Origin of the sequence: Variovorax sp. OV329 (assembly GCF_900114785.1) — a bacterium.
In the GTDB taxonomy this organism is placed as follows: Bacteria; Pseudomonadota; Gammaproteobacteria; order Burkholderiales; family Burkholderiaceae_C; genus Variovorax.
Genome location: NZ_FOUG01000002.1, coordinates 445866 through 503326, shown reverse-complemented (window position 1 = coordinate 503326; position 57461 = coordinate 445866). Strand labels below are relative to the sequence as shown.

The 57461-nt window shown below is 67.3% G+C and carries 48 protein-coding genes and 1 pseudogene (1 of these 49 only partly in view); 31 read left to right on the top strand and 18 right to left on the bottom strand.

What is annotated here, in order from left to right:
• Positions 1-283 precede the first annotated feature (283 nt).
• The 5 genes from BM345_RS05110 to BM345_RS05090 all read left to right on the top strand — a co-directional run bounded on the left by BM345_RS05110 (position 284) and on the right by BM345_RS05090 (position 4469).
• On the top strand, positions 284-844 hold the full coding sequence (locus tag BM345_RS05110) for a dihydrofolate reductase family protein (protein WP_093376177.1): 561 nt from the start codon (positions 284-286) through the stop codon (positions 842-844).
• Positions 845-1131: 287 nt separating this feature from the next.
• Positions 1132-1656, top strand: a complete 525-nt coding sequence (locus BM345_RS05105) for a lipocalin family protein (protein WP_175544903.1) — start codon at positions 1132-1134, stop codon at positions 1654-1656.
• 203 nt (positions 1657-1859) lie between these two features.
• Entirely contained in the window at positions 1860-2414 is a 555-nt protein-coding gene (locus BM345_RS05100; RefSeq protein ID WP_175544902.1) for a lipocalin family protein, read from the top strand.
• A 25-nt stretch (positions 2415-2439) separates the two neighbouring features.
• Positions 2440-3648 carry a beta-ketoacyl-[acyl-carrier-protein] synthase family protein gene (locus tag BM345_RS05095; RefSeq protein ID WP_175544901.1) on the top strand — a complete coding sequence of 403 codons (1209 nt, stop codon included), beginning with the start codon at positions 2440-2442 and terminating at the stop codon, positions 3646-3648.
• A complete protein-coding gene (locus tag BM345_RS05090) occupies positions 3645-4469 on the top strand; it encodes a beta-ketoacyl synthase chain length factor (protein WP_093376171.1) in 825 nt (274 codons plus the stop codon). The genes BM345_RS05095 and BM345_RS05090 overlap by 4 nt, the downstream gene beginning before the upstream one ends.
• A 182-nt stretch (positions 4470-4651) precedes the next feature.
• On the opposite strand, the gene BM345_RS05085 is transcribed toward BM345_RS05090, so the two are convergent.
• Positions 4652-5521 (bottom strand): LysR family transcriptional regulator, encoded by an 870-nt coding sequence (locus tag BM345_RS05085; RefSeq protein WP_093376169.1) that lies wholly within the window; start codon positions 5519-5521, stop codon positions 4652-4654.
• A 168-nt stretch (positions 5522-5689) separates the two neighbouring features.
• Between BM345_RS05085 and BM345_RS05080 the strand changes: the two genes are divergently transcribed.
• Entirely contained in the window at positions 5690-6922 is a 1233-nt protein-coding gene (locus tag BM345_RS05080) for an MFS transporter (protein WP_093376167.1), read from the top strand.
• A 268-nt stretch (positions 6923-7190) separates the two neighbouring features.
• Here the strand turns inward: BM345_RS05080 and BM345_RS05075 are convergent, their stop codons facing one another.
• The 3 genes from BM345_RS05075 to BM345_RS05070 form a co-directional block, all read right to left on the bottom strand.
• Positions 7191-8324, bottom strand: coding sequence for a nucleoside hydrolase (locus BM345_RS05075; RefSeq protein ID WP_254789539.1), 1134 nt, complete (start codon positions 8322-8324; stop codon positions 7191-7193).
• Positions 8325-9139: 815 nt separating this feature from the next.
• Positions 9140-9478: a DUF6188 family protein gene (locus BM345_RS30845; protein ID WP_368086474.1), complete on the bottom strand. Its 339-nt coding sequence runs from the start codon at positions 9476-9478 to the stop codon at positions 9140-9142.
• A 270-nt stretch (positions 9479-9748) separates the two neighbouring features.
• Complete coding sequence (locus tag BM345_RS05070) at positions 9749-10714, bottom strand: ABC transporter substrate-binding protein (protein ID WP_093376163.1); 966 nt, start codon at positions 10712-10714, stop codon at positions 9749-9751.
• Positions 10715-12004: 1290 nt separating this feature from the next.
• Here BM345_RS05070 and BM345_RS30840 point away from each other — a divergent pair.
• Positions 12005-12094: pseudogene (locus tag BM345_RS30840) on the top strand (ESPR-type extended signal peptide-containing protein); the annotation flags it as partial.
• Between the two features lie 270 nt (positions 12095-12364).
• Here BM345_RS30840 and BM345_RS30485 read toward each other — a convergent pair.
• On the bottom strand, positions 12365-12670 hold the full coding sequence (locus BM345_RS30485; protein WP_254789569.1) for a hypothetical protein: 306 nt from the start codon (positions 12668-12670) through the stop codon (positions 12365-12367).
• 216 nt (positions 12671-12886) lie between these two features.
• Here BM345_RS30485 and BM345_RS05065 point away from each other — a divergent pair, with 216 nt between their 5' ends.
• Both BM345_RS05065 and BM345_RS05060 read left to right on the top strand, forming a co-directional pair.
• Entirely contained in the window at positions 12887-14668 is a 1782-nt protein-coding gene (locus tag BM345_RS05065) for an autotransporter family protein (RefSeq protein WP_254789565.1), read from the top strand.
• 550 nt (positions 14669-15218) lie between these two features.
• On the top strand, positions 15219-15548 hold the full coding sequence (locus BM345_RS05060) for a hypothetical protein (protein WP_093376159.1): 330 nt from the start codon (positions 15219-15221) through the stop codon (positions 15546-15548).
• A gap of 256 nt (positions 15549-15804) precedes the next feature.
• Here the strand turns inward: BM345_RS05060 and BM345_RS05055 are convergent, their stop codons facing one another.
• A complete protein-coding gene (locus BM345_RS05055; protein WP_093376158.1) occupies positions 15805-16833 on the bottom strand; it encodes an AraC family transcriptional regulator in 1029 nt (342 codons plus the stop codon).
• Positions 16834-16976: 143 nt separating this feature from the next.
• Here BM345_RS05055 and BM345_RS05050 point away from each other — a divergent pair, with 143 nt between their 5' ends.
• From BM345_RS05050 to BM345_RS05030, 5 genes are read left to right on the top strand one after another with little or no spacing between them, the layout of a single operon-like run.
• The gene (locus BM345_RS05050) at positions 16977-18035 is read left to right on the top strand and encodes a beta-keto acid cleavage family enzyme (RefSeq protein ID WP_093376156.1); all 1059 of its coding nucleotides are present in this window, start codon (positions 16977-16979) and stop codon (positions 18033-18035) included.
• A gap of 13 nt (positions 18036-18048) precedes the next feature.
• Positions 18049-18456, top strand: a complete 408-nt coding sequence (locus BM345_RS05045) for a carboxymuconolactone decarboxylase family protein (RefSeq protein WP_254789536.1) — start codon at positions 18049-18051, stop codon at positions 18454-18456.
• Between the two features lie 4 nt (positions 18457-18460).
• Positions 18461-19450, top strand: a complete 990-nt coding sequence (locus BM345_RS05040; protein WP_093376154.1) for a Bug family tripartite tricarboxylate transporter substrate binding protein — start codon at positions 18461-18463, stop codon at positions 19448-19450.
• Positions 19451-19488: 38 nt separating this feature from the next.
• Positions 19489-20721, top strand: a complete 1233-nt coding sequence (locus BM345_RS05035; RefSeq protein ID WP_093376153.1) for a SorT family sulfite dehydrogenase catalytic subunit — start codon at positions 19489-19491, stop codon at positions 20719-20721.
• Positions 20718-21053: a SorU family sulfite dehydrogenase c-type cytochrome subunit gene (locus tag BM345_RS05030; protein WP_093376151.1), complete on the top strand. Its 336-nt coding sequence runs from the start codon at positions 20718-20720 to the stop codon at positions 21051-21053. The genes BM345_RS05035 and BM345_RS05030 overlap by 4 nt, the downstream gene beginning before the upstream one ends.
• 430 nt (positions 21054-21483) lie before the next feature.
• Here BM345_RS05030 and BM345_RS05025 read toward each other — a convergent pair whose 3' ends face one another.
• A complete protein-coding gene (locus tag BM345_RS05025) occupies positions 21484-21780 on the bottom strand; it encodes a hypothetical protein (protein ID WP_093376150.1) in 297 nt (98 codons plus the stop codon).
• A gap of 130 nt (positions 21781-21910) precedes the next feature.
• Positions 21911-22525 (bottom strand): TetR/AcrR family transcriptional regulator, encoded by a 615-nt coding sequence (locus BM345_RS05020; protein WP_093376149.1) that lies wholly within the window; start codon positions 22523-22525, stop codon positions 21911-21913.
• Positions 22526-22600: 75 nt separating this feature from the next.
• Here BM345_RS05020 and BM345_RS05015 point away from each other — a divergent pair, with 75 nt between their 5' ends.
• Together BM345_RS05015 and BM345_RS05010 are read left to right on the top strand one after the other, a co-directional pair.
• Positions 22601-23692 carry a DUF2855 family protein gene (locus BM345_RS05015; protein ID WP_093376147.1) on the top strand — a complete coding sequence of 364 codons (1092 nt, stop codon included), beginning with the start codon at positions 22601-22603 and terminating at the stop codon, positions 23690-23692.
• A gap of 23 nt (positions 23693-23715) precedes the next feature.
• On the top strand, positions 23716-24105 hold the full coding sequence (locus BM345_RS05010; RefSeq protein WP_093376145.1) for an SDR family oxidoreductase: 390 nt from the start codon (positions 23716-23718) through the stop codon (positions 24103-24105).
• Position 24106: 1 nt separating this feature from the next.
• On the opposite strand, the gene BM345_RS05005 is transcribed toward BM345_RS05010, so the two are convergent.
• From BM345_RS05005 to BM345_RS04995, 3 genes are all read right to left on the bottom strand, one after another.
• A complete protein-coding gene (locus tag BM345_RS05005; RefSeq protein WP_093376259.1) occupies positions 24107-25192 on the bottom strand; it encodes a class I SAM-dependent methyltransferase in 1086 nt (361 codons plus the stop codon).
• Positions 25193-25254: 62 nt separating this feature from the next.
• Positions 25255-26016, bottom strand: coding sequence for a GntR family transcriptional regulator (locus BM345_RS05000; protein ID WP_093376143.1), 762 nt, complete (start codon positions 26014-26016; stop codon positions 25255-25257).
• A 33-nt stretch (positions 26017-26049) separates the two neighbouring features.
• Positions 26050-26985 (bottom strand): polysaccharide deacetylase family protein, encoded by a 936-nt coding sequence (locus BM345_RS04995; RefSeq protein WP_254789533.1) that lies wholly within the window; start codon positions 26983-26985, stop codon positions 26050-26052.
• 192 nt (positions 26986-27177) lie between these two features.
• Here BM345_RS04995 and BM345_RS04990 point away from each other — a divergent pair, with 192 nt between their 5' ends.
• The 3 genes from BM345_RS04990 to BM345_RS04980 all read left to right on the top strand — a co-directional run bounded on the left by BM345_RS04990 (position 27178) and on the right by BM345_RS04980 (position 31922).
• Entirely contained in the window at positions 27178-28371 is a 1194-nt protein-coding gene (locus BM345_RS04990; RefSeq protein WP_093376139.1) for an ABC transporter substrate-binding protein, read from the top strand.
• Between the two features lie 34 nt (positions 28372-28405).
• Positions 28406-29284, top strand: a complete 879-nt coding sequence (locus tag BM345_RS04985) for a branched-chain amino acid ABC transporter permease (RefSeq protein ID WP_093376137.1) — start codon at positions 28406-28408, stop codon at positions 29282-29284.
• A 61-nt stretch (positions 29285-29345) separates the two neighbouring features.
• Positions 29346-31922 (top strand): branched-chain amino acid ABC transporter ATP-binding protein/permease, encoded by a 2577-nt coding sequence (locus BM345_RS04980; RefSeq protein ID WP_093376135.1) that lies wholly within the window; start codon positions 29346-29348, stop codon positions 31920-31922.
• A 66-nt stretch (positions 31923-31988) separates the two neighbouring features.
• Here BM345_RS04980 and BM345_RS04975 read toward each other — a convergent pair whose 3' ends face one another.
• Positions 31989-32360, bottom strand: coding sequence for a hypothetical protein (locus BM345_RS04975; RefSeq protein WP_093376133.1), 372 nt, complete (start codon positions 32358-32360; stop codon positions 31989-31991).
• Positions 32361-32552: 192 nt separating this feature from the next.
• Between BM345_RS04975 and BM345_RS04970 the strand changes: the two genes are divergently transcribed.
• Positions 32553-32756, top strand: a complete 204-nt coding sequence (locus tag BM345_RS04970; RefSeq protein ID WP_093376132.1) for a hypothetical protein — start codon at positions 32553-32555, stop codon at positions 32754-32756.
• A 12-nt stretch (positions 32757-32768) separates the two neighbouring features.
• On the opposite strand, the gene BM345_RS04965 is transcribed toward BM345_RS04970, so the two are convergent.
• The 5 genes from BM345_RS04965 to BM345_RS04945 form a co-directional block, all read right to left on the bottom strand.
• On the bottom strand, positions 32769-33044 hold the full coding sequence (locus BM345_RS04965) for a DUF2277 domain-containing protein (protein ID WP_093376130.1): 276 nt from the start codon (positions 33042-33044) through the stop codon (positions 32769-32771).
• 53 nt (positions 33045-33097) lie between these two features.
• Positions 33098-39067 (bottom strand): alpha-2-macroglobulin family protein, encoded by a 5970-nt coding sequence (locus tag BM345_RS04960; RefSeq protein WP_093376128.1) that lies wholly within the window; start codon positions 39065-39067, stop codon positions 33098-33100.
• Between the two features lie 84 nt (positions 39068-39151).
• On the bottom strand, positions 39152-40651 hold the full coding sequence (locus BM345_RS04955) for a DegQ family serine endoprotease (protein ID WP_093376126.1): 1500 nt from the start codon (positions 40649-40651) through the stop codon (positions 39152-39154).
• A gap of 114 nt (positions 40652-40765) precedes the next feature.
• The gene (opgC, locus tag BM345_RS04950; RefSeq protein ID WP_093376124.1) at positions 40766-41929 is read right to left on the bottom strand and encodes an OpgC domain-containing protein; all 1164 of its coding nucleotides are present in this window, start codon (positions 41927-41929) and stop codon (positions 40766-40768) included.
• Positions 41930-41975: 46 nt separating this feature from the next.
• A complete protein-coding gene (locus tag BM345_RS04945; RefSeq protein WP_093376122.1) occupies positions 41976-43223 on the bottom strand; it encodes a glycosyltransferase family 4 protein in 1248 nt (415 codons plus the stop codon).
• An 82-nt stretch (positions 43224-43305) separates the two neighbouring features.
• On the opposite strand from BM345_RS04945, the gene BM345_RS04940 reads away from it, so the two are divergent.
• Positions 43306-43968, top strand: coding sequence for a response regulator (locus BM345_RS04940; RefSeq protein ID WP_093376257.1), 663 nt, complete (start codon positions 43306-43308; stop codon positions 43966-43968).
• Positions 43965-45317 carry an ATP-binding protein gene (locus BM345_RS04935; protein ID WP_093376120.1) on the top strand — a complete coding sequence of 451 codons (1353 nt, stop codon included), beginning with the start codon at positions 43965-43967 and terminating at the stop codon, positions 45315-45317. Before BM345_RS04940 ends, BM345_RS04935 begins: the two co-directional genes overlap by 4 nt.
• 19 nt (positions 45318-45336) lie before the next feature.
• Here BM345_RS04935 and argH read toward each other — a convergent pair whose 3' ends face one another.
• Positions 45337-46734: an argininosuccinate lyase gene (gene argH / locus BM345_RS04930; protein WP_093376118.1), complete on the bottom strand. Its 1398-nt coding sequence runs from the start codon at positions 46732-46734 to the stop codon at positions 45337-45339.
• A 39-nt stretch (positions 46735-46773) separates the two neighbouring features.
• On the opposite strand from argH, the gene BM345_RS04925 reads away from it, so the two are divergent.
• The 9 genes from BM345_RS04925 to BM345_RS04885 form a co-directional block, all read left to right on the top strand.
• Positions 46774-47859, top strand: a complete 1086-nt coding sequence (locus BM345_RS04925) for a sensor histidine kinase (RefSeq protein WP_093376116.1) — start codon at positions 46774-46776, stop codon at positions 47857-47859.
• A 29-nt stretch (positions 47860-47888) separates the two neighbouring features.
• Positions 47889-48635 (top strand): LytR/AlgR family response regulator transcription factor, encoded by a 747-nt coding sequence (locus BM345_RS04920; protein WP_093376114.1) that lies wholly within the window; start codon positions 47889-47891, stop codon positions 48633-48635.
• A complete protein-coding gene (locus tag BM345_RS04915; RefSeq protein WP_093376112.1) occupies positions 48635-49870 on the top strand; it encodes an AI-2E family transporter in 1236 nt (411 codons plus the stop codon). Before BM345_RS04920 ends, BM345_RS04915 begins: the two co-directional genes overlap by 1 nt.
• A gap of 194 nt (positions 49871-50064) precedes the next feature.
• Positions 50065-50556 (top strand): LbetaH domain-containing protein, encoded by a 492-nt coding sequence (locus BM345_RS04910; RefSeq protein ID WP_093376110.1) that lies wholly within the window; start codon positions 50065-50067, stop codon positions 50554-50556.
• A complete protein-coding gene (locus BM345_RS04905) occupies positions 50553-51491 on the top strand; it encodes a glycosyltransferase family 2 protein (RefSeq protein ID WP_093376108.1) in 939 nt (312 codons plus the stop codon). Before BM345_RS04910 ends, BM345_RS04905 begins: the two co-directional genes overlap by 4 nt.
• A complete protein-coding gene (locus BM345_RS04900) occupies positions 51458-52429 on the top strand; it encodes a UDP-glucuronic acid decarboxylase family protein (RefSeq protein ID WP_093376106.1) in 972 nt (323 codons plus the stop codon). The genes BM345_RS04905 and BM345_RS04900 overlap by 34 nt, the downstream gene beginning before the upstream one ends.
• A 21-nt stretch (positions 52430-52450) precedes the next feature.
• Positions 52451-53821: a UDP-glucose dehydrogenase family protein gene (locus BM345_RS04895; protein ID WP_093376104.1), complete on the top strand. Its 1371-nt coding sequence runs from the start codon at positions 52451-52453 to the stop codon at positions 53819-53821.
• Positions 53822-54386: 565 nt separating this feature from the next.
• Positions 54387-56366, top strand: a complete 1980-nt coding sequence (locus BM345_RS04890) for a phospholipase D-like domain-containing protein (protein WP_093376102.1) — start codon at positions 54387-54389, stop codon at positions 56364-56366.
• Positions 56367-56397: 31 nt separating this feature from the next.
• A protein-coding gene (locus tag BM345_RS04885) for an SEL1-like repeat protein (protein WP_175544900.1) crosses the window boundary here: on the top strand, positions 56398-57461 show its 5' portion. The gene runs 643 nt beyond the window's last position; only the first 1064 of its 1707 coding nucleotides appear in the window; it begins with the start codon at positions 56398-56400; its stop codon lies off the right edge, out of view.

Sequence of the window (57461 nt, the reverse complement as noted above, 5' to 3'; positions counted from 1 at the left end):
CGGCATCGCCGCGCGGCGACGCAACGGAATACTCCTCTATTCCACGCTGGCGATCCCGGGCATCGGGCGACATGTGCGGTAGTCCAAGGCGCCGTGTGGAAGACGGCTGGCGCGGGTGTGCGATGCGGCGAATGTGTTGCATGGGCCATTCGAAACGGCCCGCCGAGGGAAGTCGATTGGGGTGCGCCCCGCGGTTTAAAGTCAGCTGGATCAAGCCGACCAGGCGGGTACGCGTCGACAAGCGCCAAAGTCCAGCGGTCGCTCAACTCGCAGGAGACTTTCAATGGGACTTCTGACCTTCAGCTTCAACATCACCCTGGACGGCTGCGTCGACCACCAGGAGGGAATCGCCGACGACGAGACGCACGCCTTCTTCACCCGCCTCCTGGATGACAGTGGAGCGATGCTGTGGGGCCGCGCCACCTACGAGATGATGGAAAGCTACTGGCCGAAGGTCGCCCGGGGCGACGTGGAGGCTCCGCCCATGGTGCGGGAATGGGCGACCAAGCTGGAGTTCAAGCCCAAATACGTCGTGTCGTCCACGCGAACGGAGTTCCCGTGGACCCACAGCCACCTGATCGCCGGCGACCTGCGCTCGGGCGTGCGGAAGCTCAAGGATGCGACCCCGGCCGGCGTGCTTCTCGGAAGCGGCAAGCTTGCGGCCGAGCTGGACCGGCTGGATCTGATCGACGAGTACAAATTTCTCGTTCACCCAAGGATCACCGGCCATGGCCCGAAGCTCTACCAGGGCGGACTGCCCAGGACGAGGCGGCTTGATCTGGTCTCGGCGAAGCCGCTCGGCAACGGCGCGATCGCCGTTCACTACCGGCGCGCACGCGTCTAGCGATGGCAGCAGACGGTCCGCTGCGCGGGCCGCCGCTGTCCGAGACGACAAGGTCCTCCTGGACCGCCGGCACGCAGGTGCCGAAGGGCCCGCCCCCTTTCAGGCTGTTACTTCTTCATCTGATCCCCTTCGATACTGGCTGCGTACAGGCTGGGTCTGGCCCTGAGTCGCACTCCAGTTCGATCGACGAAGGGTCTTGCCATGAATCTGCCTTCAGTGGGCGCCACTTCGTGCGCTTGCGCCTTTGACGGATCGACGCGGTCCTGGAGAACGTCATGCGATCTCGAATGCTTATCCTGGCGAGCATCGCGGCGCTGGTCGCGTGCGCGAACCTGCGCGAGTCCGATCGAAAGCCGGTTGCATTGGTGCCCCAGGTCGATCTGCCTCGCTTCATGGGGGACTGGTACGTTATTGCGAGTATTCCCACCTTCATTGAACGTGGCGCGCACAACGCGATGGAAAACTACCAGCTGGACGCAGAGGGCACCATCTCGACGACGTTCACCTTCAACGCGGACGCCCCCGAAGGTCCGGTCAAGACCTACCGGTCGCGAGGGTTTGTCCTCGACACGGTCTCCAATGCCATCTGGGGCCAACAGTACTTCTGGCCGGTGAAGGCGGACTACCGCATCTCCTTCCTGTCGCGGGACTACCAGCGAACCGTCGTCACCCGCGAGAAGCGGGACTACGTCTGGATCATGGCGCGCACGCCGACCATCTCGGAAGCAGAGCTCACGGAGCTCACCGCGTTCGTCGCGAGCCAGGGTTACGAGCCAGCAAAGCTGAACCGAGTGCCGCAGCGCGTCCGTTGATGAACACACCTCGGCGGCATCGCGGCACGAACGGTTGCTGGCTCAAGCGGAACCGGAACGTGCACGCGGCGGCGCCGGGTGGCACCGCAGGACGCGTCCGGGTCTGACAGATACCGCGCTGCGCGCGTACTCAGAATGCCTTTTTGATTTCAAGGGCCTACATGCAACCAGTCGCTTTCAGATTCCGGGCCGCCGCCACATGGATGGCGGCACTGCCGGCTGCCATCGCCATCAGCGGTTGCGCAATCGGCAGTGGCGCGAAGAGCCGCGACGCGGACGCGCGCCTGCCTTCGGTCGATGTGGCGAGCTACATGGGCGAGTGGAAGCAGGTAGCCCATATCCCCAACTGGTTTCAGCGGCAGTGCGTGTCAGGCACCAAGGCGACCTACAAGCTGCTCGAGCGCGGCCAGATCGAGGTGCGCAACGAGTGCCAGACGAAGTCGGGCCCCGATTCAGTCGTGGGATTGGCGCGCCCACGGGCAGGCGCGACCGTCGATTCCGGCCAGTTGCGGCCCGCCTCGCTGGAGGTGGCGTTTGCGCCGCAGTGGCTGCGGTGGATGCCTCTTGTCTGGGCCAACTACGACGTCGTCTACCTGTCGCCCGATCGGCGCGTGGCCATCGTCACGGAGCCTTCGCGCACCTACATGTGGGTGCTTTCGCGCACCAGCGACGTCGACGCGAGCGTTTGGCGCGATGTCGAGAGCCGCCTGGCCGAACTGGGCTTTGCGCGCGACCAGTGGGTCAAGGACCGCAGTTGAGTTGGCCCCTTCCAGCGCGTTGCAAGTGCCCCAGCCCATCCCGCCACTTTCCGTCACGGCCTACACGGCAACGACTGCCCTGGGTGCCGGCCGGGGCGCGCTGTACGCGGCACTGCAGGAATCGCGCAGCGGCCTGCGGCCCAACGACTTCGGGGAACCGTCTGACGCGCGCCTGCCCACGTGGATCGGCCGGGTCGAAGCGCTCGACACCGAGCCGCTGCCGCCGAGGCTGCGCCGCTGGGACTGCCGCAACAACCGACTGGCCTGGGCGGGGCTGCAGGCAGACGGCTTCATGAACGCCGTCGCCGCGGCGCGCGAGCGCTACGGCGCCGACCGCGTCGCGGTGGTGATGGGCACGTCGACGTCCAGCGTCGTCGACACCGAGTGGGCGTACACGCAACTGGACGCGCAAGGCAGGGTTCCCGAGCGCATCCGCGACGGCGAAGTCCACACCACGCATTCGCTCGGCCGCTTCGTGCAGGTCGCGCTCGATCTCGAGGGCCCGAGTGAAACGGTGTCCACCGCCTGCTCTTCCAGCGCCAAGGTCTTCGCTTGCGCCGAACGCATGATTCGCCTGGGCCTGGTGGACGCCGCAGTGGTGGGGGGTGCCGACAGCCTGTGCGCCAGCGTGCTGTTCGGCTTCAATGCCCTGGAACTGCTTTCCGGACGGCCATGCCAGCCCTTCGATGCGGCTCGGCGCGGAATCAGCGTGGGCGAGGCGTCGGGGTTTGCGCTGCTGGAGCGCCCCGAGGGCAGGCTGGCGCCGCGCCTGCTGGGCTATGGAGAGACCAGCGATGCGCACCACATGTCCACGCCCCATCCCCTGGGGGCGGGCGCCGAGCACGCGCTGGACGACGCGTTGGCACGCTCGGGGCTCAATGGAGAGGACATCGACTACATCAATCTGCACGGCACGGGAACAGTCCTGAACGACCAGGTGGAAGGCGCCCTGGTGGCACGGCGCTTTCCCGCGCGCACGCACGCGAGCTCCACCAAGGGCGTCACCGGCCACACCCTGGGCGCGGCAGGCATCGTCGAGGCCGTGGTGAGCCTGCTCGCTCTGGACACCGGGCTGATGCCGGGCACCGTCAACAGCCTGCAGTTGGACCCCATCTGCGGCCCACAGGTCCGCCTTCGATCGGCACGGGGCCATGTACGGCACGTGCTGTCCAACTCCTTTGGATTCGGCGGCAACAACTGCGCCCTGATTTTTGGCGAAGGGCTCTGCGCATGACGGCCATGCCCCCGCTGTATATCGAGGGCCCGGCCTTCTGGGCGCCTTCGCTGCCGAGCTGGAAGATCGCCCGCGCAGCCTTTCGGGGCGAAGGCGCGGCCGCTGATCCGCCAGCAGGCAAGCCCTCGGCGTCGCTGCTCGCGCCGGCGGAACGGCGCCGGGCACCCGACTCGGTCGCGCTCGCGCTCGAGGTCGCGGCCGCATCCCTGGCCGCCTGCGGGCGCCATGCCGCGGACATGCCCTGCGTGTTCACCTCGGCGCACGGCGACCTGGCCATCACCGACTACATGTGCCGCACGCTGGCAAGTGCGCCGACCCAGATTTCGCCGACCAAGTTTCACAACTCCGTGCACAACGCTGCCATCGGCTACTGGACCATCGGCACCGGGTGCATGCAGGCCAGCAGCCTGGTCAGCGGCTTCGACCACAGCTTCGCGACGGCATTGCTGGAGGCGGCCTTGCAGTGCGCCGCCGAGCGGCGCCCCATCCTCTTGGTGGGCTTCGACGCAGAGGCGGTGGGGCCGCTCACGCAGGTGCATGTGAGCCAGGGCCTGTTGGCGGGGGGCGTGGTGCTTGCGCCTGAACGCACAAGCCACAGTTGCGCAGCGATGGACTGGTCCTTGCGCCCGGGACCTGCCGTGGCCCCGCCTCCGGTATCGGACGCGGGCCGCGCCTTGCCGCCCAATGCCATGTCAGACCTGCTGCCAGTGTTCGAGGGGCTTGCCCGCCTGTCAGCCGGGCAGACGGCATTGCCGCTCGACATGCCGCTTGGCGGACAACTGTCTCTCCACCTGGTGTTCAGGCCATGCACGACTGATTGAGCGCCACGGGAGCAACGATCTCGTGAGCGATGAAGTGCCAGCGCGGACGCAGAGCAAAGCATCCTGCATCCTCGCGACTTCGAACTGGGGGAGCGCCGCGGTGTCCAACATGCCGAACAGTGCACTCGCAGCAGAGTCCGCCCCCGTGCATATCGGCTGACGCACGGTATGCGCCCGCGTACCTAAGTCGGCCACTCGAAGCGCATTGCCTCGATGAATCGCTTCAGCTTGGGTGGATGGAGTCGCGCCTGCGGATAGGTCAGATAGACCGGCAGGGCGGCTGCCTGCCACTCGGACGCCAGCTGAATCAGGCGGCCTTGCGCAAGGTCCTCGGCCAAGAGCCAGGTCGACCCCACGCACACACCCATCCCCATCACGGCGGCACTGCGCAGGGCGTAGAGACTGTCGGTGCTCAAGCGTGGGCGCAAGGCGACGCGGCAACTCTCGCCGCTCCTGGCGTGCGACAGCAGGATCTCGGTGCGGTAGAAGGTGCGCAGCGCGAGCCACGGCAGTGCTGCGAGTTCGCGCGCGTGCGCGGGAACCGGTGCGCCCTCGAGCACCGAGGGCGCGGCGACCACGATGCGGGGTACCTCGCCGAGCTTGATGGCGACGACGCCGAGGTCGTTCACTTCTCCGACCTGGATTGCGCAGTCGACCCCCTCGGCGATGAAATCGGGGCGCCGGTCGTGCAGCAGCCATTCGACGCTCACGCGCGGATGGCGACGGAGGTAGGCGGCCAGCGGCCCGACCAGCACTTGCTGGCCGAAGGCGTGCGGTGCCACCACGCGCAGCATGCCTTCGGGATCGTTTTCGTCGCCCCGCAGGTCGGCCTCGAAGGCCTGCCAGCTCTCGATCAGCTCCCGGGCACGTTCGACGCAGCGCTCGCCGTCTTCGGTCAGCTTCATCGCGTGCGTGGAGCGGCGCAGCAGCCGCACCCCGAGCAAGCGCTCGAGCGCCTGCAGCCGGCGACTGACGGTGGGCTGCGTGGTTCGCATCTGCGCCGCCGCGGCCGACAGGCTGCCTGCCTCCACGATTTGCACGAAGGTCTTCATCAATTCGATGCGGTCGGACGAGGCGACGACGGAGGGGAGAGCGGACGGCAGCACGATGCAATCGGTTATATGCGTGGGACGTATAACTATTGTGCGCCTTCGACGGCTACCAAGAGAAAGGATGCGGGGTCAAACTCCAGACCACTTAAGAAATCAAGGGTTTACACCATGTCTTCCATTCAAGTGACGCATGCTAGCGCTCCAGGCGACGCCAGGGCGAGCCCCGCGCAAATCCCGGCTTCGCTGGTCTTTCTGCTGGCCAGCGGCGCCGGCCTGGCGGTGGCGTCGATCTACTACAGCCAGCCAATGCTGGGCATCCTGGGCGCCGACATCGGCACCTCGAGCCGCGAGGTCGGTTTCGTGCCCACGCTGACGCAACTGGGCTACGCGCTCGGTCTATTGCTACTGGCGCCGCTCGGCGACCGCTTCGACCGGCGCCGCATCATCCTTGCGAAGGCGGCGGCGCTGTGCGCAGCCTTGCTGCTGGCCAGTGCGGCACCTGGCATCGGGCTCCTGCTGGCGGCCAGCCTGGCGATCGGCCTGGCTGCCACCATGGCGCAGGACATCGTGCCCGCCGCGGCCACGTTGGCGACCGATTCGCAACGCGGCAAGGTGGTCGGCATGGTGATGACGGGCTTGCTGCTCGGCATCCTGCTGTCGCGGGTCTTGAGCGGCTTCGTGGCCGAGCATTTCGGCTGGCGTGCGATGTTCGTGCTGGCGGCGGCCAGCGTCGCGCTGATCGGCGCTGCGGCCTGGCGCGGACTGCCGCACTTCCGGCCAACGACGCAGTTGGCCTACGGTGCGCTGCTGGGCTCGCTGGCCGCGCTGTGGCGGCGCCATCCCGGCCTGCGCCGAGCGACCCTGGCGCAGGGGCTGCTGGCAATCGGCTTCAGCGCGTTCTGGTCGACGCTGGCGGTGATGCTGCATGGCGAGCCCTTCCATCTCGGCAGCGCTGCAGCCGGCGCTTTCGGGCTTGCAGGTGCCGCCGGTGCGCTGGCCGCGCCGCTTGCGGGCCGGCTGGCCGATCGCCGCGGCCCGGAACTGGTAACGCGCCTCGGTGCCGGGCTGGTTGTCGTGTCGTTCGCGGCCATGGCGCTGATGCCGCTGCTGTCGCCCCACGCCCGGCTGTGGCTGCTGGCTGCCAGCGCGATCGGCTTCGATCTCGGCGTGCAGGCCACGCTGATCGCACACCAGACAATCGTCTACGGCATCGAGCCCGGGGCGCGCAGCCGGCTCAACGCGGTGCTGTTCACTGGCATGTTCATCGGCATGGCCGCGGGCTCCGCGTTGGCCGCGCTTGTGCTGCCGCAATGGGGATGGTTGGGCGTGACCGCGCTGGCGACAACGTCGGGGTTGGGTGCGCTTGCGCTGCGCCTGTGGCCTGTGCGGCGGGCCGGGTAGCTTCGCCGCCCGCGATCGACCGGTGGTTACGGCGTCCAGCGCTTGCAGAGGGCCGTGGCACCGCAGGTATCTTCACTCGACGCTCAATCAGTTAACGCAGCAGCTACAGGTTTACCGCCCAATCGACGCCGCTCTGGAAAATGCAGTCCGAATGCGAGCGCGGGCACTCTGGCGCAAGGCCGGTTGATGTTGACCAGATGGCGCGTGGGTCACCGCTGAGCCTGGTGAACATCGTCGCTACGATGGACCCGCAACGCAGCGATCTAGACTAAGGCAGCCGCGCGATGTGCTGTTCCAACAAGCCGTAGAAGCCGTCTATATCGACCGAGTTGATCCACAAGGTGTTCGCCTTGCGCTTGGTGTAGCCCCGGAAGTCCACCACTGTGGCACCCGCAGTGAACTCGCCACGGGTCTCGATGTCCACGGGCACGCGTGCGCCCTTGAAAAGCTCGGGCTGCAGCAGATAAGCGATCACGCAGGGGTCATACATTGGACCCACTTTGACGCCCCGACGGCGCATTGCGAAGTCCATGGCCGAGTCCAGGATGTTGGCTACGACCTTGCCCGCGGTGTTGCCCAACCTGCGAAAGGGCTCGATTCGCTCGGGTGTCACGAGCACGCGCCGCGCGGCATCGTGCGACACTGCCGTCACTGGGACGCCGCTGCGGAACACCACCGAAGCCGCTTCCGGATCGGCGTACAGGTTGAACGTGGCGGCCGGCGTGATGTTGCCGCCCACGCCCCAGGCCCCCCCGAGCACCACCACCTCGCTGATCGCGGGTTTGATGTCCGGCGCCATGTTCAGCGCTGCGGCGATATTGGTGAGCGGGCCGAGGCCCACCAACACCACGCTTCCGGCTTCGGCCGAGCGCAGCGTCTTGATGAGGTAGTCCACCGCGTGGCCTTGCGAAAGCGGGCCGCGCGGCTCGTGAAGCATAGGGCCGTCAAGGCCAGTCTTGCCGTGCACGTCATCGGCGAAGATCGGTTCGCGAATCAGAGGTCGAGGGTAGCCGGCATACACCGGCACGTCGGTGCGCCCGGCCCAGTCGCGCACCCGACGTGCGTTCTTCTCTGTGATGCTCAGTGGCATGTTGCCCACCGAAACCGTGAGCGCACGCACATCGAGCCGCTCGGGCGCGGCCAGCGCGAACAGCACGGCGATCGCGTCATCCTGGCCTGGGTCGGTGTCAATGATGACCGAGCGCTTGATCGCGGGAATCGCGGGAAGCTGCTGCGCCGCCACACCCAGCAACGCCTGAGTCTGCGCGTCCTGTGCGAACACGGGCAGCATTCCGGTAGCCGCCACGCTGGCCAGCGTCAGGGACCCGGTGGCCAAAAAACTGCGACGGGAAGTCGCATCGAGAGAGAGCGCCTGTGCGGCGGCGACGTGCGCGGTGGACATTGCGGCCAGTCTATGCAGCACCAAGCTATTGGCGAAGTTTCGAATATCTATGACTTCATTCAACGAGTTTATAACTAGGCCGTCGAAGATCGCGTCAACCGCGCACTGATGCTCGACGGTGGCTCAATGCTGGAAAAGAGGGGCAGCATGGCTCAGCGGTCTGCTGACGAGCATCCGGACGGCGTGATTGAGCCCGAAAGGTGGTCATCGGCCGGTGAGTGCCCATTCCGGCCATACGCTTTGCTCGAAAGCGGACCCTTGTTACTCGACTATTTGAAGGTGGCGCAGGCCCTGTTGTTGGTGACGCGCTGTAGAACTGCGTCTCCAACTGGAACACAGCCACGGTCAACGGAAATTAGCACCCCAGTCGAGCCGCACGTCCCCGCCACCGAGGAGAACGCGCCGCTTGGCTCGATGAAGACTAGCCCCCATGAACCATCCTGAAGGTCGCTGACCGCAGGGTAGGTGCGGTCGTACTTTTTCAAGTAGAGAGGGCCGCTGTACCCGTGGGCTTCACAGACCAATTCCCATATGCCCGGAGCCAAGTCTTTCAAATCTAGACGACTCAAAGAATCCGGTCGATGCTTCGAGAGATTGCTGAGGACCTGATACTCGAAATAGGACTTCGGTCGTCCAAGAGCATGCCAGGTCGCAGTTGCAGCGATGAGGAACGCGAATCCCGCCATCAAGGCCCACTCAATCGTCGTTCTTCTCACCGGCTGAGGGCGGCTGGGTGACACGAGAGGTTCTCTGGATGACATGTGCGTGGAGGGCTGAATGCCAAAGGTCCGCTGATGGCCGACTACCGCAGCTGGTCAGCAGCACGCACTGCCAACAATCTGGCGGCTTGGACCATTGAACAGCCAGGCTTCTGGGCCTACATCGGGCGGACCTGGCCGAGCCCTGAGTCCAGCGCCGCTGCTGAAGGCAATCGTCAACTCCCCGTCGTCGCCAACGACTACCGAGGTTGCCCGCTCGCCAATGAGTTCAACCAGCGCGTCACAGAAGCCCGGTCGCCCTTGTGTCAACTCTCGGTCGTCATTTCTGACTTCTACGGGGCCATAGAAGCTGAAGCAATCGCCATGAAAAACGACCTGGAAGTAGTCGTGAACGAAGACTACTTGTGACACGGGCTCCGTTGGAACAGACACCATCTAGACCCTCTTGGAAAGAGTTCAATCCGCATTTTTCTGACCGAGTCGAAGGTCCGGTCCTGGCCGACTGTAGCCGGTCGAAGCACTCGCCGAGCGTTCGCATGGCCTTCATGCGCCTACCCTGTACCGAACCCGAAATTGTTCGCACGCAACCGGCATGACCAAACTTGGTTCTCTGCCAATGCGCTCGCACTCGGGATAGAAATACGCCCAATGAGCCCGCCGCCAATAGGCTAGAGCCCCATCGCCATATCGACCTGTCTAGGGGCCTCAATGGAGCAGTTGAGCCCGTCTAAGCAGAGACTTCTCAATGTTGATTCCCAAGGCTTTGGCTGTGGTCAGATTGATCGTTAGATCAAATTTCATGGGCATCTCTACCGGCAGATCACCCGCTTGCGCTCCGCGGAGAATGCGATCCACGAAGGTGGCAACACGATGGTGAAGAGCCTCCACGCTAGGCCCGTAAGCCATCAGGCATCCAGCCGCCGCCATTTCGCGCCACTCGCAAAGCGTTGCCAGGCCATTGCGCGAGGCAAGCGTCGCAATGGCAACTCGGTCGTCGAAGAAGGTTGGATTCGACAGAACAAAGAGTCCCGCCGACTCGACAGAGGCTTGGGATATGGCGGATTCGTAGTCCCTGGCATCCCGGACCTCGAAAACGAGGAGCTCTCTGCCCAGCGAGCGCGCTGCCATTTTCGCAGCCTCGATTTGCCCTGGCCCTGCCGTGTGCCCCACTTGCGCAAGGAGTGCAATCGGCTTCGACCTTGAGAGCACTTCACTGAGCAGTTCGAGCCGCTTCCCAGCGATCACGTCCGAAATCATAGCCACGCCTGTGATGTTGCCCCCCGGCCGCGCCATGCTGGTCACAAATCCAGAACGCACCGGATCCACCGACGTCACGGCCATCACGATGGGAATTGTTGACGTAGCATTCTTGGCAGCTTGAATCGCCGGTGGGCTGGCGGCGACGATCACCTCCACCTGCAGCCTCAGGATGTCGGTAGCCATGGATGGCAAGAGGTTCAGGCGTCCTCTTGCCAGCCGAACAACGAAGACTGTATTGATCCCCTCGATGTAGCCTAGCTTCTGCATGGCCTCTTGGAAATGCTCGAGGTCAGCCGCTGCCGAGATGTATCCGATGCGATGCACCTTTCGAGATTGCTGCGGATCGCTCTGGGCGCGAACAAACTCTGCTCCGCAACACAGAGTTCCGACTAAAAGGGTCCGCTTCAGCATGCTTCCTCACTCCTCTCGTGCGAACCGTAAACCGTGAGAGCACTACGGAGCCTAAGAGACTAGCCTGAACAAGTCCGGACCGCAATCTCCCAGCCAGCGCCACACCGGCCACCCCGTTCTGGGAACGGCGAAACCCGGATCTCACAGCCGGGCGAAGCTCGGACCAGCCTTCAACCTGGATCCACTTCGCCTCCGGCGATTCGTGCGCCGGTATGGGCTGATAGGCTCGTCTTGGCCAGTTCGCAGGGTGCGCCTAGATTCGACACAGGTGAACGACAGCTAACTGCTCTGGCACCCAATATTCGAACGAGCCCTAGGGAAGGGCTGGTTCAGGCCCACTGTTAAACCGGTGTAGGTTGGCGTGTACACGCCCTTCAACGGTCAAAGCTACTCAATGTTGGGGATGAGTTGAATCAGAGCAACGCCCACCAGACAACGCGTCGCGTCTCGCGCAACTTTTACATGCCCTGGCCAAGGTGGGAGTCATCGGACCGCCGGCCACCCTGATTTCCACCGACTGCATCGGCCCCAGTTCCACTCCACATCGAAAACAGTTTGAGGATGTGGCTATTCGTCGGGCCTTCCGGTGGTTGTACCTGTCCCAAACAAATGCGCCCCACGAACAGAACCACGACTAGCACGATGAAGATTTGACTTGTCATGAGGCCGAAGGCCTCGATGTTGACCGCGAGCGTCTGCTAACCGGCGAATTCTGGGGTGCATGCGAAGGTCGGCTCCTGGCCGCCAGCGGCTGGCCGGCGCGCTGAGTGTACGGAAAGATGCTTTCCGACAAGTTCCACCATCTCGAACATCGTCACCTCTGGATCGCCACCATCGCCTGGAGCTTGGCATGGCCAACGCGACATCGCGTTTGTTGGCAGCAATGTTCCTTCACCCCCACAGGTCGACCCCCTAGCTTTGAGGCTGCTTCTTGACGGCGCGCACTACGGATCGGGAAGCCTGTCCGTGGTCTCGGCCGCACCAGTTCTCCGACGACTGTGTGTACGCCACGCTTTGGAAGTCCACCTTGCGAACATGCATCCGGCGCACCCTCGTCAACTGAAGCCACAGACATGCGGCCATGCAAGACAGCTACGAAAGTACAAACGAAGTAGGCCGCTTCCTACGAGGCTTTGGCAGGGCGGTGAAAGAAGTTGGCCGAAAGCGTGGAAACGTCTCAAATTAAATTCGAGACATTACGTTACATCTGTAGACTCGCGCCCTTTCGCGAGGCGCGATTCAGGTTCGCCCCTCATTGGCAATTTTGCCTCTTAGACCAGGAGCGGACGGGTGAATCAGAGTTACAGAACGGTTTGGAGTTCGGCACTGGGCGCCTGCGTGGCAGTGGCGGAGAACGTGAGCGCGCCGCGAGGCGGCAGGGCCCGTGGATCGATGCGGACAGTCGGCGTGACCGTCGCAATTTCGTTGGCGGCTTTTGCCGCGAGCGGGGTGTCTAGAGCAGCCACCTTCTCGGTTGCCAACGAAACTGATTTGATCAGCGCGATCAACACGGCGAACGCGAGCATGGATCCGAGTTCCACGATCACCGTGACTTCGGGCTTTACGCTCACAACGCCGCTGCCGGCGGTCTTGGCGAACGTCACGATCAACACCGCCAACTCTTTGAACTTCAGCTCTGTGGGTGGCGCCTCATTGAACATCCAGGCGGGGGCGAGCTACCAGGGCGGTGTCGTTCAGTTCGGCAATACGGCAGGCACCGTGGGCAGTCTGACCGTCCAGGGCAACGGTGCCACGATGAACACCACTACGCTCGCTTCTCTTGCGGGGCAGAGCAACATCAATATCCTCGACGGTGGCAGGCTCAGCGCAGGTGGTGCGGTTGGCGTAAACCTGGGAGGAGGCAATACGGCTGCGTCGTCCACGGGCGGGATCTCCCATGTCGTGGTGAGCGGCCAGGGGTCGCTTCTGAACTCTGCCGTCGGCTTCAATCAGCACCGCGGCACCCTTGAGGTGTCTAACGGCGGGGCCGTCACGTCCAAAGCGGGCATGAACCTCGGTTTGTCTGGAGCATTTACTGGCGTGGTCACCGGCGTCGGCTCACGGATCGCTTCGAGCGTCACCACTGTCAACTTGGGCTCATCTGGTTCAGCAATCTTGACCGTTGCAGACGGAGCAACGATCTCCGCCAACAGCGGGAACTCCGCCGTTACCTTGGGCAGAGACGGCGGCTCGGCCATTCTGAACATCGGCGCCGCGGCGGGCAATGCTGCCGTGGCCCCCGGCTCGGTGATCGCTTCGGCCGTGGCCGGCGGGGCCACCGGTACGGCTGTCGTGAACTTCAACCACAACGCCAGCGCTTACGACTTCGCCGCACCCATCACCGGCAGCACGGGCGTCAACCATGTGGGCAGCGGCACCACCACGCTCCTGGGCGCCAGTACCTACGCCGGGGCCACGAACGTCGCTGGCGGCACCTTGCGCGCCGGGGCAGCGAGTGTCCTGAGCTCGGTGTCTGCGCACACCGTCGCGGCAGGCGGCACGCTGGACCTCAACGGCTTTGAACAGACACTGTCCTCGCTGAGCAATGCCGGGACGGTCTCGCTGCCCGGAAGCACGGCGGGCAACACCCTTACCGTCACCGGTGCCTACGTCGGGAACGGCGGCACGCTGCGCCTGGGCACGGCGCTGGGAGACAGCAGCAGCGCCAGCGACCGCCTGGTGCTCAGCGGGCCCTCGGCCAGTGCAACGGGCAGGACCAACGTCCAGATCGCCAACCTCGGCGGCCTGGGCGCGCAGACCAGCGGCAACGGAATCGAGGTGGTTAGCGCCACGGGCGGCGCGACCACCACGGCACAAAGCACCAAGGATGCCTTCAGCTTGGCCGGCGGACATGTGGATGCCGGTGCCTACGAATATCGCCTGTATGCCGCCGACGCCAGCGGCGCCGGTGAGAACTGGTATCTGCGCTCGACAGCCATCCCGGTGGTGACAAGCCCTGCCGAGGAACCTGGGTCGACGCCAAGTCCGGTGCCCCTCTACCGGGCCGAGGTGCCCATGTACGCCGTGGTGCCCCAGCAGTTCCGTGAACTGGACATCGCCATGCTGGGCAACTTGCACCAACGCGTGGGCGACGAGCGCGTGGCTTCCTCCGGCTCTGCCTGGGGCAACCGCCAGGGTTGGGGCCGCATCCTCAGCGTGGACCGCGACATCGCCCAGCAGGGCACCGTCAGCCCCACCAGCAGCGGGCGCCTCACCGGCTTCCAGGCCGGAACCGACCTGTGGGCGAATCCGAATTGGCGAACCGGCCTGTACGCCGGCCAGCTCGAAGGCGACATGGACGTGAACGGCTTTGCGCGCGGCGTGGTGAACTACGCGGCCGGCCGCAACGACCTGCGCAGCCAGTACTTCGGCGCCTACGCCACCTGGAGCCAGCCCAGCGGGCTGTACGTGGACAACGTGCTGCAGGCGGGCCGCCATCGCTACACCGCCTATCCCTCGCAGGGCCAGGCCAGCTCGGGCAAGGGCGACAGTATCGTCGCCTCCATCGAGGTGGGGCAGGGCTTTGCGATCGCCCCGCGCTGGACACTGGAACCGCAACTGCAGTTGGCCTACCAGCACCTGGGCCTGGACGACACCAGCATCAGCGGCGCGAGCATCCAGCAGGACACCGACAACGGCTGGATCGCCCGTGCAGGCCTGCGCATCAAAGGCCAACTGGAGGCAGGCCCCGGCGCACTGCAGCCCTATGCGCGCGTGAACTTCTACAAGCGCAGCAGCGGCACGGACATCACCCGCTTCATCGGCCCGGCCGGGAGCGCCGACATCGCCAGCCGCACCGGCGGCACCAGCAGCGAGCTGGCTTTCGGCGCCACTTGGCAGCTGGGCCAGAGGACGAGCCTCTATGGCGAACTGGGCAAGCTGTGGGACCTGAGTGGCGATGCGCGCACCAGCAGCAGCGTGAGCGGCAGTGTAGGCGTGAAGGTCCTTTGGTAATTGGCACGGGGCGACCGGCCGCGCCGGTCACTTTCCGCCGTTGCACGAAGGTCCAAAAGGTGACTTCACCCACCTGCTTGGTGATTTCTTCAGAACGGACCTGCAGCGTGCACGGCAATATGACCGCCGCAGCTCAATGACTGCTACTTCCTCCAAGACCTGACGTCTGAAAGAGGTCGGGCTAAGGACTGCTGCTGGCCGCTTGCCGGCCGACTAGATCATTGAGCGCTTTCGAGGGCAGCGATGTACGGCGGGGCTCGCGGGTGGGCATCCACCCACTGCTGACCCAGGAACGCCGATCTTCGTGGCGATCAGGCCCACTCCCACGTTCAGCTTGAAGCGCTGATCCGGAATCTCCGACCTGCTGTGAAACGTCCAGGCCTCGGGCACCGCCGCGCGCTTTGCGCAGAGGCAACTGAGTGCAGGAACATGGACCGTCCACTGCGCCCGTGTCGGATTCCGGAACCCGCGGCTTCCCCCATGGACGCCGCTGTAAGAAAACATTACAAATCCCTGGTCACCAGAATTACCACAACAACGGAGACCTTGGATGAATGCGATTACGCAGGGCGCTGGCCGCGTGGCCGGCTGGATCCGGCACAACTTCGTCGACCAGCCCTACCACCGGGTGCGCGAGGAGGATGGCCCGGTCATCGTGACCACCGAGGAGATGCTCGCGCACTTCGCCAAGGAATACGCGAGCGGCAGTTTCGACACCGTTTGGATGACGCCCGCGGAGTTCAAGCGGCTGCCCGACGAGGTGCGCATCCATGCGGCGCAATCGCGGATCGACCTGTCCCTCGCGCGCGGAGAAGAGACCAACGTGTCCAGGCGCGCCGAACCCGAGGCCACCCGCCTCACGGCGATCGACCCTTCCTGAGATAGCGGTCGGCCAGGCTGCGGGCGTCGACCTCGATCTCTTGGCCGATTGTCGAGCCGCTGCAGGTTGGCGTGCACGCGACTTCAGCCCCCATGCTCAGGGCCGCACACGGCGCGCGGTCAGCATCCCCTTCCACTGCCAAAGATGCAAACACTCCGTGATGATGTCGCTGGCGTTTGACTGGTGGATCCATCGTTGCGCAGCCGCTTGAGGGGCGGGCGGCGAAACACAGCGATGTCGCGGATGCGGCTGCGGATCACATTGGCCGCGCCGGTTTGCGCCGAGTTTGCTGCGTGCCGGCCGCGGCGCGCCATGCCTCGGGCGAGCGCCCGAAGCGCGCCCCGAACCAGCGTGTGAAGGCGCTGTGGGTGCTGTAGCCCAGCAACGAAGCCACCTGGCCGAGGCTGTAGCGGGGACTGTCCACATAGCGCTGAGCCAGTTCCTGGCGGACCTCGCCCAGCAGCTTGCTGAAGCTTGCCCCCCGCTCGTCGAGCGCCCTCTGCAGTGTCCGCATGCTGAAACCCAGGCCCTGCGCCACCGACTCGCAGGTCGCGCGGCCCGAAGGCAGTACAAGGTAGATGGCTTTACGCACTGCATCTTCGATAGGCTGCTCGTGCGCCGCCGGCAGTGCATCGACCATCGTGAGGGCATAGCGCGCCAACACCGGATCCGCGGAGGGATTGGGAACATCCAGGTCGGCCGCGCGGCAGACGATGCCCGTGAATTCCGCATCGAACTCGACCCGGCAACGGAACATCCGCCGGTGCGCACCTGCATCCGCCGGCGCCCCATGGGCGAAGCAGACGCTCACCGGCTTCCAGCGCGTACCCAGCAGGGCGCCGCACATCCGGAAGAGAACGCCGATGGCCAGCTCGACCGACTGCCGCGCCGGCACTGCAGACATCAGGTCTTCACGCAGGATGACCATCTCTCCGGCGTCCTCCAGCTGCATTGCCAGCGACTCGTTGAGCATGTGAACATGCCCGATGAGCGTGAGCAGCACGTGCCGCAGCGTGGGTTGGTGAACGAGCAGCAGGCCCACCACGCCAAAGTTCGAGAGCTGCCGCTGCTCGGCCATGCGCAACCCGATCGACTCGCAGCCCGTGGCGCGGGCGGTGTCTTCCAGAAGTTGCGCCACGACGCGCGCCTCGATGAGCTGATCCGGGTCGCGTATCCGGGCGCTGCGCAGGCCGGCACGGCGCAACGCAGCGCCAGGGTCGTGGCCCAGCCCGCGCACGACTTCGGAAAAGTTGGTGAGGGCTGCCGCACGCACCAGAGCGCCCATCGCAGGTACCTCCTATGGCTGCGGTCCATTCTGGCACGAAAAGCAAAGCGATTGGCATGGATTGCAAAGTGCAATCGGACTGCAATTTCTACAGTGGAACGCACGGGACATCCACCGACCATTTCCACCAACGGAGACACCCAATGAACTTTCTCGATGGCCATCTCTTCCCTGAAAACCAGCAGCCGCTGATCATCACCGCCGCGCCCTACGCGCCATCGTGGGTACCCTCGGATTTCCCGGAAGACATCCCGGTCACGATGGAGCAGCAGATCCAGAAGGCGGTGGACTGCTACAACGCTGGCGCGACGGTGCTGCATCTGCACGTGCGCGAGCTGGATGGCAAGGGAAGCAAGCGTCTTTCCAAGTTCAACGAGTTGATCGCCGGTGTTCGCAAGGCCGTGCCGGAGATGATCATCCAGGTCGGCGGCTCGATCTCGTTCGCCCCGGAAAACGAAGGCGCCGCCGCCAAATGGCTGAGCGACGACACGCGCCACATGCTCGCCGAGCTCGATCCCAAGCCCGACCAGGTCACGGTGACGATCAACACCTCGCAGATGAACGTGGTGGAGCACTGGGATGATGCCGACACCAGGGGCACCTCGATGGAAGACCCCGAGGTCTACAACGCCTACAAGGAAATGACCGTGCCGGCCCAACCCGGCTGGGCCGAGGAGCACATCCGCCGCCTGAACAAGGCCGGCATCCAGAGCGCCTTCCAGTGCTACAACATCAACAGCTTCGAATCGGTGGAGCGCCTGATGCGCCGCGGCATCTACAAGGGCCCGCTGGTCATGAACTGGGTGGCCATCGGCGGTGGCATGGACGCGCCCAACATCTACAGCCTGGCGCACTTCGTGCGCGCCGTGCCCGATGGCGCGGTGCTCACCGTGGAAAGCTCCATGCGCAACGTGCTGCCCGTCAACATGATGGGCATCGCCATGGGCCTGCATGTGCGCGCCGGCATCGAGGACAACCTCTGGAACCAGTCGCGCACCGAGAAGATGAGCACGGTCAGGCAGGTCGAGCAACTGGTACGCATCTCGCGCGAATTCGGACGCCCGATCGCTACGGCGCAGCAGGCGCGCGAGATCAGCAAGATCGGCGTCTTCTACGATACGGCGGAAGAGTCGCTGCTGGCCAATGGCTTCGCGCCGAACCGCAAAGGTGGCCAGCAAGGCTTCCTGCGCAAGGTCGCCTGAGGGGGAAATAGCGATGCGAAGCGACCAATCCCCCCCTTCATCCACGCCCATCTGCGACGCCATGCGCGTCGCGGGCCAATGGAATCGCAACTGGGAGCCGATGGCCCGACTGGATGCCGATTGGACCGAGAAGTTCTTCTCCATGGTCAGCGCGCCTCTGAACTCCGGCGTGATCGACCCCAAGACTTTCGAGCTGATCGCCATCGCCGTGGACGCCTCCGTGACGCACATGTACGGCCCGGGCGTGCGACGCCACATCCGACGCGCCCTGGCGCTGGGCGTCACCCCGGAGGAAATCACCGCCGTGCTGCAACTTACGGCCACGCTGGGCTTGCACACCATGAGCCTGGGTGCCCCGATCCTGCTCGAGGAAATGGAGAACCATCGCCGCGGCGAGTTCTCCGACGTGAGCGAGGGCTGAAACCATGAACACTCTCTTGCCCAGTGCCGCGCGCCGCGCGTGTGTGGCCGCGCTGCTTTCGGCGATCGCGTGGAGCGGCGCATACGCCCAGGCTGCCTGGCCGAACCGCCCCATCCGCCTGTTGGTGCCAGCGCCTGCCGGTGGCGCGTCGGACATGATTGCGCGCACGGTCGCCGAGAGCGTCCGCGCCAGCACCGGCCAAGCCGTGATCGTCGACAACAAGCCCGGCGCCGGCGGCCTCATCGCCGTGGACGCCCTGCTGAGCGCGCCGCACGACGGCTACACCTTCGTACTCTCGCCGAACTCGCTGGTCACCGAAGGACCCTACAGCTACAAATTCCGCATCGACCCGCTTAAGGACCTTGCGCCGGTTGCAGAAGTTGCCAAGGTCGCGCTGGTGCTGGTGGCCAACCCGAGCCTGCCGATTCGCAGCGCAGGGGAAATGGTGGCGTACGTGAAGGCCAACCCTGGGAAGGTCACCTATGCGTCGTACAGCCCCGGGTCGCTCTCCCACATCGAGGGCCTGCAGTTCAACCGCGCCGCGGGCTTGGACATGGAGCATGCGGGCTACAAGGGTTCGCCGCCCGCGCTGGTGGACGTCATGGGTGGGCAGGTGCAGTTCATGTTCGACGGCATGGGCACATCGCTCCCGCTCATCAAGGCCGGCAAGCTCAGGCCACTGGCCGTGACTTCCCCGCAGCGTTCGCCCTTCCTGCCGGACGTGCCGGCGCTGGCGGAACTGGGCTACGGCAGCCTCTCGCAAACCATGGGCACGGGCGTCTGGTCCACTCCCGACGTGCCACCCGAGATCCGCGGCGAGCTGCGCGCGCAACTGCAGAAAGCCATTGCCACGCCTGCCGTGCGCGAACAGCTGGCGGCCCTGGGCATGGAGACCGCCAATCCCACCCAGAGCACGGAGGACTGGACCCGCGCACTGAAGCGCGACTACGAGCACACCGGGCAGCTGCTGCGCTCGATCGACTACAAGCCATAAGACCCACGAAGCCGAACTACCAACAAGACGAGACCCACATGGACAACGCCCTTCTCGACCCGCCACCGCAAGCCCATCCGAACGCTGTGCGTCGCGCACTGCTCTGCGGCGCATCATCGGCTGCCGCCATGTCGGCCGTGGCGCCCCTGCAGCGCGCCTTCGCACAGGCCGCACCGGCAGCCAGGCCGCTGCCCGCCTATGCCGCATTCAAGGACCCGGGCTCGATGATCGTGCACAGTACCAACACGATCGAGATGCGACGAGGTGCGGCCGGGATGGGCGCAGTCACCACCGTGAACCAACTGTACGTGCGCAACAACCTCGCGCCGCCATCGGCCGACATCATGGCCAAGCCCGACGAGTGGGTCGTGAGCGTAGAAGGCGTGCGCGTTCCCAGGCAGTTCACCCTTGGCGAGCTGAAAAAGAGGAAGAGCGAGACGGTGACCATGGTGCTCCAGTGCAGCGGCAACGGCCGGGGCTTCTTCCCGAGCAAGCCCAGCGGCACGCCTTGGACGACGGGTGCTGCGGGCTGCGTCATGTTCACTGGCGTTCCTGTGCGGGAGCTCGTCGCAGCACAGGGCGGCTTGCTCAAGGGCGCCAGGTTCATGACAGGTACCGGCGGCGAGGTATTGCCTGCCGGCATCGATCCGAAGTCCCGTGTTGAGCGCAGCGTGCCCCTGGAGGCCATGGAGGATGCGATCCTGGCCTGGCAGATCAACGGCGAGCCCATTCCGCTGGCCCACGGCGGCCCCCTGCGCCTGGTGGTCCCTGGGTTCACCGGCGTGAACAGCGTGAAGTACGTCAAGCGCCTGGCCTTCGGTTCCGAGGAAAGCGATTCGGCCATCCAGCAGACCGACTATCGCATGACGCCTGCATCGGAGAAGTCGGTACGTCCCACCGATCCGTCCGTGTGGCAGATGCCGCCCAAGTCATGGGTCAACCTGCCGCTGCCCGACAGCCAGGTCAAGGCGGGCGAGACGGTCGCCATCCAGGGCGTGGCCTTCGGTGGCGTGCATGCCGTGCGCCATGTGGACGTGTCCACCGATGGCGGCGCGACGTGGGCGCGCGCCGAGTTGGTCGGCCCGGACCTTGGCCGCTTCGCATGGCGCCAGTTCGCGTTGAACGTCAAATTGTCGCCCGGCGCCCACTTGGTCACCAGCCGCATCACCGACGTCAAGGGCAACGTGCAAATCGAGAACCGCGTGGAGAACCGGGCCGGCTACATCAACAGCAGCTGGCGCGATCACGCCGTAAAGATCCAGGCCGCATGAAGCTCCCGGTGATGTCCAAGCGCGCTCTGGCGCTGCTGGCGTTTGTGGCCAGCCCGACCCTGTGCTTTGCCCAGGCGGACGTGGCCGAGGGCCGCCAGATCTTCGTCAAGGGCGCGGGCCCGTTGCCTGCCTGCGCACTGTGTCACGCGCTCAAGGACGCCGGCTCGACCGGCGCGATCGGGCCCGATCTCGACGAGATGCGTCCCGACGCCAAGCGAGTCGAGACCGTGCTGCGAAACGGCATGGGCCCGATGCCAGCCTTTGGCACCGCGTTGAGTGATGCACAGATCCAAGCCGTGGTGCGCTACGTGGTGAACTCGACGAACCACTGACTCGGCCTGCCCCAAGGCAAGGGCGCTGATGGTGGATCTACGACGCCGCTGCCAGTGGAGCGCAACCTCACGCAAAAAGGCAGCGTGTCTGGACCTCGACCTCAGGACTACAGGCGCGCGCGAGCCCTCGGGTGCTAGCAATCCATTTACGGACGGATGCCGCCTTCATGCAAGCGCCCGAGTCCCTGCGCTGGCTGGAAGAACTCGGAGGCCCGCTTGGCGCGGCGCACCGTTTCACGAGCGAAGAAATACGCCTGAAGCTGCGTCTCGCTCAGAAGAGGCCGCCTGATGCGAACTCTCATCCGCATGGAAGGCCGTCCTGGGTTTCCGGGGAATGAAGAGCCAACTCTCGCACGCACGATCAACTCCTTTCTACTTTCTACGGACTGCGGTGAAGCGGGGGACGAACTGGGCCATGAGACTGCTGCAACTATCCGGGACCAATGCTTCGCTTGAGGGCGTCCCGTGCCCGGAGTGCGACTTGCGGCAAGCGGAACCCGCGGGAGCGGGAAGCCTTGGGGCTTTCCGGATAGTGAATCCGCAGCAGCTCCTCGCGGCCTTTGTCGGTCACGGCGAATACCCGGGCGCCGCCCTCCGGCGGTTCATTCACCATCGCGAGGACCAAGCCAGCTTGGCGCAAGACCTTGATGGCATCAACATCCTGCTTCGCGTTGTACGACCGGGGGAGAGGGGTGGCAGCCACCTGCCTCAAGAACTCGACGGACATATGCGCTCCTCTCAAAAATCAGCGCGCAGAAGGCTACCTGAAGCGCAAACTAGCATCTGTCAGTGAGGTTTGACATGTGGTGTCAGCATTTCGCCGACACAGACGCGCCGTGGCTTCCGCCGTGATCGCTTCAAGTAGTCAGCGATCCATCCACCACTCCGACGCACCAGCGATCCATCTCCGATGCCCATGAGCGCGCACTGTCCAGATCCAGTTGCAGCAGTAGCGCATAGCGGCGGCCACCCCACAGGGCTATCACAAGCGCGCGGACTGTTTCCGATGCTGGTGGATGGGGAAGGTCATCGCAGGCTGCGAACACGCGGGTCCACACGGCCAGCAGTTCATCGTGCACCCGCCTGTTATGTTTCGGTTCTGCCACCTGGCCCTCCAAGGCCAGCATGTCAGGATGTAACCAGGCGAGCTCCGGTGCGTCCACGCCGCATGTGAGCCGCACCGCCCGCCGCAGCCTCTCCTGCCACGCGAGGCCTCGCGGCGCCACAGCCTCGCCGTCAATGGCGGCCACCAGGCGCTCCACACCATGCCGGACGTAACCGGAGAGCAGCGCCAGCTTGTTGGGGAAGTATTCGTAGAGGGTACCGACCGAGATGCCGGTCTCCAGCGCCACCGAGCGCGTGGTGAGCCGATCCCATCCGTCGCGCTGCCATATCCGAACAAACGCGTCGTAGATGGCCTGAACGGTGAACCGCGCCCGGGCCTGCGAGGGGCGTTTCAGGGGCTTGTTCATGGCGCGGCGAATCCGAACCCGCGCCCAGCGAGGGCGCCATACAGTGGGCGTGTCCACCACAACCGAACTGAAGCCATGCCGACCATCGAACGCCTGCTTACCGACAAGCGTGCATTGAACCACAGCCGCCTGCAGACCCTCGACGCCGCGCCCCTCTCGGACGGCGAGGCGCTACTCGCGGTGCGCCGCGTGGCACTGACCACGAACAACATCACGTACGCCGCCTTCGGAGACGCGATGCAGTACTGGAACTTCTTCCCCACGGGCGAGGAGGGATGGGGACACGTGCCGGCCTGGGGCTTCGCCGACGTGGTGGCCTCCACCGTTTCCGGCGTGGAGCCAGGTGAGCGCTTCTACGGCTACTTCCCCCTTGCCAGCCATCTGCGCATGCAGCCGGTGCGCGTAAGCGAACGCGGCTTCTATGACGGCGCGCAGCATCGCCAGGCGCTGGTCTCGGCCTACAACCAGTACACCCGCGTCAGCCATGATCCCGCCTACCGGTCCGCCGACGAGAACCTGCAGATGCTGCTGCGGCCACTTTTCATTACGTCTTTCATGTTGGCCGATTTCCTGCAGGACAACGGCTTCTTCGGCGCCCGGCGGCTCGTGCTGTCCAGCGCCTCGAGCAAGACGGCGTATGGCACGGCGTTTTGCCTGGAGAGCGCCCGCGGCGTCGAACTGGTGGCGCTCACCTCGCCGCGAAATGCGGCCTTCGTCGAAGGACTCGGCTGCTACCAGCGCACTCTCGGCTACGAGCAGTTGGAAGAACTCGACACGGCCACGCCGACTCTCTATGTGGACTTCTCGGGCGACGAGGCACTGCGGGCCCGGGTGCACCATCACTTCGGCGGCTCGCTGGTCTACGACTGCTTTGCCGGCTCGGCAGCCAACACCGGCTTCCTGCGCGAGCAGGCGCTACCTGGCCCCAAGCCGGTCTTCTATTTCGCTCCGGTGCAGATCCGCAAGCGCAACACCGACTGGGGCCACGCGGAGGTCAACCGCCGCTTCAACGAGGCCCAGATGGCGTTCATCCGGCGCGTGCAGGAGGGGCCACGGCCCTGGCTCGAGGTCGAGGAGCGAGAAGGACTTGCCGCGGCCCAGTCGCTGCTCGCGCACCTGTGCGCCGGCCAGGTCGATCCGCGAAGCGGCCACGTGGTGGTGCTCTGAGAGCGAACAGCGAGACTCTTCCAATGGGACTCTCGAACAAGGTCGCCATCGTCACCGGTGGGCGCAGCGGCGCCGCCTTGGCGCACCGATTTGTCCGCGAGGGAGCGAGCGGCGTGGACGTGGCGGACATCAGTTTCGAGGCCGGACTGGCCGTGGCAGCGCGCTCGGGTCAAGGGCGCTGGCCGAAGGAGGCGGACGTTCGATCGCTGGTCGCGATGACTCGCCAGCACTTCGGCGGGTCGACGCCTTCGTGTCGAATGCTGGCGTCCTCGGCACCCTGGGCGGGATCCTATGGCCGCAAGGGCGTCCGCGTGTCTTGCCTGTGCCCGCAATCGGTGGATACCGCGATGACCGTACGGGAAACCGGCTCGGCCGACGTGGTGGTGCAGACCACTGCGGCTGCACGTGAATGAATCAGGCCCGGGTCAGCACCATCCGGGCCAGCGGCATGCGCATGCGTTCGGGCGTGGCGGCCAGGCGCATCGCCATCTCTTCTTCCAGCCGGTCCATGAAGGGGGTGACGCGATCGGCGCCCGGCTCGGCTTCGAGCCCCAGCGCGAGCGTGGGAAACACGGAGGCCCGCGAGAAGGCGGCCCAGCTCGCGCCGAAGGCCCTGGCATCGCGCGACTGCTCGTAGCCAGCCCAAATGCGGTCTTCGCCGGAGAAGACCTCCAGCTGCGCTAGCCGCAACCCCTCGAAGTTGCCGCCTTCCTTTTGTTCGAAGGGCTTGGCGAAGTCGGCCCGCGTGCGGCCGACGGTGGGGATGACCATGCGCGCCAGTTCATGCGCGGCGAGCAGGCCCTCGCCCTGCATCGCCAGCAGCCCGCCGTAGATGGCGGCCAGCACCGCTTCGTAGCCGAAGCGTCCTTCGTCGTCGCTCGCCATGGTCAGTACCACTGGCCGACCGCCCCGGTGCATCTCGCGGCTGCGCTCGGCGAGGAAGCAGCGCCAGTCGCTGTCGGCCTGTTGCGCGAAGAGGGCGCGGGTCGCCGGGTCGCGGCTGAAGGCGGCTTGCACGTGGTCCGGCACCGGCGCGGGAATGCGGCTGAGCCATTGCACGGCCCAGGAGCTCCAGCCCAGCGTGACCGTGTTGCCGGGCAACACCGGCCCGTAGAAGCTGCGGCCCACCGCCGAAGGGAAGACAGCCGGGTCCGACGCGGTGTAGCTCTGCGGATCGCTCTCCAGCATGCGGAAGAGGGCGCTGAAGTCATTGCCGGCCAGGTCCGTGTGCACCACCGAGATGGGCCTTTGCGCGCCGACGCGCGCACGCAGCGCGGCGATGGCGGTGGCCATGGGCAGCAGCGAATTGCGCCCCGCGGAAGAGCCGTAGTCCGCGATGACGATGCCCGCCCCGTCATCCACGGGCATGGCCCGCGCCGCCTGCTCCAGCAGGTCGATCGCCGGCAGCAGGCCGCTGGCCTGCACGGCGGAGTTGCGGTTGTAGGCGCCGCCGCCTTCCATGGGTGCCGGATGCTCGGCGGGCCGGGGTGTGTCGCTCATGGCCGCCCACTGTAGGCCTTCGGGCGCCGGCACGGTAGCCGGCACGTCCCGGTTCCGTGGGCTCAGGCCATGCCCAGCAGGTGCGCCAGCGTCTTCTCGGGCGCCGAGCGCTTGAGCGACACGTTGCGCTCCAGCTGGCGCAGGTGCTCGTCCATCAGCTGCACCGCGCCGGCGGCGTCGCCCTTGGCCATGCAGTCGACGATGCGCTCGTGCTCGTCGTGTTCGCAGGACGCATTGCCCGGTGGCTCGTACAGCGCCACGATCAGCGAGCAGCGCGACACCATCTCCACCAGGTAGCGCTCCAGGATCGGGTTGCCCGACAGGGCCGCCATGCGCAGGTGGAAGCCGCTGGCCAGGCGCGCCCACGAGGGCTGGTCGAAGCGGTGCATGGCTTCGTGCTCGGCCTTGAGCTGCTGGCGCAGGCTGGCGATGTCGGCCGCCTTGGCGTTCTGCGTGGCGAGGTTGACGATGATGGCTTCCAGCCCGCGGCGCGCCTCGAAGATCTGCCGGGTTTCCTCCGGCGAGGGCATGGCGATGATGGCGCCGCGGTTGGGCCGCAGCTGCACGATGTGGTCGTGCGCCAGGCGCTGCAGCACCTTGCGCACCGTGGCGCGGCTGGCGCCGAAGAGCTCGCACAGCGAATGCTCGGGCAGCTTGGTGCCGGGCGTCAGCCGCTGGTTCATCACGCTCTCGAACACCGCGCGGTAGATGCGCGACTCCAGGTCGTCCCCCTCCTCGACGGAAGACAGGGCGCCGCCCGGGCGCGCAAGCGCGTCGGCGGCGGCATCGACGTGGGAAAGGACGGCAGCGGAAGAACGGGCCATGGCGCAGCGCAAGAAAAAGGTGCGGAAGAGGCGCTAGCTTGCCACAGCGTCCTGCGCGGGCGGCTGCAGCGCCGCCACGTGCCCGCAAATGGCGCCCGGCGTGGTGAACCACAGCTGGCCGGCATCGCGCAGCCGCCCCAGGTGCTCCAGCGCGCGGCGCAGGTGCCGCAGGCGGTAGGGCTGGCCCACGATGTAGGGATGCAGCGCCAGGCCCATCACCAGCGGCTGGGCGCGCGATTGCAACAGCATCTCGTCGGTGTTGTCGATCACCATCTGGGCGAAGTCCTTGGCGTCCATCTGGCGCGCGATGATCATGGGGATGTCGTTGAGCTCCTGCGGATAGGGCACCGACCACAGCGTGGCCCCGCTGCGGGTGCGCATGGGCACGGGCTGGTCGTCGTGCGCCCAGTTCAGCGTGTAGCGGTAGCCGGCCTCTGCCAGCAGGTCGGGCGTGGCATGGCTCTCGGAGATCCAGGGCGAAAGCCAACCCGCGGGCTGCACGCCGCTCTGCGCCTCCATCCGGTCGCGGCACGCGGCCAGCAGCGCGGCCTCGTCGGCCTGCGACAGGTCGGCCTGCCGGATCGAGTTGCTGTGGCCGTGGCCCACCAGCTCGTCGCCGCGCGCGACGCAGGCGGCCACCAGCTCGGGGCAGTGGTCGTACAGGGCAGTGTTGAGCAGCGTGGCCGCGGGCAGGCCCAGGCTGTCGAAAAGTTCGAGGCAGCGCCAGGCGCCGACCCGGTTGCCGTACTCGCGCCACGAGTAGTTGAGCACGTCCGGATGCGGATGCGCCGGCCCGATGTTGGCGCCCAGGCCCTCGCCGAAGGCGAAGTGCTCCAGGTTGAAGCCGAGGTAAACGGCCAGCCGGGCGCCGTTGGGCCAGGCGTAGTCCCTGCGGCCGTTGATAGCCTGGTAGTCGAAGCGCCCGTGGTGCGGCACGGGCATCAATGGGTCGAAGCTGCGTTCGGGCATGGACGAGGTTCCAGTTTGGTGCAGTGTGCGATGCATAAGCGTGCATCCGCGGTCACAGAATCCGTGTTTGCAAGACACATGCCGATTGTCGACAATCGATGAGACGCAATGTCTACCATGGATTGCAAGATTTGGTGACACTGGCATGACGCTTGCATTGGCTCGGGCTGTTCATCCACCCGGAGCCACGCCATGTCTTCCTCCCTCATCGCACGCCGCACTCTTCTCTCCAGCGCCGCCGCGCTGGCCCTGTCCGCCACCTTCGCCGGCCCTGCGCTGGCGGCCGAGACCATCAAGATCGGGCTGGTCACCGCCCTGTCGGGGCAATCGGCGCTGGCCGGCGAGGCGATCACGCGTGGCATGCAGGTGGCCATCGACGAGATCAATGCCAAGGGCGGGCTGCTGGGCGGCCGCCAGCTGGAGCTGGTGCGCCGCGACGACGAGGCCAATCCTGCCAAGGGCGTGGTCGCCGCGCGCGAGCTGATCTTCAAGGAGAAGGTGGCGGTGCTCTTCGGCGGCCTGGACACGCCGGTGTCGATGGCCATCGTGCCGCTGGCCAACCAGGAGAAGGTGCCCTTCATGGGGCCGTGGGCCGCAGGCACCGGCATCACCCGCAACGGCGCCAATCCCAACTATGCCTTCCGCGTCTCGGCCATGGACGACATCGTCGACCTGGCCATGCTGCAGTACGCGCAGAAGAACTTCAAGTCGGCCAAGCCCGGCATGATCCTGGTCAACAACCCCTGGGGCGAGAGCAACGAGAAGGGCCTGAAGGCCGCGCTCGCCGCCAAGGGCGTGACGGCCGCGGGCATCGAGAAGTACGAGGCCAACGACCTGGACATGGTGCCGCAGCTCACCCGCCTGAAGGCCGCCGGTGCCGACACGCTCTTCCTGGTGGGCAACGTGGGCCCCTCGGCGCAGGTGGTGAAGTCGCTGGACCGCATGGGCTGGAAGGTGCCGGTGGTCTCGCACTGGGGCCCGGCGGGCGGCCGCTTCACCGAGCTGGCCGGCCCGAGCGCCAAGGAGGTGCACTTCGTGCAGACCTACAGCTTCTTCGGCAAGCAGTCGGCCAAGGGCGAGCAGGTGACCAAGGCGCTGATGGCCAAGTACCCGTCCATCAAGGGCCCCGGCGACATCACGCCGGCCGTGGGCGTGGCCAACGCGTACGACGCGATGCAGCTGTCGGCGCTGGCCATCGCGCAGGCCGGTTCCACCGACGGCGACGCGGTGCGCCAGGGCTTCTACAAGATCGCCAGCTACGACGGCCTGATCAAGAAGTACGACAAGCCTTTCACGCCGGCCAACCACGATGCCATCGGCGCCGACGACTACGTCTGGGCGCAATTCGTCGACAACCGCATCGTGCCCGTGGGCACGGCCAACTGAGCGCCAGCCAGGCAACGGCCAGGACCATCATTCCATGCAGTTGATCTCAGCGCTCCTTGCCGGCCTCGGGCTGGGGAGCATGTACGGGCTGATGGCCCTGGGCTTTCACGTCACCTACGCGGTGTCGGGCACGGTGAACTTCGCGCAGGGCAGCTCGATGATGCTGGGCGCGGTGCTCACTTTCACCTTTGCGCAGACCTTCGGCTGGCCGATGCTGCCGGCGGTGTTGCTGGCACTGGCGCTGTGCGCGCTCTACGGCCTGCTGGTCGAGGTGGCGGCGGTGCGGCCCTTTGCCAACCGCGGCTCCAACGCCTGGCTGATCGCCACGGTGGCGCTGGGCATCGTGCTGGACAACGTCGTGCTCTTCACCTTCGGCAAGGAGCCGCGCAGCCTGCCTTCGCCGCTGGCCGTCATGCCGATGTCGGTGGGCGGCGTGGGGCTGGGCGTTTATCCGCTGCAGCTGCTGATTCCGTTGGTGGGCCTGGCGCTGGCGGCGGTGCTGCATGCGGTGCAGCGCCGCACGCGATGGGGCGTGGCGATGCTGGCCGTGGTGCAGAACCGCGACGCCTCGCGGCTCATGGGCATCCCCATCAAGCGGGTGGTGGCGCTGGCCTTCGCGATGTCGGCACTGTTCGCCGGCGTCGCGGGCGTGCTGATCGCGCCGCTGTTCAACGTCAACGCCGACATGGGCACGCTCTTCGGCCTCAAGGCTTTCGCGGTCGCCATCCTGGGCGGCATCGGCAGCGCCTGGGGCGTGATGCTGGCCGGCCTGCTCTTCGGCATGCTGGAGGCGCTGATCACTTCCACGCTGGGCTCGGGCTATACGCAGATCGTGAGCTTCAGCCTGGTGATCGTGGTGCTGGCCCTGCGGCCCAACGGCCTCTTCGGCCGCGCGGAGGTGAAGAAGGTATGAGCGCAGCGTCGGGCCGCCCCAAGCAAGCTCGCACCGCAGTGCGACGCACGAAGGTACTTCAATGAGCGCCGTGCTTCCCCTCGCAACGGCGCCCGTGCGCGCCGCATCTTCCTCGCGCCTGGGCCTGGGCACCGCGCTGCAGATCCTGGCCGTTCTCCTGCTGATGGGTGCCGGGCTGGCGGCAGCGTCGCTGGTCAACGGCTACTACGTCTTCGTGCTGGCCAACGTGGCGCTGCTGGCCATCGTGGGCATCGGGCTCAACGTGCTGCAGGGGCTCACCGGGCAGGTGTCCTTCGGCCACGTGGGCTTCTACGCGATCGGTGCCTACACGGTGGGCATCCTCGGCACGCAGGCGGGCTGGAGCTTCTGGGCCGCCTGGCCGGTGGCGGCGCTGCTCTCGGGCATCGTCGGCGGCCTGCTCGCCTTGCCGGCCCTGCGGGTGAAGGGACCCTACCTGGCGATGGTGACCATCGCCTTTGGCTTCATCGTCGAGCATGGCGTGATCGAGGCGGGCTCGCTCACCGGCGGGCAGAACGGCATCATGGGCATCGCCGCACCTTCGCTGGGCGCGCTGGCGCGCGGCGAGCGGGCGGTGGCCATGCTGGCCATCGTCAGCGCCGGCATCGTGCTGGCGCTGTATGCGTGGCTGTCGCGCGGCACCTGGGGCGCGGCGATGCGCGCCGTGAAGGACAGCGAGACCGCCGCCGAATCGATCGGCCTCAACCCGCTGGTGGTGAAGACCGCGGCTTTCGCGCTTTCCGCCGTGGCGGCCGGCCTGGCCGGCGGCCTGTTCGCGCCGCTGTCGGGCTTCGTCGCGCCGTCGAGCTTCGGATTCGGCCAGTCGATCCTGTTCGTGCTGGTGGTGGTCGTGGGCGGCGCGGGGTCCGTGGCCGGCCCGCTCATCGGTGCGCTGGTGGTGGCGCTGCTGCCGGAACTGCTGGCCGGGCTGGAGGAATACCGGCTGCTCTTCTTCGGCGCGCTGCTGCTGGTGGTGCTGTGGGCGGCGCCCGAAGGCGCCATGGGGCTGTGGGCACGGCTGCGCGGCCGGCATGCAACGCCGCCTGCCGGCTTGAAGACCTCGGATGAATCGCCGTCTGCACTGCCGGTCTTCCTGGCGCGGCCGGTGTCGAATCGTTCCGCCCTGGCGGCACAGAACCTGTCGATGCAGTTCGGCGGCGTGCGCGCGGTCAGCTCGCTGAGCTTCGCCGCGCCGGCCGGCCGCATCACCAGTCTCATCGGGCCCAACGGCGCGGGCAAGACCACCGCGCTGAACATGCTCAGCGGCTTCTACGTCCCCACCGGCGGCGGCTTCAGCCTGGGGCAGGATTCGCTGCAGGGCCTGCCGGCCTGGGCGATCGCCCGGCGCGGCGTGGCGCGCACCTACCAGAGCTCGCAGCTTTTTGGCAGCCTGAGCGTGCAGGACAACGTGGCGCTGGCGCTCAGCCGCGGATCGCTCGGCTGGCTCTTCGGCGTTAGCCGGCACGGCACGCCGCAGTTGCATGCCCAGGCGCGCGCGCTGCTGGCTTTCTGCGGCTACCGCGGCACGCTGCACACGCCCGCGGCCGACCTGGCGCACGTGGACCGGCGCCTGGTCGAGATCGCGCGTGCGCTGGCCACCGACCCGCAGATGCTGCTGCTCGACGAGCCGGCCGCCGGCCTGTCGCGCGAGGACAAGGATCGCCTGGCTGCGCTGCTGCGGCAGATCGCCGGCCAGGCCGGCATCGGCGTGCTGGTGGTCGAGCACGACATGGAACTGGTCATGGGCATCTCGCAGCAGGTGGTGGTGCTCGATGCGGGTGCGCACCTGGCGGCCGGCACGCCGGCCGAGGTGCAGGCCGATCCGCGCGTGCGCCAGGCCTACCTGGGTGAGGCGGGTCTGCTGCAAGGCGGGCGCTCCGCGGAGCGGGTGTCCGACCCCGCGGCGCCGGAGTTGCTGGGCGTGGGTGCGCTGGTCGCGGGCTATGGCGCCGAGCCCGTGCTTCACGGCATCGACCTGCAGGTTCGCCAGGGCCAGGTGGTGGCATTGCTCGGGGCCAACGGCAGCGGCAAGTCCACGCTGATGCGATCGCTGGCGGGCCTGCACCGGCCCATCGTCAGCGGCGGCATCCATCTCGACGGCCAGGACCTCGGGCGCCTGGGCGCGGAGCGCATCGTGCAGCGCGGGCTGGTGCTGGTGCCGGAGGGGCGGCAGGTGTTCGCGGAGCTGAGCGTGCTGGACAACATCCGGCTCGGTGCCTTCCGCCAGGCCCAGTACGACCGCGAGGCGCGGGTGCAGCAGATGCTCCACCGATTCCCGCGGCTTCGCGAGCGCCTGCATCAGCGCGCGGGGCTGCTGTCGGGCGGCGAGCAGCAGATGCTGGCGATTGCGCGCGGGCTCATGTCGAAGCCGCGCATCCTGCTGCTCGACGAGCCTTCGCTGGGCCTGGCGCCCAAGATCATGGCCGAGCTGTTCGCCGCGCTCGACGCGCTGCGCGCCGAGGGCATGACCATCCTGCTGGTCGACCAGATGGCGGGCCTCGCGCTGGCACTGGCGGATCGCGCCTACGTCATCGAAGGCGGGCGGATCGTGGCACAGGGGACGGCGCGGGAGATCGAGGGGAACGGCGAACTGGCGAAGGCGTACCTGGGCGCACATTGAGCACGTGGGCTCAATCGCGGTTCGGTCGATCGCCGGCGGCTTCGCGCAAGGCGCCGGCGTCGACGTTCACGGCTTCGAGTCGTCGTCCGGGTCGTCGACGGCCAGGTCTTCGGGGGCGGGCGCGTCGAGGTCCTCCGCGTCATCCCTGCCGCCTGAAGGCGGGATCACCCCGGTGCGGTCGGGCAGCAGGTCTGCATCCAGTTCGGGCGACTTGGAATCGGCCGACGCGCGCTCGCCGGTGCCCGCGGCATCGCCGGTGCTGTCGTGCGCGATCGGCAGGGCGCCTTCGGAGCCTTCGTCTGGCAGCGCCGAGCGGTTTCCATCAACCTGCACGTCGCTGCCGCTGTCGCTGGTGTCGCTGGGACCCAGCGAGTCGATGTCCTTGCCTGAAGGCACGGTGGGGGCGCGCGCGCCCCCGAGGATGCTGCTGTTTGCCATCGAATGCTTTCGCAATGCGTTTCCGGAAATGAAGGGGAGAACCCTCAGTGTGAAACGCACGCAGCGGCCGCTGTGTGAGACACGGCCGACCTCGCTTGTGAGCCCTTGCGAGATGGGATCGGGTCTTCGGCCTACCGCCAGACGTCGCCTGCGCTCCCCTCATGCCATGGCAGCGGCGCGCACCATGGCAACATGATGCTCAAGATCCTCACCCCCCTCCTGCTGGCGACATTCGCCCTGGGCGGCTGCGTGGCCTACGAGCCTGCACCGCCCCCGCACCACTACGGCTACCGCGACGGGCCGCCGCCCCCACGGTACGACGGCGACCGCGACCGTGACCGCGACGGCGTGCCCAACCGCTACGACCGGGCGCCCAACAACCCGAACTACCGCTGAGCAGGATTGCGCTCAGTTCGCCGCGGTGCCGAAGCGGGCGGCTGAGCGCTCTTTGGCGCGCGCAGCCTCGATCTCGCGGTCGCGTGGATCGGCCGTGGTGACCAGCGCGTCGATCATCCGTCGCGCACTTTCTGCGACCTCTTCCACCGCGCGGTGGAACGCAGCTTCGTTGGCCTTGGAAGGCGCATTGAAGCCGCTGAGCTTGCGCACGAACTGCAGCGCCGCATGGATCTCTTCGTCGCTGGCCGGCGGTTCGAAGTTGAACAGGGTCTTGATGCTTCTGCACATGGGGATGAGTTCTCCGTCAAGGCTTCAATCTGGCAAGACACGCATGGACCTGGTCACGGCGCGGGTTCCACCTTGAGCCGCGCATTGGGCACCGTGCCGAACATCTCTGGCGCATAGAGGGCTTCAACCCGCGTAGGCGGCAGGGCGAAGTCGCCCACGTTGTTGAGCCGCACCGTGTACTCGATGGTCGTCACGCCCTTGGGCAGATATTCGTAGTAAGCGCGGAATGCCTCGAAGCTGCGCTCCTCGAAGGCGGGCCAGGCGCGGCCCATGCCGCGCTTGTTCTCGCCCTGCGTCGCGATCTGCGAATCGCGGACCAGGCCGCTGCCCAGGATCGACGAGCCGCCCGAGATCGGGTCGGTGAGCACGACCCAGGTCATGTCGGCCGTAGCGTTCACTTCCACGCTCACGCGCAGCACGTCGCCGCGGCTGAAGCGCCCGGCCTTGGCCTGCTCCACCGGCGTGACTATCTTCTTGATGAAGTAGCCCGCCGCGACAGGCGCCGTGAGCGGAATCGCCGCGGTCGATTGCAGGGTCAGCCACGGCTTGCCGCTGCCTTCGTGCTGCACGCTCAGCAGGTCCTTGCCCGGCGCCTGCGGCCAGGCGAAGGCCATGCCGTTGTTGCGCAGGCCGCCGGCCGCACCGGGCGCGGGCGACGCATCGGCGGCGCTCGCGCGCTCCACCTTGCGCCAGTCCACGCTCTCGGCCGCAGGCGCCGCGCCCGCGGCAGAGGTCGCCTGCGAAGCGCGGGTGATGCCCTGCACCGGCTCGCTCTCGAAGGCGCGCGAGAACTTCTCCAGCGCCAGGCTGCCCCACAGGTTGGCGTTGGTGGTGCTCCAGGCGCCGTTGCGCTGCTGGCGCGCCAGCGCGCCGGCCACCAGCTTGCCCATGTCCTCTTTCCAGGCCGGGTCGTCCACGGCGGCCAGCAGCAGGCGGTTGCCGTTCACGTCGGCATTGCCCATGAGCCACCACCAGTTGTCCTCCGACTCGGTGCTGAAGACCATGCGCGTGCCCTGGTACGACAGGCGCGCCTTCAGCACCTGCTCGGCCTCGGCCAGGCGCTGCTGGCGCTGCGGCACGTCGTTCACGCGCTTGAGGATGCCGATCCAGTCGAGCACCGCGCCGGTGGGCCACTGGTTGGGCGCGATGGTGAGGCCGGTGGTCATGCGGCCAGTGGCCTTGCCGCTGCGCGACAGCGCTTCCAGCGCGGCCAGCTTGCGCACGTCCAGGTCCTGCCGGGGGCTCCAGAACTGGCGCTGGATGCGGCCCTCGACGAAGGCGACCAGGCCCGCTTCCATCTGCGCGCGGAGGTCGTCCGGCAGGCCCAGCGCCGGGTCCAGCGCGGCCGCCTCGCTGGTGGCGGCCAGCAGGTAGGCAGTGAGGGTGTCGCTGCCGCTGTCGCCGCTGCCTTCGCGAGGCGGGAAGTAGCTGGCCAGGCCGTCGCTGTCCAGGTAGGCGGGCATCTGCGCCACCACGTTGCGCCACATCTTCGCGTCGCGCAGGCCGATGGCGCGGCTGGTCTTCTGCTCCAGGCAGCTGAAGGGGTAGGCCACGAACCAGTCGCGCACGCCGGGCAGCGCGCTGCCCAGGCTCGGCTGCAGCGCCAGGCGCAGGCCGCCGCGGCCGGGCAGGGCGCCGGCGGGCTGAGCGACTTCCAGCTTGAAGGGCGTGGCGTCCAGTTGCACGAGGTTCGCCTGCTGCACCGTCACCGGCACGGCCGGCACGATGCGCTGGCTCACCTTGAGCGCATCCCGCGCCTTGTCGTTGCCGGCCAGGTCGCGCGCCTCGATCTGCCACAGGATGGCTTCGGCGCGCGTGGCCGCCAGCTGCGCGGGCGCCTTCACGGTCCAGGCCACTTCGCGCGACTCGCCGGCGGGAATGTCCACCGTCTGCGGCGCCAGCGTGTGCAGGGTGAGCAGGGTGGCGCGCGGCGCGGCTTCCACCTTCATCGCCTTGGCAGTGGTATTGCGCAGCGTGATCTGCGCGCGGAACTCGTCGTCCTCGCGCACCAGCGGCGGCAGGCCGCTGATGATCTGCAGGTCCTGCGTAGTCTGGATGCTGTGCGTGCCGGTGCCGAAGAGCCCGGTGCCCGACTCGGCCACCGCGGCGATGCGGAAGGTGGTGAGCGCATCGTTGAGCGGCACGGTAATCTTCGCCTGGCCGTTGGCGTCGAGCACCACGCGCGGGTTCCACAGGAGCAGCGTGTCCAGCAGTTCGCGCGTGGCCGACTTGCCGCCGCCGCCACCCGCGGGCACGGCCTTGCGACCGTAGTGCCGGCGCCCGACGATCTCCATCTGGGCGGTGGAGGTGGCCACGCCCCAGCTTCTTCGCGTGAGCATGGCGTCGAGCAGGTTCCAGCTGGTGTTGGGCATCAGCTCCAGCAGTGCCTGGTCAACCACGGCCACCGTCACCTCGGCATTCGCTGCGGGCTTGCCGTCGGGCAGCGTGCCGGTGAGCGTGATCTGCGCCTGGCCGCGCACGGTGTAGCTCGGCTGGTCGCTGGCCACCTTCAGCGCGATCTGGTGCGCCTGGCTGCCCACGCGGATCTCGGCGGCGCCCAGGCGGTAGGCGGGCTTGCTCAGGTCGACCATCGCGGTGGGTGCCACGTACTCGCGGCCTTCCCACCAGAAGGCGGTCCACCATTCGCGCGGCGACTTGAAGCCCCAGGTGAAGAAGCTGTACCAGGGCACCTCGCGCAGCCGCCCGCGCAGGGCCAGCACGCTCACGTACACGTTGGGTCCCCAGCTGTCCTTCACCTGCAGCTGCACCGTCGGGTCCTGGCCGTTGAGCTGGACCACCTGCGTCTCGATGATGCCCTCGCGCTCCACCGACACGAGCGCGGTGGCAAAGCGGAAGGGCATGCGGACCTGGAACTTCGCCATCTCGCCCGGCTGGTAGTTCTTCTTCTCGGGCAGCAGGTCGATGCGGTCATGGTCCTCGCCGCCGAACCACAGCTCGCCCTGGCGCGTGACGAAGACCGAGGTGGCCGCCACGCTGGGGCGGCCTTGCGAATCCTTGGCGGTGACGATCAGCTCCACCTGCCCGGGCTCGGCCAGCTTGGCCTCGCACAGCAGCAGGCCGCGGTTGTCGCTGCGGCCACTGCACACGGTGCCCAGGTCCTTGGTCTCGGTCTTGTTGTCGTAGGTGTAGAAGCCGCCCACCATGCGCTTGCGGCTGGTGGTGGTGATGCGCGAGATCGCCTTGACCTCGATGCCCACGTCGGCCTGGGCCTTGCCCGAGAGGTCCAGCGCCAGCGCCTGGAAGCGGACCTTCTGGCCCACCGAGGCCCAGCCTTCGGTCTTGAGCCCGGCGACCACCTGGGACGGCCACAGGGTCTGCGTGCCGCGCAGCGTCTGCACCTCGCCGTTGGGGTCGGCGTAGCTCGCCTCCAGCAGCAGCTCGCGCGGTGCGGGCGCGGGGGGAATGGGCTCGACCACCACCTGGCCGGCGCCGTTGCGGTCCAGCGTGAGCGGCAGCTTGTCGGCCACCACGCGGCCCTCGTCGCCCTCCGTGCCGCCGCCTTCGCTTTGTGGCGGCGAGAAGCTGAAGCCGTCGAAGTCCGCGAAGTTCACCCACTTGGGCCGCACCAGCGCCGACACCCGCACCGGCAGGTTGGCCGCGCCGCCACCCGCCACGTAGTTGACCTGCACCGCCACCGGCAGGCTGGAGATGGCCACCAGCGGCTTCTTGTCGGCCGGCTCGATGCGCCCTTCCATCACCGGCAGGCGGAATTCCTCGACACGGAACTGGCCGCTGCCGAAGGTGCGCGTGGGCGCGTCGGCCGGGCCCTCGGCCAGCTCGACCTGGTAGAGGCCCAGCTTGGCCGCAGGCGGGATCTCGAAGCGGCTTTCGCTCGCGCGCCCGCCGCTCGAGGTGGCACGCCAGGTGAGCGGCTGCCTGAACTGCTGGCCGCTGCCCACGTGGGTGATGACCAGGGTCGCCGGAAAGTCCTGCGGCAGCCCGAAGCCGCCCTGCGTCTGCGTGCGCAGCACATGCTTCATAGCCACCGCTTCGCCGGCGCGGAAGAGCATGCGGTCGAAGATGGTGTGGGCCACGCGGTCGGGCTGCGGCTCGCTGCTGGTGGGCAGGTTGAAGCGCCAGGGCTCGATGCCGCGCTGCCAGTCGCTCCAGGTGAAGGCCAGGTCCTGCACGCCCTTGGCGTCGGTGGCGCGGGCACTGACGAAGTAGGCATTGCGCCAGTCGCCTTCCTCGTCGTCGCCGCCGCCCGAGCAGGTGGGCGGCTCGGGCGAGACCTTGCCGGCCTCGAAGCGCGCGACGCCACCGGCGTCGGTGACGGCGCTGGCCACTTCCTTGCCGCGGCAGTCGGACACGCGCACGCGCGCGCCCGCCACCACCTGGCCCTTGTCCAGCGTGGTGACCCAGGCCAGCGAGTTCTCGCGCCCCAGCTTGAAGTGCACCGCCAGGTTGGTGGCCAGTGCGCTGCTGCGCACATACATCGTGCGGCCGTTGCCGTAGCGCGCATCCAGCAGCGATTCGCCCAGTCGCTGCGAGGCGATCTCCAGCACGTGGAAGCCCGGCGTGAGCGGGATGCCCACCACCTCGAAGGGCCGCGGGTCCACCTGCGATTTCGGCATGGCCAGCGTCTTCACGCCGGCCTGGCCTGCGAGCAGGGAGACCATTCGGCTCTGCACCCAATCCTTCTCCGCCGGCTCCAGCACCTTCGGCAACTCGCCCTTGACGTCGGCACGGGCCTGCGCGCGCGGCACGGTGCGCGACTCGTAGCGTTGCAGGCGGCGCGACCAGGCAATGATCTCGGCGTCGGTCTGCGGGTTGAGCGTGGCCACCTGCCCGGGCATGTAGGCCTGCACTGCCAGGGCCGGCTCCACACGGCGCACCGTCACCGGCATCATCGCCACGCCGTCGGGCTCGGCCAGGCGCTCGATCACGCCGAAGGGCGAGGCGGCGAACTTGGCCAGCGGCGGCATGGCGCCGGTGCCCACCTTCATCGGGAAGCGGCCGGGCTCGCCCAGCGTTCGGGCCGAGGCGTCCTGGAAGCCGGGCGGCACCTCCAGGGTGTAGCTGGCCTGCTCGGCGAAGGGCGGCGCGAAGCTCACCGAATCCACCAGCGCATCGGCCTGGGCCTCGTTGCCTTGCTCGAAGCTCGGGTTCACCGTCTTGCCATCGCCGCGCAGCACGATCTGCGCGGCCAGCCGGCGCGGCACCGGCGCGTTGAAGCGCAGCTCCATGGGCTTGAGCGGCAGGCAGCCGGCCTGCGCGTTCTCGCGCTCGCAAGTGAAGCTGGCGGCGAAGGGTTCGCGCACCTTGAAGTCGTAGCGCCGCTCCACGCGGTTGGCCACGCCCGAGGGCGTTGCAACGCCCTGGCCGTAGACCAGGGTGACGCGGGCCGCGGGCGCAAGGCTGCGGCGGCATTGCAGGGTCACGAAGCGCTGCGGGTCCTTGGCGGCGGCCTCGGCCACGCCGCTGGCCTGCAGCAGGGCGGTGCGCTGCTCGCCTTCGACGAGCGTCACCGGCACGCGCTCGCCCAGGCCCTCGACGGCGCACCACACGTTGTCGCGGAGGCTCTGTTCGGTGGCGGCGCCGTTGAGCTGCAGCAGGAAAATCTGCTCCTCGTCGATGGTGCCGCCGCCCGGACGGATGGAGCGCACGAAGGGCCCGCCGGTGTTGAAGCGCCAGCTGGCCGCGCCGCCCAGCGGCTGGCCGTTGGGTGCGGTGAAATCAGGCGCGCGGCTGACGGTGCAGCGCACGCCGGGCGGCAGGTCGTTCTCGAAGTCGAAGACCCACTGCTTCTCGTTGACCCAGCGCCCGCTGCCCTTGGCGGCCTGCGCGTCGCTGCAGCTCACGCTGAGCGGGGCCGCCGCCTTCGCATCGCCGAAGCGCGTGGCCGCCTCGTCGAACCTGGCGACCACCTGCCGCACCCGCGACACCTCGCCCTGCGGGGTGAGGCTGCTGACCTGCACCGCGCCCGCGCAGACGCTGGCCAGCGACATGGCCAATGCCACGATCGCCGTCGCCGAAAAACGGAAGATCCCTTCTGAACGCATCAAGCCCCCTTCGATGGAGCGCCGAGCGTAACTGCTTTGGCGCTCCATCAGCCGGGGGCCGATGGAGGATGGGAACGGAAGCGATCAGCCGATGCGCACCGGCACGAAGATCTTTTCCTCGCCGCGCTGCACCAGCAGGGCCACCGACTTGTCGGACTTGGCCACCGCCTCGCGCACCTGCTCGATGCTCTTGATCGGCGTGCCATTGATGGCCAGCAGCAGGTCGCCCGGCTGCACGCCGGCCATTGCGGCGGGGCCGGCCACCTGGGCGATCACCAGGCCGCCGTCCACGCCGGCTTCCTGGCGCTCCTGCGGCTCCAGCGGGCGCAGCGCCAGGCCCAGCTTGCCCTTGCCGGCCAGGTCCTTCGCGCTGGCCTGCTGCACGCCCTTGTCGGACGCGTTGCCCAACTGCGCGCTGATTTCCTTGATGCCGCCATTGCGCCAGATTTCCAGCTGTACCTTGTCACCTGGCGAGGACAGGCTGATGGCCGCCGGCAGGTCGCCGGAGGACACCACGGGCTTGCCGTCAACCTTGCGGATCACATCACCGGTCTGCAGGCCGGCCTTATCGGCTGGGCCACCCTTCTCGACGTTGGCCACCAGCGCGCCTTGCGGCGAATCCAGCTTGAAGGAGTCGGCCAGGGTCTGGTTCACCTCCTGCACCGCCACGCCCAGCTTGGCGTGCTCGACCTTGCCGTTGGCCACGATCTTGTCCTTGATCTTGGTCGCCAGGTCGATCGGGATCGCGAAGGACAGGCCCTGGAAGCCGCCGGTGCGGCTGTAGATCTGCGAGTTGATGCCCACCACCTCGCCGCGTGCGTTGAACAGCGGGCCGCCGGAGTTGCCGGGGTTCACCGCCACGTCGGTCTGGATGAAGGGCACCGCGCTGTCGTCGGGCAGCGAGCGGCCCTTGGCGCTCACCACGCCGGCCGTCACCGTGTTCTCGAAGCCGTAGGGCGAGCCGATGGCCAGCACCCATTCGCCCACGTTGAGGTCGTTCACGCTGCCCAGCGTCACCACCGGCAGGTTCTTGGCCTCGACCTTGAGCACCGCGATGTCGGTCTTGGGGTCGCTGCCCAGCACCTTGGCCTTGAGTTCACGGCGGTCGGTGAGCTTGACGGTGATGTCCTTGGCACCCTTCACCACGTGGGCGTTGGTCAGGATGATGCCGTCGGCGCTGATGATGAAGCCCGAGCCCTGGCCGCGCACCGGTTGTTCCTGGGCGCTGCGCGGTGCCTTGCCGCCGCGCATGCCGGGACCGAAGCGGCGGAAGTACTCGGCCAGCGGATCGCCGGAAGACGCGCCGTCATCATCGTCGTCGTCGTTGGACGCGCCGTTGCCGTTGTCGCCCTTGGTGGTTCCGACCACGCTGATGTTGACCACGGCCGGGCCGGCCTTCTTCGTGATCTGCGAGAAGTCGGGCAGGGCCACCGGGATGCCGGTGGTGGTGGTTGCAGTTGCGGCAGCCACGGGCGCGGCGTTCGCGTTGCGGGCCTCCAGTGCCGAGACGCCGGCGCCGCCGATGACACCGGCGGTAACGAGCGCGAGGATCAGGCGAGACGGGGTCAGGGATTCGAGTCGCATTGCTTGGGTCCTAGGTTGGAACGAAAGTTGGTGTGGCTCGAATGATGGGAACGCAGCCTTAGAGAGGCCTTAAGTGGTTGCCTGCCGCGCGCGGCTGTGCGCTGCTACGCGCGGCTACACGCTGGATGGGGCAGTGGCCGGCTCTTCCTCCGGCGGCGGCGTGGCATCGGCCTTCTGCGTGAAGCGGGCCACGCCCCACATGGCGCCGAACACCGCGGCCAGCAGCAGCACGTCGCCCCACCACGGGCGCGCGAGCTGGTTGTCGCCCCACACGGCCAGCACCAGCAGCACCGCGATCAGGTGCGTGCAGAACACCGGCAGCGAGGCCGCGCCCATGGTCTCCAGCCAGCGCTGGCGCGGTAGCATGTGCGCGAGCTTCGGGCCGAAGCGGATGGTGACGATGCCCAGTGCCACCAGGTTCAGGAGGCGCAGCGGCCCCAGCATCCACTTGTCGAACAGCAGGTTGAGTTCCACGTCCCCGCCGAAGGGCGCCTGGCCATGGATGCCGGTGTGGCGCCACCAGAGGCCGTACGCCGCCACGCCGATCGCGATGGCCAGCACCCAGCCCGGGAATCGGAAGGGTTGCGCATCCGGCGCATTGCGGCTCGCGCCCATCCACAGGCCGCCCATCCACAGCAGCTGCCACGCGAAGGCATTGAAGGAGCCCGTGTCCGCGTAGGACACCGGCAGGTGCAGCCAGTGCACCGCCTGCGCATGCAGCCATTCGGCAAAGCCGTACTGCGCCATGGCCCACACCGCCACGCTCACCGTCATCACGCCCCACCAGCCGTGCCGCATGCCGAAGGCCAGCACCCAGGGGCTGAGCAGCAGGAAGAAGATGTACATGGGCAGGATGTCCAGCAGCGCCGGCTCGTACACCAGCAGCAGGCCGAAGACGAAGCCCTCCAGCGGCTGCGCGAGGTAGAAGGCCACCAGGTTCTTCACCGCGGGCTGGTCGATCCTCACGCCCACCGCGGTGATCACGGTGAAGAGGAAGAACAGGATCGCCGCCTGGATCAGGTACACCTTGAAGGCTCGCTTCCAGAAGGCGCGCTCCATCTGCACGATGCCCTGGCGCCAGGCGATGCGGCTGTAGACCAGGCCGGCCATGTAGGCCGAGAGCAGCACGAAGCCCTCGGCGGCGGAGACGAAGCCGAAGGGCTGGCCCAGCGGATCGGTCAGCCGCGTGGGCAGGTGGGTGAGCGTCATCAGCACGAGCATCAGCCCGCGCAGCGCGTCGATTTCCCAGGAGCGCCGCGACGCCCGGATCTCAGTCATTCAAAAGCACGGTGAAGCAGGCCCTTTCTCCACGGACCTGCTTGCCTCAGTCCAGTTCCCGGATGGCATCCACCACGAGTTCGCCGTAGTGCTGCCAGGTGTAGCCAGCGGCATGCCGCATGGCCGCGGCCTTCATGGCCGGAAGCTCGCGCCGGTTGTCGTCGAACCAGGCGATCGTCTCCGCGATTTTCTCAGGTGCGCGTATCGGCACCAGGAAACCGGTGCGGCCCTCGATGACCAGGTCGGCGCCGCCGGTGTTGGCGGTGATGACGATGGGCAGGCCCTGGCTCATGGCCTCCTGCGTCACCAGCGCGCGGCCCTCGACGATGGAAGGCAGGCAGAACAAGTCGCAGCTGCGCATCAGCTCCAGCACCTGCGCGTGCGGGCGGCCCTTCTCGTGGCGCATGCCTTCGCACTGGCGGCGGTAGAACTCGGGCGACTCCTGCAGCGAGCCCAGCACCACCAGCTCGATGTTGCGGCCCTCGAGCAGGCGCATGGCGGCGAACAGGTCGGCCAGGCCCTTGCGCTGGCCCATGGAGCCGACGAAGAGCACGCGCAGGGGGCGGCCGGGGTCGGGCACCTCGGAGCTGCGCTCGTCGACGGAGGAGGGCGGCGAGCCGAAAGGGGTCAGGACGCGCTTCTGGCGCGTGGCCGAGGCGGGCAGCGAGTCCAGCACGAAGCCGCTGGGCGCGACCACCATGTCGGCCAGCGCCAGCTCCTCGGTCTTGCGTTCCAGCTTGGGCGCCGAGTCGGTCACGCCCCCGCCCAGGGTGGCGGCCCATTCGGGCAGGCGCTCGGCCTCTTCCTGCATCAGGCGCCGGCCGGTCTCCCAGTAGGCGATGGGCAGGTCGTAGATGCAGCGAAGCCCCAGCGCGCGCGCCGCGCGGAAGGTGTGCAGGGCCGAGTCCTCGTAGGCGTAGACGGCGGTGAGCCCGTGCGTGCGCGCCAGCCCCGGCAGGCGGGCCGCGACGAAGCGGTCGAAGTCCTGGAACACCGCGTCGGGCGAGGCGAAGCCGGCCTCGTGCCGCACCGCGCCCTGCCAGCCGGCCTTGGCTGCCACCATGCGGGCCAGCTCGCGGGCCGGATGGGTCAGCACCTTGGCCGGCGCGATGTCGAAGCGCCGCCGCAGCCATTCGCGCCGCAGCGCGCCGGGCAGCAGGCGGGAGGGCGCGTCGCCCTCGAAGGCGGCCACGGTGGTGGCGAAGCGGGCGAGCTGTCCGGCGCCTTCGGTGGCCGCCAGCACGGCGCGCACGTTCTGGTTTCCGGCGGGGTGGGTCAGAAGCAGGGAGGGCATGGCGTGAGGCGGTTGCGACGCGGCTGATCATAGGTGACGCTTTTTTCAGCCGGGCTTAAGGCGAAGCGGGACAATGCGCGCCATGCGCCTCCTACTCGTCGAAGACGACACCATGATCGGCGAAGCCCTGCTCGAACTGCTTCGCGCCGAGCAGCACTACGCCGTGGACTGGGTGCGCGACGGCGCGATGGCGGATACGGCGCTGCGCTCGCAGTCCTATGACCTGGTCCTGCTGGACCTGGGCCTGCCCAAGCGCGATGGCCTCGAGGTGCTGCGCGCCCTGCGCCAGCGCCGCGACAAGGTGCCGGTGCTGGTGGCCACCGCCCGCGATGCAGTGGCCGACCGCGTGGCCGGGCTCGATGCAGGCGCCGACGACTACGTGCTCAAGCCCTACGACATGAGCGAGCTGCTGGCCCGCATCCGCGCGCTGCTGCGCCGCGGCGCCGGCCAGGCCGAGCCGGTGTTCACCGCCCACGGCGTGAGCCTGAATCCGGCCACCCGCGAAGCCACCTTCAACGGCCAGCCGGTGATCCTGTCGGCCAAGGAATGGGCGGTGCTGGAGCCGCTCATCGCCCGCCCGGGGATCGTGCTCTCGCGCACGCAGCTGGAAGAAAAGCTCTACGGCTGGAAGGACGAGATCAGCAGCAACGCGGTGGAGGTCTACGTCCACGGCCTGCGCAAGAAGCTGGGCAGCGGCTTCATCCAGACGGTGCGCGGCCTGGGCTACCTGGTGCCGCGCGAATGAGGGGCCATGGCTTCTCGCTGAAGTGGCGGCTGCTGGGCTTCGTCTTCGCCTCCATCCTGCTGGCGGCCGCGGCGCTGGGCGCGGCGGCCTACCGCAGCGCATTGCGCGATGCCGACGCCACCTTCGACCTGCACCTGCAGCAGATGGCCCATTCGCTGCGCGGCGGCGTGCCGCTGGGCCTGGGCTTCGACGGCGACGACAGCGGGCGCGAGGGCTACGACCTGTTCGTGCAGATCTGGGGGCCCGACGGCACGCAGATGTTCCGCTCGGCCCGCTCGGCCCTGCCGCCGCGCGCGGTGCTGGGCTTCTCCGACGCCACGGTGGGAGGCCGGCGCTTTCGCGTCTATTCGCTGCAGACGCCCATGCAGACGGTGCAGATCGCCCAGGACATGGACGCCCGCGAGGCCCGCGCCCGCGGCCTGGCGCTGCGTGCCACCTGGCCGATGGCGCTGATGGCGCCGCTGCTGATGCTGGTGGTGGGCTGGATCATCACCCGCTCGCTGGCGCCGGTGGAGCGGATGCGCCGCCACGTGGCCCAGCGGGCCGACAGCGACCTCTCGCCGCTGTCCGAGCAGGGCCTGCCCGACGAGGTGCGGCCCCTGGTGCACGAGCTGAACCTGCTGTTCGGCCGCGTCGATTCGGCCTTCAAGGCGCAGAAGAACTTCGTGGCCGATGCGGCGCACGAATTGCGCTCGCCGCTCACCGCGCTGAAGCTGCAGGCCGAGGCCTTGCGCCGCGCCGCCGACCCGTCGACGCGCGAGCTTGCGATCACGCGGCTGCAGGGCGGCATCGAGCGCGCCATCCACCTGGTGGGGCAGCTGCTGGTGCTGGCGCGGCAGGAATCGGGCGAGGCGGCCAGCGCTGCGCCGATCGGGCCGGTGCGCCTGGACGACATCGTCGCCCAGTGCGTGAGCGCCGCGCTGCCGCATGCGCAGGCGCGCGGCATCGACCTGGGCGTGGTGCAGGCCGACCCCTTGCAGGTGCAGGGCGATGCGGCGGCCCTGCGCGTGCTGCTGGGCAACCTGGTGGACAACGCCGTCAAGTACGCGCCCGAGGGCGGGCACGTGGACGTCACGCTGGCCGGCAACGGCACGCCCGTGCTGGTCGTGGAGGACAACGGCCCGGGCATTCCCGAGGCCGAGCGCGAGCGCGCCTTCGACCGCTTCTACCGCCTGGCCGACGGCAACAGCACGGCCGAGGGCAGCGGGCTGGGCCTGGCGATCGTGCGCGCCATCGCGGACAAGCATGGCGCCACGGTGATGCTGGACCGCTCCGAGCGCCTGGGCGGCCTGCGCGTCGCCGTGCGCTTCCCTCCGGCCGCCCGCGCCACGGCCGACAGCAGGAGCTGAAAGCCGGGCGGCGAAGCCCTCAGCCCAGCCGCTTCTTGTGGCGCGCGATCTGCGCCTTGACCTGCACCGGGGCCGTGCCGCCCAGCACGTTGCGGGCATTGAGCGAGCCGCGCAGCGACAGCACGTCGAACACGTCCTTCTCGATGCTGGGGTGGAAGCCCTGCAGCACCGTCAGCGGGAGGTCCGACAGGTCGCACTGGTGCGAGATGGCGGCCTTCACCGCATGCGCCACCGTCTCGTGCGCGTCCCGGAAGGGCAGGCCCTTCTTCACCAGGTAGTCGGCCAGGTCGGTGGCGGTGGCATAGCCGCGCAAGGCGGCGGCTTCCATCGCGTCCTTCTTCACCGTGATGCCGTCCACCATCTCGGCAAAGATGCGCAAGGTGTCCTTGAGCGTGTCGACGGTGTCGAACAGTGGCTCCTTGTCTTCCTGGTTGTCCTTGTTGTAGGCCAGGGGCTGGCCCTTCATGAGGGTGATCAGGCCCATCAGGTGGCCCACCACGCGGCCGGTCTTGCCGCGCGCCAGTTCGGGCACGTCGGGGTTCTTCTTCTGCGGCATGATCGACGAGCCGGTGGTGAAGCGGTCGGCGATCTGGATGAAGCTGAAGTTCTGGCTCATCCACAGGATGAGTTCTTCCGAGAAGCGGCTGATGTGCACCATGCACAGGCTGGCGGCGGCGCTGAACTCGATGGCGAAGTCGCGGTCGCTCACCGCGTCCAGGCTGTTCTGGCAGACGCCGTCCATGCCCAGCGTCCTGGCGACCAGCTCGCGGTCCAGCGGGTAGCTGGTGCCGGCCAGGGCGGCGGCGCCCAGCGGCAGGCGGTTCAGGCGCTTGCGCACGTCCAGCAGGCGCTCGGCGTCGCGGCTGAACATTTCAACGTAGGCCAGCATGTGGTGGCCGAAGCTCACCGGCTGGGCCACCTGCAGGTGGGTGAAGCCGGGCAGGATCACCTCGACGTTCTTCTCGGCGATGGCGATCAGCGCCTTCTGCAGGTCCACCAGCAGGCCGCCGATGAGGTCGATCTCGCCGCGCAGCCACAGGCGCACGTCGGTGGCCACCTGGTCGTTGCGGCTGCGGCCGGTGTGCAGGCGCTTGCCGGCGTCGCCCACCAGCTGGGTGAGGCGGGCCTCGATGTTCAGGTGGACATCCTCCAGCTCCAGCTTCCAGTCGAAGCGGCCGGATTCGATCTCCTCGCGAATCTGCTTCATCCCACCTTCGATCGCGGCGAGGTCCTGCGCCGAGATGATCTTCTGGGCGGCGAGCATGCCGGCGTGGGCCAGGGAGCCGTCGATGTCGGCCTGCCACAGGCGCTTGTCGAAGAACACGCTGGCGGTGTAGCGCTGCACCAGTTCGCTCATCGGTTCGGAGAACAGGGCGGACCAGGCTTCGGACTTCTTGTCGAGTTGGTTTTCGGACATGGGAGGCAATAATGGGCTTGTCACCCAATGTTTCTTTAAGTGCGCAACCTGTCGATTTTATCGGCCGTCCGGCTTCGCCCGCCCGCCTCGCAGGACGAGGGGCAGGCGGCGACCGCAACGCCGCCTACGCCGCCGGCCGTCTTCGACGTGTGCCAGGTCGGCGTGGTGTTGCGCGCCGTGCTCTTCGTGCAGGCGGTGCTGGCGGTGCTGGCGCTCTTCGTGGCGACCGGGCCGGCCGACTGGCTGGGGCAGGTGGCGACACTCACCGGCGGCGCATTGCCGGCCGTGCTGCTGTGGCTGGTGGCCGTGTGCGCCCTGCACAGGCGCATGGCCCGCTGGCGGCCGGCGATGCAGTACGGCACCGGGGCGGTGCTGGGCGCTCTGGCAGGGCTCTACGGCTGCGGCTTGCTTCGGGTGACCGGGGCCCTGGCGGTGGCGCCCTGGGTGGCCAGCGCGCTGGGTGGCGTCCTTTTCTCGGCGGTGGCCATGGGCTGGCTGGTGCTGCGGGCGAGCAGCCGCATGCCGGCGGCCACGGCGGCCAAGCTGGAAGACCTGCAGTCGCGCATCCGCCCGCATTTCCTGTTCAACACGCTCAACAGCGCCATCGCGCTGGTGCGCGAGGAGCCGGCCAAGGCCGAGACCCTGCTGGAAGACCTGGCCGAATTGTTCCGCCAGGCGCTGGCCGATCCGCGCGACTCGGTGACATTGGCCGACGAGATCGGCCTGGCCGAGCGCTACCTGGCGATCGAGCAGGTGCGCTTCGGCGATCGCCTGCGCATCCGCTGGGACCTGGACGCGGCGGCCAGCAGTGCCCGCCTGCCGCCCTTGCTGCTGCAGCCGCTGGTGGAGAACGCGGTGAAGCACGGCGTGGAGCCCAGCCCCAAGGGCGGCAAGCTGCGCATCCGCACCGAGCGCCGCGGCGCCCGGGTGGTGATCGAGGTCACCAACACCCTGCCGCCGCTGCGCTGGGCCGAGCAACCGCTGCCGCGCGGCCACGGCATCGCGCTGGCCAACGTGCGCGACCGGCTGCGCCTGCTGCACGACGTGCAGGCGCAGTTCCGTGCCGGCGTCGACCAGGACAACTACCGCGTGCGCATCGACATCCCGGCGCCGAACCGGGAATAAGAAATAAGAAAGAGGAGCAGCGAAGGACCATGAGCACCCCCTTGCGGACCCTGATCGTCGACGACGAATCCCTGGCCCGGTCGCGCCTGCGCACCCTGCTGGGCGACTGCAGCGCGCCCGGGGCGGCGGTGCTGGCCGAGGCGGCCGATGGCGAGCAGGCCCTGAGATTGCTCGGGCAGGGCGGCTTCGACCTGGTGCTGGCCGACATCCACATGCCGGGCATCGACGGCATCGAGCTGGTGCGCACCGTGCGCAACATGGTCCAGGCGCCGGCGGTGGTCTTCGTCACCGCCCATGCCTCGCACGCGGTCACCGCCTTCGAGCTGGAGGCGGTGGACTACCTGACCAAGCCGGTGCGGGCCGAACGCCTGCAGCAGGCGCTGCAGAAGGCCGAGCGCTTCCTCAAGGACCGCCGCAGCCAGGGCCTGGACGCCCAGGAGACGCTGCTCATCCAGGACCGCGGCCGGGCGGAGCGGGTGCCGCTGGCGGAGGTGCTGTACCTGAAGTCGGAGCTGAAGTACCTGACGGTGCGCACGGCGCTGCGCAGCCACATCCTGGATGGCTCGCTGGCCGATTTCGAGGAGCGCTACCCCAAGCGCTTCGTGCGCGTGCACCGCAACGCCCTGGTGGCGCGCGATGCCATCCGCGCCCTGGAAAAGTACGACATCGGCGAGGACGCCGAGGGCTGGGCATTGCGCCTGCACGGCATCAACGAGCCGGTGGTGGTGTCGCGCCGACAGCTGGCGGCGGTGCGCGACGCGCTCAAGGAGGCGTGATGGCCGACGAGTCGCGCAGTCCGCAATCCGACACGCCGGCGCCCGGCCCGGTGCCGCCCTTGGCGCAGGCACCAGAACCGGCTGCGTTGGTCGACGCGGCCGCGCAGGCAGAGGCCCAGGCGGAGGTCGAGCGCGAACGCGTGCTGCTGCACATGCCGGTGGACGTGCGCAGCGCCTCGCTGGCCATGCTGGCGGTGCTGGCCGTGGTCTTCGCCCTGCACTGGGCCGCGGCGGTGTTCATCCCGCTCATGCTCAGCCTGATGGCCACCTACGCGCTGGCGCCGCTGGTCGACCGGCTGGAGCGCTGGCACCTGCCGCGCTGGCTGGGCGCGGCCATCGTGCTGCTGAGCCTGGCAGGCGCACTGGGCTGGACCGGCTATCGCCTGTCCGACAGTGCCTCGGAGCTGCTCGACGCGCTGCCGGCGGCGGCGCAGAAGCTGCGCCAGGCGGTGCGCGCCAAGCCCACCACGGCCAATCCCCTGGACACGGTACAGAAGGCGGCCTCCCAGCTGGAACAGGCGGCGCAGGAAAACGCCGCCAAGGTCACCGCACCCCGCGGCGTGCAGCGGGTGGTCATCGAGCGGCCCGGCTTCAACGTGCGCGACTACCTGATCACCGGCACCCTGGGCCTGGTCACGGCCGTCGGCCAGCTCACCCTGATTGCCTTCCTGACCTACTTCGCCCTGTGCTCCGGTGACACCTTCAGGCGCAAGCTGGTGCACATGGCCCCCAGCTGGGCGGAAAAGAAGGTGACCGTGAAGGTGCTGGACGACATCACGGCCCAGATCGAGCGCTACCTGCTGGTCCAGATCCTGACCAGCGCGATCGTCGGGCTGGCCACCGGCATCGCCTTCTGGGCGCTGGGCCTGGAGAACGCGGCGGTGTGGGGGATCCTGGCGGCCGTCACCAACCTCATTCCCTACGTGGGCTCGCTGATCGTCATGGCGGCCTCGGCGCTGGTGGCCTTCCTGCAGTTCAACAGCATCGAGATGGCCCTGGCCATCGGCGGGGTCTCGCTGGTCATCCACACCCTGGTGGGCAACCTGCTCACCCCCTGGCTGACCAGCCGAACCAGCCGGATGAACCCGGTGGCGGTGTTCGTCGGTGTCATCTTCTGGGGCTGGCTCTGGGGCATCTGGGGACTGCTGCTGGGGGTGCCGGTCATGATGGTGATCAAGGCCGTCTGCGACCGGGTGGAAGACCTGCAGCCCATCGGCGAATTGCTGGGCGACTGATCGCTCTTCTTATTGGGCTTATTGGGCGTGTAGGACCCCCTGGGCAAACGGCCTATGTAAGAAATTGTGTTGACATCATTGCTGCAGTGCGAGACGCTCGACAGGTCCAATTTCTGCAACGTCCAGTGACAATTCTCAACGCTCGTCAATCGGCGCCCGCCCAGGGGGGGCCGAGCTTCTCCCTGGGAAACCGCATGACCCGTGCCGCGTGGATCGGCGTCTGGCTGCTAGGCGCCGCCTGGACGCCGCGCCAGCTGGCGCCCTGGCGCCGCTTCTTGCTGCGCTGTTTCGGCGCCCGGATGGCGGCGGGCAGCGACGTGCGCGGCAGCGCCAAGGTCTGGTTCCCGGCCCATCTGGAGATGGAGCGGGGCGCGGTGATCGGCCCGAAGGTGAACGTCTACTCCATGGGCCCGATCTCGCTGGGCGAGGACGTGCTGGTGTCGCAGGGCGCCCATCTGTGCGCCGGCACCCACGACTGCGACAGCCCCGAATTCCAACTGGTGGCCAAGCCCATCCGCATCGGTGCCAAGGCCTGGATCGCGGCCGAGGCCTTCGTCGGGCCCGGTGCCCGCATCGGCGAAGGCGCGGTGCTGGGCGCGCGGGCCGTCGCCTTCGGCGAACTGGAGCCCTGGACCATCTATTCCGGCAACCCGGCCAAGCCCATCCGCAAGCGCCGCATCCAATGAACGAAGCCCCGAACCCGACCGCCGGCACGCCGAAGAAGAACTGCGTGGTTGTGCTGCTGACCTTCAATTCGGCCGGCATCATCCGCGAGACCGTCACGGCCGCCCTGCGGGTGAGTCCGCATGTCTACGCCGTGGATTCCGGCTCCACGGACGGCACCGTCCAGATCCTGCAGGAGCTGGGCTGCACCGTGGTGCAGCGCCCGTTCACCAACTACAGCGAGCAGCGCAACTGGGCCATCGCGCAGGTGGAGGAAGACTGCGACTGGCAGCTGCACCTGGACGCCGACGAGGTGCTGGACGACACCTCCGTGCAGGAGATCCGCGCGCTTCTTGCCGGCGGCGCCCGCCACGATGCCTACATGCTGCGCCGGCGCGACTACTTCATGGGCAAGATGCTGCGGTATTCGGGCGTCAATCCCTGGCACCTGCGTCTTTTCAGGAGCGGCGCGGGGCGTTGCGAGGCGCGCCTGTACGACCAGCACTTCATCCTGGTGGGTGCCCAGCGCACCAGCGCGCGCCTGCAGGGCTTCATGCACGACAAGAACGCGCTGCAGCTGAGCGACTGGATCGCCCGCCACAACCGATGGAGCGATGCCGAGGCGCGCGAGAAGTCGGGCCCGCAGTCGGTGGGCGACGACGTGCTGCAGCCGCGCCTGCTGGGCGACGCCCGCGAGCGCACGCGCTTCATCAAGCAGCTGTACTACCGCCTGCCCATCGGCGTGCGGGCCATCAGCTACTTCTTCTATCGCTACTTCTTCCGCCTGGGCTTCCTGGACGGCAAGGCGGGTTTCTACTTCGCCTTCTTCCAGGCCCTGTGGTTCCGCATGCTCGTGGACGCCAAGATCTACGAGATGAATTCGATGACCGACGACAACAACCCGAATCTGGGAGTGAGCCCTTCATGCGCCAATACAACCCGTCCAAACGCATCCTAGTCACCGGCGGTGCCGGCTTCCTGGGCAGCCACCTGTGCGACCGGCTGATCGCCGCCGGCCACGACGTGCTGTGCGTGGACAATTTCTTCACCGGCACCAAGCGCAACATCGAGCACCTGCTGCCCAGCCCGCAGTTCGAGCTGATGCGCCACGACGTGACCTTTCCCCTGTACGTGGAAGTGGACGAGATCTTCAACCTGGCCTGCCCGGCCTCGCCCATCCACTACCAGCACGACCCGGTGCAGACCACCAAGACCAGCGTGCACGGCGCCATCAACATGCTGGGCTTGGCAAAGCGGGTGCGCGCCAAGATCCTGCAGGCATCCACCAGTGAGGTGTATGGCGACCCCGAGATCCATCCGCAGGTCGAGCAGTACTGGGGCCGTGTGAACCCCATCGGCATCCGCAGTTGCTACGACGAGGGCAAGCGCTGCGCCGAGACGCTGTTCTTCGATTACCACCGCCAGCACAAGCTGCGCATCAAGGTGGCGCGCATCTTCAACACCTACGGCCCGCGCATGCACACCAACGATGGGCGGGTGGTCTCCAACTTCATCGTGCAGGCCCTGCGCGGGCAGGACATCACCATCTACGGCGACGGCAGCCAGACGCGCAGCTTCTGCTACGTGGACGACCTGATCGAGGCCATGCTGCGCCTGATGGCCACCGGCGACGACTTCCCCGGGCCGGTGAACATCGGCAACCCGGGCGAGTTCTCCATGCTGGAGCTGGCCGAGAAAGTCATCGAACTGACCGGATCGCGCAGTAAGCTGGTGCGGATGCCCCTGCCTGCCGACGACCCGAAGCAGCGCCGGCCGGACATCTCGCTTGCGCAGGAACACCTGGGCGGCTGGACGCCCAGGACGCAGCTCGACGAAGGGCTGGGCAAGACCATCGCCTACTTCGACCAACTCCTGTCCGGCACGCAGGCGGCCTGAGCGAAACCCCATTTGCGATAAATGAACATCACCATCATCGGCACCGGCTATGTGGGCCTGGTCACCGGAACCTGCCTGGCCGACCTGGGCAACCACGTGTTCTGTCTGGACGTGGACCCCGCCAAGATCGCGACCCTCAACGGCGGCGACATTCCCATCTACGAACCCGGCCTGGCTGAGCTCGTGCAGCAGAACCTGGGGGCCGAGCGCCTGATCTTCTCCACAGACGCCGTCGCTGCCGTGAAGCACGGCGACGTGCAGTTCATCGCGGTGGGCACGCCGTCGGACGAGGACGGCAGCGCCGACCTGCAGTACGTGCTGGCGGCAGCGCGCAACATCGGCCGCCACATGGAAGGCTTCAAGGTGGTGGTCGACAAGTCCACCGTGCCGGTGGGCACCGCCGACAAGGTGCGCGCGGTGATCCAGGAAGAGCTGGACAAGCGCGGCCGCGGCGACATCGGCTTTGCGGTGGTGAGCAACCCCGAGTTCCTGAAGGAAGGCGCCGCCGTCGACGACTTCATGCGCCCCGACCGCATCGTGCTGGGCGTGTCGGACGACGAGGCGGGCGCGCAGGCTTTGGCCGTGATGCGCAAGCTCTACGCGCCCTTCAACCGCAACCACGAGCGCACCCGCGTGATGGACGTGCGCTCGGCCGAGTTCACCAAGTACGCGGCCAACGCCATGCTGGCCACGCGCATCAGCTTCATGAACGAGCTGGCCAACCTGGCCGACCGCGTGGGCGCCGACATCGAGCTGGTGCGCCAGGGCATGGGCTCGGACCCGCGCATCGGCTACAGCTTCTTGTATGCCGGCACCGGCTACGGCGGCAGCTGCTTTCCCAAGGACGTGGCCGCGCTGGTGCACACCGCGAGCGAGTACGGCCAGCACCTGAAGGTGCTGGATGCGGTGAAGTCGGTGAACGACGCGCAGAAGTCGGTGCTGGTGGACAAGATCCTGGAGCGCTTCGGCCCCGACCTGAGCGACCGCAGCTTTGCCCTCTGGGGCCTGGCCTTCAAGCCCAACACCGACGACATGCGCGAGGCGCCCAGCCGCGTGCTCATCGGCGCATTGCTTCGTGCCGGTGCGCAGGTCGCGGCGCACGACCCCGTGGCGGTGGATGAAGCGAAGCGAGCGCTGGCGCTGGACTTCGCCGACGCGCCGCAACTGCTGCAGAACATCCGCTTCGTCGCCAGCCCCATGCAGGCGGCCGAGGGCGCCGATGCGCTGGTGATCGTGACCGAGTGGAAGGCCTACAAGGCGCCCCACCTGGAGCGCCTGAAATCCACGCTCAAGGCGCCCGTGATCTTCGATGGGCGCAATCTCTTCGAGCCGTGGGCGATGCGCGACGCCGGCTTCGACTACACCGGCGTGGGGCGCGGCAGCAAGCGCTAGCCGTTGGCCCAAGTAGGGCATCCCTGGAAGTTGATTACGTCGCCATGGCAATTGCAGTGTCGGCTGCCGACTTGCTTGTTGGAACCGAAGCAGACGCCAGAAAAATCGTCAATTGCTCGGCGAGGATATTGACGCAAAGTTACGCTCGCTAGCCTGACGTTCTTGTCGAGATTTTTCCGAGAGCACTTCGGGAAAAGTAGCCCCTATTGAGCGGGACCGCTCGAGCGCGGCGTGGTGCAGACTGATCGCTCCTACAAGAATTCGGGGAGTGATCATGTCTGCATTTTGCGGCGCTTCGTCGCGCACGCTTGCCGTCTCGAGCCCGGAGATTCCATCGCACCTGCGGCGCCCAGCCCTTGGGCCCGTGCGATCGTCAAGCGACGAGGCCCTCAACAGCCTCTTCGAGTACGAGCATCTCCTCCACCAGACCCCTGACGCGTCGAACATCGGCGCCTCCCGAACTGCCCGCCGATGGCGCCTAGAGCCGGCGCGGCGACTTCCTGTCGCTGCAAGCGGCACGCATCGCGAGTAGCGCCCGCAGACCCTCGCCATCGGAAGGTTCACCTTGGCCAACTACAAGACACATCGCGCCGACGAGGTCTACATCGATGAGAAATCGTGTCGCGCCACCGGCTCGATCCAGTGGCTCCTCGAAAAGCCCCACAAGGAGGGCACCCATCCCATCACGGCGAACAACCTGATCACCTTCCACATCTGCGGCGAAGAGGGCTTTGGCGCCATCGCTGCCGACCTGAAGGACGCCAGGCAAAGCGTCGACCTCGTGTGCTGGGGGTTCGATCCGGGCATGGAACTGGCGCGCAAGGGCGGCGAGTGGAAGCGCGGGCAGACCTATGGCGAACTGCTGCACGACCTGGCCACGCGCAAGGACAACCCCGTCAAAGTCCGGTTGCTGATCTGGTACAGCTACGTTGGCGGATTGGTCCAAAAGCACATGCCTGGCTACACCGATGCCATCGTCTACAACAGCACATCCACCGAAGACCAGATGCGCGATGCCGGTGGACTTGGACGGTTGGGCGCAGCAAACAGGACGCCTCTTGTCGAGCGCGCCGACTACTGCGTGATGTGGTGGCGCTGGGCGCTGGACAAGAAGAACGCGCACCTCATCGAGGTACGCATGCGCGATGGCGATAAGGACGCCAACCGCCGGGCCTTGAAAACCGACCCGTACACGCGGCCAAGCAGCAGCGGGGTGTTCCCGTATGTGAATGAAAAAGCCTTGCTGGAGGATTCCGGCACGCATCACCAGAAGACCGTGATGATCGACTACGCGTACCAGGACGGCGCGAAGGCCGTCGGCTACGTCATGGGCCTGAACTCGCTGACCGACTATTGGGACAGCGCCAGTCACAGGTTCAACGACGAGCGGCGCGAGTACGACGAGACCGGCAAGAGCGAGACCTTCGAGCGGCTGAAGAAGGAAGACCCGCGCAAGGCGACTCGCGTGAGGCGTGACCCCTATCGCGACTATGCATGCCGGATCGAGGGCGGGGCGCTGCAGCGGGTGAATGACAACTTCGCCGACGGGTGGCTGCGCGCCGGAGGCGATGCCAGCAAGCTCAAACCGGCCAGGCTGGGCGCCAAGAACTACTTCGGCCAGGGCTCGCGCGTGCAGATCGTGCGCACGCAGCCCACCGACCAGGACCAGACCATCCGCGACACCTATTGGCAGGCCTCGAGCTTCGCGCGCAACTACCTGTACATCGAGAACCAGTACTTTCAGTACGAGGAGTGGGCCCGCTGGCTCAAGACCTGCCGCCAGGACTTCCGTCAATGGTTCCAGAACGCGGGGCAGCCGTCAGACAAGCCCGGAATCCTGCATGCCTTCATCGTGATTCCCAAGCCCGAAAAGGCCCAGATGCAGCCGCGCACCTTCGACACCGTCAAGAGCCTGGGGCGCAGCGACCAGATGCACGACATCGACGATGACGGGCAGGACCGGGGCCAATACGTCGAGATGAAGAAGGAGGACGAGTACATCGAAGGGTGGAAGAAGTCGAAGCTCGCTCAAGTCATGACGCCGGAGCCGCAGCACAGCGAGGTGGGGGCAAGCGCGGCGGCGATTCAAGAACCCAGCGCAAGCGATCTGGAAAGCATGGGCCTGAAGGTGCTCATCGCCATGCTGGTGAGCTACGACGACGGGGCAAGTGGCCTGAGGCCCAAGGACATCAAGGCCAGGTACAGGCAGGTGTACATCCACAGCAAGCTGATGGTGATCGACGACGCCTTTGTCACGCTGGGCAGCGCCAACATCAATCAGCGCAGCATGTTGACGGACAGCGAGATCAACATGGCAACGGATGACCATGGAAAGGCCAAGGATCTGCGGCAGAGGGTTTGGGGGCAGATTGCAGGCGGGGCACTCAATGGCGCTGACGGTAGCTCAAGGCTGATCGCCAGAGCCTTCGAGGATTGGCAACAGCTGATGCAAAGAAACGACGGCCGCAAGAAGCAAGGGCAGCCCTTGGAAGGGTTTCTCTGCACCTTCCGCGACAGCAAGTTTAGCTACGAACGGTGGGCGTGAGACGACGATGAGGTGTCGTCTCCTCTCGCTCTTGATCGCCTCATTGGCAGTTGCTTTTTTGAATGCGTGCAACATGAATTCCTCCGACTCTCAGACCTCCAAAGAGCCCCTGCCGCGTCACCAGGCACTCAAGACCTTCGATCCGCATCGCAAGGACTTCACGTGCAAGTACGAGGCCAATGCGGCGCCGCCCATCGACCCAGAGGCGGAGGCCTGGAACCAGGAGGCGCTGTACGTCACGCGCTATGCGCTGTGGCAGAACCAGAAGGACTGGAAGAAAGCCGAGGCGCTGTGGATCAAGGCTGCGCAGCGCAAGCATTGGAAGGCCATGATGAATCTGGCCAGTCTGTATGAAAAGGGGGAGGGCGAAAGTGCTTACCAGGGGCAGGCCCTGTCGGTGGTGAAAGCCGACCCGGACAGAGCCGTGACCATCGTCGAGGAGGCGATGCGTCTTGGCATCCCGGCGGCCTACGACAAGATGGGCAACTACCACGCCAACGGCACAGGCGGCATCCGCATCAGCGGCAGCCGCGCCTGGGCGTTCTGGCAGATGGCCGCCGACATGGGCAACCCCCAGGCCCTCACCCACATCGGCAAGGCGACCGCTGCCACCTACGACAACCCCGAGGAAGGCTTCTGGGGCAACATGCCCATTGCCATCCAGATGCTTGAGTGCGCGTTCGGTCAAGGGTTTGGTCAAGCTGCACTCGAACTCGGTGTGGTTCTCGATGTTGGCGGCCGCGACCCATCACGCGCACTTTTCGTTCTTCACGAGGGCGTCAAGATGGGAAGCGAAAGGGCTGCGAAGTACTTGGGCAGTTCGTTTCGACATGGCGACTCACTAGTGCGGGGAAGCAAGGACCAAGCTCGCGAAGAGCGCTATGACGCTCTTGGCGACGCCCTGTACCACAACCCCGACCTTCGGTTCCCCAATCTGGACAAGGTCGTGCCCCTGCCGCCGGCGAAGCTGCCTTCGTGGGACATGAGCCAGCCCCAGACCCTTGTCGACGCCGCCAAGGGCCTGGTTCCCGCACCTGCCGTCAAGCCGACGCCCGGCTCACAGCGTACCGGCCGCGCTCACATCCCCCAGGGCTA

Coding starts and splice junctions, on each gene's coding strand:
- BM345_RS05105 (WP_175544903.1), top strand. CDS start 1,132: ATGCTTATCCTGGCGAGCATCGCGGCGCTGGTCGCGTGCGCGAACCTG.
- BM345_RS05015 (WP_093376147.1), top strand. CDS start 22,601: ATGCCGACCATCGAACGCCTGCTTACCGACAAGCGTGCATTGAACCAC.
- BM345_RS04940 (WP_093376257.1), top strand. CDS start 43,306: ATGCGCCTCCTACTCGTCGAAGACGACACCATGATCGGCGAAGCCCTG.
- BM345_RS05025 (WP_093376150.1), bottom strand. CDS start 21,780: ATGTCCGTCGAGTTCTTGAGGCAGGTGGCTGCCACCCCTCTCCCCCGG.
- BM345_RS05005 (WP_093376259.1), bottom strand. CDS start 25,192: ATGAGCGACACACCCCGGCCCGCCGAGCATCCGGCACCCATGGAAGGC.
- BM345_RS04905 (WP_093376108.1), top strand. CDS start 50,553: ATGAACGAAGCCCCGAACCCGACCGCCGGCACGCCGAAGAAGAACTGC.
- BM345_RS05040 (WP_093376154.1), top strand. CDS start 18,461: ATGAACACTCTCTTGCCCAGTGCCGCGCGCCGCGCGTGTGTGGCCGCG.
- BM345_RS05045 (WP_254789536.1), top strand. CDS start 18,049: ATGCGAAGCGACCAATCCCCCCCTTCATCCACGCCCATCTGCGACGCC.
- BM345_RS04955 (WP_093376126.1), bottom strand. CDS start 40,651: ATGCGACTCGAATCCCTGACCCCGTCTCGCCTGATCCTCGCGCTCGTT.
- BM345_RS04910 (WP_093376110.1), top strand. CDS start 50,065: ATGACCCGTGCCGCGTGGATCGGCGTCTGGCTGCTAGGCGCCGCCTGG.
- BM345_RS05075 (WP_254789539.1), bottom strand. CDS start 8,324: ATGTCCACCGCGCACGTCGCCGCCGCACAGGCGCTCTCTCTCGATGCG.
- BM345_RS05000 (WP_093376143.1), bottom strand. CDS start 26,016: ATGGCCCGTTCTTCCGCTGCCGTCCTTTCCCACGTCGATGCCGCCGCC.
- BM345_RS05030 (WP_093376151.1), top strand. CDS start 20,718: ATGAAGCTCCCGGTGATGTCCAAGCGCGCTCTGGCGCTGCTGGCGTTT.
- BM345_RS05085 (WP_093376169.1), bottom strand. CDS start 5,521: ATGAAGACCTTCGTGCAAATCGTGGAGGCAGGCAGCCTGTCGGCCGCG.
- BM345_RS05060 (WP_093376159.1), top strand. CDS start 15,219: ATGAATGCGATTACGCAGGGCGCTGGCCGCGTGGCCGGCTGGATCCGG.
- BM345_RS04980 (WP_093376135.1), top strand. CDS start 29,346: ATGAGCGCCGTGCTTCCCCTCGCAACGGCGCCCGTGCGCGCCGCATCT.
- BM345_RS04945 (WP_093376122.1), bottom strand. CDS start 43,223: ATGCCCTCCCTGCTTCTGACCCACCCCGCCGGAAACCAGAACGTGCGC.
- BM345_RS04915 (WP_093376112.1), top strand. CDS start 48,635: ATGGCCGACGAGTCGCGCAGTCCGCAATCCGACACGCCGGCGCCCGGC.
- BM345_RS05055 (WP_093376158.1), bottom strand. CDS start 16,833: ATGGGCGCTCTGGTGCGTGCGGCAGCCCTCACCAACTTTTCCGAAGTC.
- BM345_RS04985 (WP_093376137.1), top strand. CDS start 28,406: ATGCAGTTGATCTCAGCGCTCCTTGCCGGCCTCGGGCTGGGGAGCATG.
- BM345_RS05020 (WP_093376149.1), bottom strand. CDS start 22,525: ATGAACAAGCCCCTGAAACGCCCCTCGCAGGCCCGGGCGCGGTTCACC.
- BM345_RS04975 (WP_093376133.1), bottom strand. CDS start 32,360: ATGGCAAACAGCAGCATCCTCGGGGGCGCGCGCGCCCCCACCGTGCCT.
- BM345_RS04895 (WP_093376104.1), top strand. CDS start 52,451: ATGAACATCACCATCATCGGCACCGGCTATGTGGGCCTGGTCACCGGA.
- BM345_RS05110 (WP_093376177.1), top strand. CDS start 284: ATGGGACTTCTGACCTTCAGCTTCAACATCACCCTGGACGGCTGCGTC.
- BM345_RS05080 (WP_093376167.1), top strand. CDS start 5,690: ATGTCTTCCATTCAAGTGACGCATGCTAGCGCTCCAGGCGACGCCAGG.
- BM345_RS05035 (WP_093376153.1), top strand. CDS start 19,489: ATGGACAACGCCCTTCTCGACCCGCCACCGCAAGCCCATCCGAACGCT.
- BM345_RS05070 (WP_093376163.1), bottom strand. CDS start 10,714: ATGCTGAAGCGGACCCTTTTAGTCGGAACTCTGTGTTGCGGAGCAGAG.
- argH (WP_093376118.1), bottom strand. CDS start 46,734: ATGTCCGAAAACCAACTCGACAAGAAGTCCGAAGCCTGGTCCGCCCTG.
- BM345_RS05090 (WP_093376171.1), top strand. CDS start 3,645: ATGACGGCCATGCCCCCGCTGTATATCGAGGGCCCGGCCTTCTGGGCG.
- BM345_RS04970 (WP_093376132.1), top strand. CDS start 32,553: ATGATGCTCAAGATCCTCACCCCCCTCCTGCTGGCGACATTCGCCCTG.
- BM345_RS04995 (WP_254789533.1), bottom strand. CDS start 26,985: ATGCCCGAACGCAGCTTCGACCCATTGATGCCCGTGCCGCACCACGGG.
- BM345_RS04900 (WP_093376106.1), top strand. CDS start 51,458: ATGCGCCAATACAACCCGTCCAAACGCATCCTAGTCACCGGCGGTGCC.
- BM345_RS04920 (WP_093376114.1), top strand. CDS start 47,889: ATGAGCACCCCCTTGCGGACCCTGATCGTCGACGACGAATCCCTGGCC.
- BM345_RS05050 (WP_093376156.1), top strand. CDS start 16,977: ATGAACTTTCTCGATGGCCATCTCTTCCCTGAAAACCAGCAGCCGCTG.
- BM345_RS30845 (WP_368086474.1), bottom strand. CDS start 9,478: ATGGTGTCTGTTCCAACGGAGCCCGTGTCACAAGTAGTCTTCGTTCAC.
- opgC (WP_093376124.1), bottom strand. CDS start 41,929: ATGACTGAGATCCGGGCGTCGCGGCGCTCCTGGGAAATCGACGCGCTG.
- BM345_RS05100 (WP_175544902.1), top strand. CDS start 1,860: ATGGCGGCACTGCCGGCTGCCATCGCCATCAGCGGTTGCGCAATCGGC.
- BM345_RS05010 (WP_093376145.1), top strand. CDS start 23,716: ATGGGACTCTCGAACAAGGTCGCCATCGTCACCGGTGGGCGCAGCGGC.
- BM345_RS04990 (WP_093376139.1), top strand. CDS start 27,178: ATGTCTTCCTCCCTCATCGCACGCCGCACTCTTCTCTCCAGCGCCGCC.
- BM345_RS04960 (WP_093376128.1), bottom strand. CDS start 39,067: ATGCGTTCAGAAGGGATCTTCCGTTTTTCGGCGACGGCGATCGTGGCA.
- BM345_RS04935 (WP_093376120.1), top strand. CDS start 43,965: ATGAGGGGCCATGGCTTCTCGCTGAAGTGGCGGCTGCTGGGCTTCGTC.
- BM345_RS04965 (WP_093376130.1), bottom strand. CDS start 33,044: ATGTGCAGAAGCATCAAGACCCTGTTCAACTTCGAACCGCCGGCCAGC.